The sequence below is a fragment of the Microbulbifer sp. MKSA007 genome (genome assembly GCA_032615215.1).
Classification (GTDB): Bacteria; Pseudomonadota; Gammaproteobacteria; order Pseudomonadales; family Cellvibrionaceae; genus Microbulbifer.
Genome location: CP128433.1, coordinates 3711074 through 3768744 on the forward strand (window position 1 = coordinate 3711074; position 57671 = coordinate 3768744).

Sequence of the window (57671 nt, forward strand, 5' to 3'; positions counted from 1 at the left end):
CATCCAAAACCTCCTGGGTAATTGCACCTTTAAAATGCCCCATTCGGTCGGACTCCATCCACAGCGCCATATCCAGGGCGCCTTTGGGCACAGTGACAAAATAATTGGTGCGGTCATTGCTGGTGGTGCCATTCATATCGGTGGCCCCAGAGCGCTGGAAGGGTTCGAAATATTCCCCTGGGAAGTTTTCGCTACCGTTAAACATCAAGTGCTCAAATAAATGAGCAAATCCGGTTTTACCTGGCGGCTCGTCCTTAGAGCCAACTTTGTACCAAAGATTGGTAGAAACAACGGGGGCTTTGTGATCTTCATGCACAATCACCGTCAGGCCATTGGGCAATACTTCCTTATGGAAAGGAATCTCCAACTTGGGTGGCGGGACATACGCCTCTTTATCGGATGCAGCAGCCTTACTACTGGCTGCTGCTTCCTTATCCACCGAAAGCGCATGAGGCGTATCATCGGTAGACTTTCCGCAAGCGGTAAGGCCAGTAATAGCGATGGCAACGCTGATAAGTAGCGGACGCAAGTCCATATTGTCACTCCCTTTTAAAAACCGCAATTTCAGGATGGCAAGTTTAGGCCAGCTTTCCTCCAGAGTGTCAGCAAAACCTTTTACCAACCGCAATTTAGCAAATATTCCAGACAAAAAAATGGGCACCGAAGTGCCCAAATCAATACATCACAGAGAGAAGCGAGATGACAATCGCCCAAGGAATCAGGTCACCAGCTCTACTCCTGCGCTGAAAACATTACGCTGCCACAGTACCAGACTTGTCTTCGGCCTCGCCTACAACCGTATGGTGACCAAAGCGCTCCTCGGCAACCCGGTCCGCTACGTGAGCGGTGGTCTGGCCGGTTTCATCGGCACGCTCGAACACTTCTTTCATCGTGCTGCCAATCTCTTCGATATGAGCGCGCACTTCTGCAGCGTCGTAATCACCTTTTTGCTGGTAGTAAACATCGATAATACCGCCAGCATTAATGACATAGTCCGGTGCGTACAAAATACCTTTCTCGCGAAGCACTTCAGCATGGCGCTCTTCCGCCAACTGGTTGTTGGCCGCACCAGCAATAGCCTGCACTTTCAAGCGGCTGATGGTGTCATCGTTGAGAATTGCTCCCATCGCACAGGGGGCAAACAGATCTACGTCCAGGTCAAAAATCTCATCGGCAGTTACGGCTATGGCACCCAGCTCGGTAACCGCGCGATCGATGTTGTCTTGGAAAATATCGGTGACAAACAGTTCCGCACCGGCATCTTTCAATAGTTTACCCAGGCGGAAACCAACGTTGCCCACACCCTGAATAGACACTTTTAAGCCGGTCAGGTCAGTCTTGCCCCAGCGGTGCTCTACCGCAGCTTTCAGGCCGACAAACACACCGTAAGCAGTCGAAGGGGAAGGATCACCACCATACTCGGAGCCCGCAAACAGGCCGGAAACAAACTCGGTTGTCTCACCGATAACACTCATATCAGACACACTTGTGCCGGAATCTTCAGCAGTGATATAACGGCCGCCCAGGGTATTAATAAACTCACCCATAGCGCGCAGTAACTCAGGGGTCTTTTCCTTGCGCGGATCACCAATAATTACGGCTTTGCCACCACCCAACTTGAGACCAGCCATCGCAGACTTATAAGTCATACCACGGGAAAGGCGAAGAACATCATTCAGGGCCTCGCCATCGTCGGCGTAGGGCCACATGCGGCAGCCACCCAGTGAAGGACCCAAATTCGTATTGTGTACCGCGATAATGGCCTTCAAGCCACTCTTTGCATCTTGGTAAAACGCCACTTGTTCGTGTTTATCGTAGGCGGAATGGGAAAAAATACTCATTAACTGTTCCTCTCCGGAAGGCCGGTTCTACAGCTGGGGAACAACCACAGCCCTTATCTGTTTTTATCTGGAATAAGATTATATCCAGCTCCCACAGACAAAGTTTGCATATTTTGCACACATGAGCATTAGAATAGCTAAAACATCACACCAAAATATCATTTTTAGGATATTCGTTTGCCCCAGAATAACTTGGGCCGCCCAGTCATTAATCTAGGCGGCTAGCTCTACGCTCTTATTTCTCCATTAATTGGCATTGAATACCGGGCCCTCTCCTACCGCTGGCGGCTCTCTTATAAATTTCCTATAACTGCCCCTCAAGAGAACACGATTCCTGTATAAATCTTCTGGCAAAGAACCTCCTTTTGAAGCCTTCCTTAATATGCCTACTTTTTCAAAAATTTTTGAAAATCTCACAACACTGGCGACTAAGATCATTTCCACCGCCTAAGCGCGTTACATCCTCTGCGCATGGTCTGGTAGAATCCGCGCCCAAATCGACCCATAGAGATAAACTCGATGCTGAATGCCGACGCTCTAAAACAACTTTCGCAACTGAAAACAGATATTCGCTCCAGTAAGGAGTTTGCCGAAGGCCGGGTTCGCGGCAGTAACGGCAAGTTTGGCTTCGTTGAGTTGGATGACGGGAGGGAAGCCTTCCTGCCTCCCAATGAAATGGAGCGTGTATTTCCCGGTGACCGGGTTCGAGTAAGTCTCTCCGAAGAGAACAAGGGTAAACTCGCAGCAGAGCTCGATGCATTGATCGACAGCCAGCTCGACTACCTTGTTGGCCAGTATGTACAGCGCGGCCAGGGCCACTTTATCCAGCCCACGCAAAATGGCCTGTCCCGCTGGATTTTTCTCCCTCCCAAGGCTCGCGGCAAGGCCCAACCGGGAGAGTTTATTGCCTGCAAAGTAAACCGCCATCCATTTAAAGACGGCAGAGCCCAGGCCAAGGTGGAAACCGTTATCGGCAAGCCCGATATGCCCGGTATCGAACACGCCTATGTTGTCGCCCAATTCAAGCTGCCCGAGCAATTTGGTGCCGCTGCACAAAAGCAGGCGGACACAATTGCGGAGAAACTGACAACAGTTACCGGTGAGCGCACCGAACTTTCCGAGCTGGGCTTCGCAACTATCGATGCAGAAACCACTCGCGATATGGACGACGCTCTGGCCGTAAGCAGCCGTGACGGGGGCTGGACCCTGCACATTGCTATTGCAGACCCATCGTCGCTAATTGATGAGAACAGCCCCCTGGATAAAGAGGCGTTTAATCGGGCCCACAGCCAGTATTTACCGGGCGAAACCCTACCCATGCTGCCCCGCAACCTGTGTGAGAACCTGTTCTCCCTGGTTCCCGGCGAGCTGCGCCCCGCCCTGGTTATCCATATCGATATCGATAGCGATGGAACCATTGGCAATAGCCGCTATGAATTTGCCGCTATTCGCTCCCAGCACAAACTGAGCTATGAACAAGTCAGCCGCTTTATTGAGGGTGACGACTCCGCCGTGCCCCAGGAGCAACAGGACAGTCTGCGTAATTTGGCGGCAATCTACGAAGCGCGCGCCGCATACCGTGCCAGCCACTCACTGGCAATGGAAGATCGCCCGGACTATGAAATCCGCTTGAACGATCAGCGCAAGATCGAGCGTATCGAAAAGCAGGAACGCAATATCGCTCAGCGAATGGTCGAGGAAGCCATGCTCGCTACCAATATCAGCATGGGTGGCAAACTTGCTGAGATTGAGCAGGGTTGCTTCTCAGTTCACTTGGGCTTCCGCGAAGAGCGCATGGGAGAAGTTCGCAGCCTACTGAAAGAACTGCTGCCTGAGCATGCAGAGGCCGATCTGGGGCAACTGGAGCATTACCTTGCACTGGTTAAGCACCTGGAAAACCATGAAGAGCCACAGATGAACAACCTGCTCGCCGTGCTCAAGCGTATGCTGCGCCCGGGCCAGCTCGATAACAAGGTAGGGGCTCACCTGGGACTGGGCCTCGAGGCCTACGCCACCGTCACCTCTCCGATTCGCAAGTACAACGACCTGCACAACCACCGCGTTCTGCGCGCTGCTGCGCAGGGAGAGAAAGCCTCCACCCTGGCCGATGATAAAATTGAATCCCTGCAGGAAAGCCTGATTCGCGGTCGCCAGGCCAACCGAGCTCTGGAGCAATGGCTCTACGCTCAATTTATCGAGAAAAAAGTTGGCCAGGAATTTACAGGGAAAATTACCCTGGTAAACGGCGCAGGCATCGGCGTGCGACTCGACGACTTTGGTATTGACGGCTTTGTGCGCATGAATGGCGATAAGAAGAATCTGCCCGCCTTCGATGGCAAGCACCTGGTTCTTACGCACAATGAAAAACGCTTCCACCTAGAACAGGAAGTTTCAGTTAAAGTAGCGTCTGTCGATGTAGACAAACGACGCATCGCCTTTGAACTGAACGCTGAAAAAACTGAGGCTGCCGACGCGGCTCAAAAATAAATTCCTGCACATTTACCCAAGCCCGGCGCTCGCCGGGCTTTCCTGCCGGGGGCCAAAGCCCACCACCTTTGATCGGCCAGCTAGCTTATAGCTCCGGCACCAATAGAATAAATCGAGGCCACTCATGAGCAATATTGCTGAATTGAACCCAACTCCACTGTGGGCACACTTTTCCAAGCTCTGTGAAATTCCACGCCCATCCAAGCATGAAGACCGCGTAGTGGAGCATATCGTTAACTTCGCTAAAGCACGCGGCCTAGGCGTTCAGCTGGATGAAATCGGCAATATTGTTATCAAGAAGCCGGCCACTCCTGGTATGGAAAACCGCAAGACACTGGCTCTGCAGAGCCATGTGGATATGGTGCCGCAGAAGAATGCCGACACTGAGCACGACTTTCTCACTGACTCAATCAAACCCTACGTGGATGGAGACTGGGTAACTGCGGAAGGCACCACGCTCGGCGCAGACAATGGTATTGGTGTTGCCGCAATCCTGGCCCTGATGGAATCTACTGATATTCCCCACCCCGCCTTGGAAGCTCTGCTGACAATTGACGAAGAAGCGGGCATGACCGGCGCCAAGAATCTTAAGCCTGGCTATTTTGAAGCTGACCTGCTCCTCAATCTGGATACTGAAGATGAAGGCGAGCTGTATATCGGCTGTGCCGGCGGTGTCGACGTCAATGTCAGCCTGCCCTATACGCCAGAAGCGGTCCTGCCCAGTGCCGAAGCAGTAAAACTCTCTGTTCGCGGCCTCCGTGGCGGGCATTCAGGCTTGGATATCGACAAAGGCCGAGGCAATGCCAACAAGATCGCAAACCGCATTATCCACGCCGCTCTAACCCAGGTCCCTGAGCTGCGTATTGCCAGTCTGGATGGCGGTAGCCTGCGCAATGCGATTCCCCGCGAATCCTTCACAACCCTGGTCGTGCCTTCAGTAGCGGTCGATAAAGTACAGGAAATTGTAAAAAGCGAAAGCGCTCAAATTGCCCGTGAACTGGACAATGAAGCGGCACTGGACATCACCCTGGAAGCTACCGAAACTCCAGTCAACACCCTGGACGCAGATAGCCAATTGACCCTTATTCGCGCAATCCGCTGCTGCCCCAATGGTGTTGAGCGAATGAGCACTGCTCTCGAAGGCATTGCTGAATCATCCAACAATCTGGCCCGTGTTGTAACAATGGAGGAAAACGGTGAGCATCGAGTAAAAATCCAATGTCTTGTACGCAGCCTCTCTGACAGTGCCCGCGACCAACACGGCCTCAATGTCGCCGCCACCTTCCAGCTGGCAGGTGCAGAAACAACACTGGACAACGACTACCCTGGCTGGACACCAAATCCCGATTCTCCGCTGCTGGCGATGATGAAGGATGTCTATAAAGATATGACTGGCGAGGAAGCTGAAGTAAAAGTCATTCACGCCGGCCTGGAATGCGGATTGCTGGCCAAACCCTACCCCAACTGGGATATGGTTTCCTTTGGCCCAACCATTCGCCGCGCTCACTCTCCTGAAGAGAAGGTTCATATCCAGAGTGTCGCCAATTTCTGGGATTACTTTATTAAAGTGGTCCAGGCAATTCCCACTCGCGACTAATCGCCCAATCGGGCCTCGGGTTACCCCGAGGCCCGACACCTTGCCTTTCCACGCCGCCCTCCAATTACTACATCCAACGCATCAACCACACTAAAAACTGCTTTCTAGCTATTGTTAGAGAGCCACTGGACTATTTTAATATTTCTTAACTCCACAGGTGCCCCGGGAAAATGAAGGAGAGTTATTCACTTGGTGCAAAAGCCTCAGAGCAGAAACGCCTGCTGTTACAGAGGAAAATCTACGGGGATACAGAAGACATACATTTTCCTTCAAACTATCAAGTAGCAGAGTTTGGTTGTGGTGCAGGCGCCAATCTCTGGATTGCGCAAGAGGTATCCGCTGGTAGTTATATTGGCCTCGACATACAGTCTGCCCAGTTAAACAAAGCCGAGCAAACGGCCCAAATGTTGGGGCTTTGCAACACAGAATTTAAGCTCTGTAACGCAGAAAAATCAGGGTTAGCAGATTCATCGGTAGATGCAGCTTTTGTACGCTTGGTTTTGATACATCTTCCAAACCCAAAAACCATGCTGCAAGAAATGATTCGCGTTGTACGCCCCGGTGGCAGACTTATTATTCACGAGCCTTACGACGCAACCTATTACACTGGCCCCGACAAGTTCAACCTAATGAAATGCTTCCGTGCACGTAATACGCTGGCCTACGGCAATGGGCGCGGTTCTCCTGAAATAGCCGTTAATCTTTTTCCAGTACTATCCTCCCTAAAGATCAGCGAAGTTGTAGTTTCACCCCATGTGATCAATGCCAATGGAAAAAGTGACGGGATTAGGTGTAAAAACTTACTGGAAAATATCATTGGACTTATAGAGCCTGTATCCGCAGAGTTAATTGCACAGAGCAAAATCACCCCTGAAGAATGGAAATCTGCACAACAAGAGGCCGGTATAGTTACCGCATACACTTTCCACACACAAACGCTTTGGAAAGCTACCGCCCAAGTTATCTAGCGGTAGAGAAATTGGAGATCCAATGTTGCGCTACCTCGTTGCGGCGACAAATCCAAATGGGTTCAAATCGCTGGATATATTTCAAGAAACGATAAACTCCAGCAGCCCTGGCAGGGTGGCCGCTGACTCGCCCATGTAGTCCAACACTCATCAACTTAGGGCTCACGCTCCCTTCCCGCCAAAGCTGATCGAAAGCGCCTTTTAGCAATAAAAAGAAATCATCGGCAGTCGTGCACCCACTGGGCAGCAGGTACTGAATATCGTTATTCACCAAGGTGTAGGGAATCACCACCAATGAATCTGATTTCTGTTCCCAGAATGGCAAATCATCACTGTAGGAATCTGACGTATACAGTAATCCATCAATTTCTCGTACCAATGATTTAGTATGGGAGCTTACCCGGCCTGTATACCACCCAAACGGAGGCCTAGCGGTTAACTGCTCGATTATCTTAACAGTGAGCTGAATATCGTGTTTTTCTCGACCCTTAGGAGTATCTTTATAATCAATCCACCGGTATCCATGGCCAGCAATCTCATGTCCCGCTTCAACCAGGGCTAGCGCTAAAATCGGATTAAGCTCTAACGCCTGACCGGTAGCAAAAACTGTTAAAGGTACGTTGTAAGTATTAAAGATATCGAGAAGCCGCCAGACACCAGCGCGAGAACCATACTCATACATACTCTCTACACTGAAATCCCGCCCTCCAACCCGTGCAGGCCTGCCAGGAAGTTCATGCAGGTAAGATTCAGATTGGGTATCGCCGTTTAACTTGGTGGATTCTGACCCCTCCTCTAAATTCAAGACAAACTGAATTGCAATGCGGGCCTGATCAGGCCAGCGGGGATGAGGCGGACGCCCAGCGTAACCCTCCAGATTTCTCTTGTGCATCAACCCAGCTCAAATGTCGTTACACCAAAAATTCGGTCCCGCGCAATATCTGGCATTGGCCCCAGGTACATCCTTGCGCAGCCAAAAACTTCCTCCATTCCATAGTGCTTGGCCAGCGACATAGCCGCAGGATTATTTTCCGGCACATCCAGAAAGATAGGCCCATCATCTGCAAATGAGACCAGTCGCTTCAGCAACGTATCTGCCACTTTATAGCTATTTGCAAACAGAGGACCGACTTTACATCCATTGCGGCAACGCCTGATTACACCATAGCCACAAAGACTTCCAAATTGGACATAGCCCAAACTCAGAGCCTCTGGCTGGGAAATCCATGCTTTCAGAAATACCCGTCTACTTGCGGGAAAGCAGGTCCTGTCGTAAGCAATTATTTGATCGAAAGAAACTTCACTAAGCTGGATAACTTCATCAGGGCATTGAGTACTCACACCCTCAAAAGCAGAAAGCTCGACTCGATAACGGAGATTCCGATGGGAGAAGTTAAAACCGCCGCGGGCATAGTAATCCTGCATCGCAAATACCCCATCCATACCGATGCTTGCATCAGGCCTCAACCGGGTTTTTAAGCGGTCCCGTCGAATATACCAAAGTCTATTACCAAACCCATGACCTCTGAATTCAGGCCTAACGATAAAGAATCCCATAAAACCGAAATCATCACCGTACGCAGTAATTGCCCCTCCTCCAATCAAGTCACCCCGAACTTCCGCCGCAATGTAAGCTTCTGGATCTGTTTTCCAGAAAATTTCTGCATCGTGCAACCCCGGATTCCAGCCTTCAAGTGCAGCCCAGTCAACCAGTAAACCCACTTCTTTACGTGTCATCTCCCGAACAGTAAATGATTCATGCATTGACTTAGACTCTTCTCGTTATCGTATTTATTCAGCTACCTGGAGCGAGGAACTTAAAGGGTTCTGAAGGACTCAACTTAGATGCCACTTCCCCACCAGTATCCATTGGAGTATCTAATTTCATTGTCATTACTTTAGATCCCGGCTCAATAGAAACACTATCCATATCCAACCAAATTACTGATGGATTAATAACAGAGTCGAAATAGTAGCGGCTACTTTTTTGATCAATAACCGACCGCCACAATGTTGAGGCTATATTGGGTTTATCTGGATCATCCATTCCCAGCGGCACGCTGACAGCACGAATTTGGGAGAATGCGGATGCTAATGCATCGCGATACTTTTTATATTCTGGTGATGTTTTTAAAGCATAACTCGCCCGTACAAACCTGTCCGCCGCACTAATTGTACCCGGTAGAAAGTTTTGGCCTCCAATTGAATTCCAATAGGAATTGATTGCCAGTTGCTGATCATAAGGAGGAGAATTAGTCATTACCGTAAACTGCTTACCGTGATGGATCTTTAGCACACCATCAAGATATTCAAAAATAGCGGAATCACCACTGGGGTCTGAAATTGCAATATGTGTACTTGCCGGTCTCCCATTGGGAAGGTCTGCGCCAACCACAGTGAATGGGTCACTCTTTAACCCCTTTACCGCAGCATCAACCGTTGCGTAGTTATCCAGGATGTATTGCAACCAGGCCCCAACAGAGATAGTCGGCTTATCCCTATCGGCAGCACTCCCATAATCTGCCTCAGCCAAGTATAAAAGGTTGCCTACGAGGCCCTTTTCATTGAGCCCATCAGTTGTAGCCGCATCGTAAATACTGATAACAATTGAGCCAAACTTCGATGTCCAAGTAATAGATTTTGGGCCCAAGCCACCATTGCGCTCCATCCCCTGAGGAAAAACCCAAAATGCCATAGCTGCATCGGTATCACTCCAGTCCATGCTACGGGCAGTAATATAGGTCTTATCACCAGTTTCATAGAGTATTCGGGTACAAGCAATCGAAGACCTGGGCTCGAGTAGGCACAGCACTACAACAACAAAAACCATAACGGAGTTTATAGCTTTAGAAAAACATGAAATCCTTTTCACTTTGCCAACCATCCCTCGAAATCATTAATTAATATACTGATCGTTTACAGTCACTATAATCGGCTATAAACAATAGAAAGTCCGGTTTCCATCATAGATGGCCAACAATGGTGAGACTGTCTTTCATTCCAATACTTGGCAACCTTGGCGTAAAGGTCCAGAAACTGACACCGCTTTCAACATTTACAGTTCAAATATCTTGTAACTTCAGTAAACTTTTACAGCTTATCAGCTTCACGCTAAAAGCATTCATTTTGGTATAGGCCACTCAAATAAAAACTATTTGAAAAACTGTACACCTATTAACCAGAAAGAAATGCCCCCTCTTATCGAAGTAGCAATAAGGCCAATCACGGAGCCCCTAATGAACTCAATTGGCAGACTGGTAATCCTAGTCAACAACTATGAAGAAGCTATTGCCTTTTATCGTGACAAATTGGGGTTTGAAGTATTTATTGACTCTCAAGCAGCACCACATCGATTTGTTCATATTCGACTTCCGGCACAAAAAGATATGGGTATATGGTTATTTCAGGCAACTTCTGAAAGCCAGCAAAAGAAAGTGGGAGCACAAACTGCAGGGCAGCCTTGTGCCGTTATTTATACAGATAATTTTGACAGAGAATATAAAAAACTTGCAAAAAATGGCGTTCACTTCAGCAAGCCACCCACTTCTGAAGGGGGTGCAGAGTTTGCCCACTTTGAAGATCTCTACGGCAACGAATTTATTTTAGTTGAACTACAAAAAGAAACCGTAGATTAAATTTTAACCTGTCGCTTCTGATTCCCCCATAGAGTGCGGTGTAAGCAGCGACAGATCTTCACCTTCGCTAGTCTACCCCCTTAACCGCGATGAAATAACTTCCGACAAGTAATTTAAGAAAAGAAGTACGAAGCGGCTTTTCCTCTCCCAATCAATAAATCTTTTTCTTTTCTATATTTACATCTCGTTTTGTATCACATATAAATCGAGTAACATTCAGTTGACATGCACCTATATCCAATGTCCTTCGGTTAGTATAGAGCTGGCCATCGCACAAAATTTCACCACTGAGATACACCGTAGCTAGCTACTGGCTAGCGTACTTATATATGGAAATACTCACTTACTGAAACGATTTTCACACAGAAAAAACAAAGGCAGGAGCAAACCTTGGCAGAAGGTTATATCTCCAGAATAGAGCCAATTGGAATAACAATGAGAAGAAGCTTAATTATGCTGGTGCCCGGACTGACACGAGTCACCAGCACCGCCCAACTGTCAGAGTTCACCGAGGGAATGATCGCAGCCAGTGAGCGTATGCCTCTCACTCAGATTTCTGATCCTACCGTCCCTGCCGGCATCAACCGCCTGAGGGTCAACGATAAGCAGGAGCTTGATCTGGTTGAAGCTTACTGGAACGACTTGGTTCCTAGCATTACCCAGCAGAGCCTGAAAGTCCGCTTAGCCCGAGGCTTCTCCCTAATCTGGTTCTGGCTGGCCAACCTCCATATTTGGAAAGGGGTGCTTAAACGAAAGTACCTGACATTTGGTCTAACCCTTTCAGCATTAGCCTTTATTGTTTGGTACATTGGTACCATCATTTTGTTTGTCGAAGCTGTTGAGCCCACCAGTGACAGCCCGTTTTATCCCGCAGTACAACAGCTCAAGCAAGGTGTTGAGTATATAGGGGGCTGGCGGATCTGGCTGATTGCTACTGCCGTTGTTGCCGTTATGCCGGTTGCCTTACTAGTAGATATTTCTGACTTTTGTAAGCGCTATCTCACCAATGAGCCGGCGGCCAAGGGCAAGCCTGCAGTCCGCTTTGAGATTATCCGACGGGTCAGAGAACAGCTCGAAAACAGTATTAAACTTTACGACTACGATTCCGTAACTATTGTCGGACATAGTTTTGGCAGTGTTGTTACTGTAGACCTTTTTGCCGATCTTCCGCCAATCGGTAAACCAATCCGTATCCTAACAATGGGGTCCCTAATCGAAGTTCTGGGTAAGCAGGCTCCTTGGCTGCAGAATGAAGTAGAGCAACTGTCACAAAGAAAAGATCTAATCGAGTGGATTGATATCAAGTCTCACTCAGACTGGTTTGCCAGTGGTTCTGCGGTCCCAGCACGCCACCACTGTTATGAGCGAATTATCGGGTCTTACGGTACTTTTCCGGACAAATTGGCAGCTCGAGTTCACTCCCGATATTTCGATAATCAGGAGGCTGTTCGCTTACTGCTGACTTACTTTGAAAAGCAAAATGATCCCAGTATTTCGCCAACCTCGCACGAGATTTTGGAACCGGTATAAAGGGGTACCCAGACGACCAAATCAGAAATAAATGTATCTATACCTCAGCCCCCTTCCGGCGACTGGAGAGGGCCGAGCAGGACTATTAAAATGAAAATTAAAGAGGGAGCGATCATGATAAGGCAGCCAATAGCAATCTTTGCAGTTTTAGCCTTTCTTACCATTCTAGTTAGCGGATGCTCACAAATGACGCCGCGCTATGATGCCGCGCTATACTCCGATTTAACCACTGTCAATGTAGAGATAATGGAATTTTTCTCTTCAGTTTCCAGTGGAACCAACAAAGATTCTTACTCCAAAAGAGATGAGAGATACCATGCATTGATCGGCAAAGTAGATGCGCTGGCAATGCAATCGAAAACCCGCCCTGCGCCTGAAAGTAAACTACTCAAAAAGATTAACAACTATTTGGAATCCTCTGGCAGGAATATTAGCTTTGAGCGGGAACCCCCAGTGTTGCGTCATTGGAGAAAATTTCAGAGAGTTTGAACATGATGCGCACGGTAGATGAAGATAAGGGCCTAAACGCAACCGCTGTTTCTCTATTCAAAAATGAAATTGTTGTTTCCATGGACCAAGCACTCACTTATGAGTCTTTTCTGAATCGCTGAGGAAATTACTATGTCTATTGACGTTAACCAACTCGTTGCAGATATCAAAGGGGCAGCTTCTGCGGTAATTAACAGTGATATTTCTGAACTCAGGGGATTTTCCGAGCGCCAGTTATCCGCAATGGCTCAGCAAACAAAAATGATTGCTAAAGCAATTGCATCTGATGAAATATCTGGCGATCTGCAAGATTACTTTCTCGACTCCCTGGAGGATATGGCCAAGAACTTCGCCAACACTTTACGTGGACTCCTGTTAGTCACCATTGAGAAAGTCTGGAATGCAGTTTTGGGAGTTCTCTGGGGAACAATTGAAGCTTGCACCGGCATTTCCTTGAAAGCTGCTATCTGATTTCTATTTAAATTGGGCTGGGGTAACTCAGCCCTCCCCCTACACTCAATCAAGATTACTCACCAGATCACCCCCACTACCAAGGACACTATTCAGTCAGTCTGAAACAGCTCATGTTTCTGGCTCTCAGGATTTATTGAGCATTCACCAACGGGTAAAAAGAGTTTAACCCCCCTGTAAAGAATTATTCATCAAGACGCGTCAATGTACGCGCGCAAATAACTCAAGCCGCTTACCAGGCTGGTTAACACTTGCTGAATCACTACAAACTGGGGTATCCCGATGAATACTAAAAAGACCTACCTGGCAGCCGCCATTTCGGTGGCCACAATAATGAGTGCCAGTCCCGTGACCGCTGAAGACCTCAGCAACGCACAAATTGAAGAAGTAATGGTTCTGGGCTCCGGTAGCACTTTTAACAGCAGCGAAGTATCTGAGGCAATGCGCAAGCAACAGTCCTCTATCACCAGCGTTAATGCATTGATCGATAACCTCCCCGGTGTCTCAGTCAATGAAGGAGATACTTACGGCTTTGACGACTGGTCAACCAATATCAGTATTCGCGGATTTACTAACAGCTTAGATGAACAGCAAATTGGCACCACCATCGATGGTATTCCCAATGGCGGTTCGAATTACGGTGGAGGCTCAAAAGCAAACCGCTTTGTTGATCCGGGTAATATCGGTTCAGTAGAAGTATCACAGGGTACTTCAGATATCGCTTCACGTTCCCACGAAGCCCTGGGAGGCACTATTGATTATCGCACTGATGATCCTTTGGACACACAGCGCAGTCGAATAGAACTGTCCACAGGCGAATTTGATGCACAGAGAGTATATTTTCGCTATGACACTGGTATTTTTGCCGGGAACAGCAAAGCCTGGATCTCATACTCTAACCAGGAAGCGACCGACTGGATTACTGAAACTGCTGAGAATGAACGAGAGCACATCGCGGCAAAACTAGTGACCAGCTTGGAAGCTGGTACCATCAAGGCCTACCTATCTTACGACGATATCCACGAAGATAACTATCAACGAGTCTATTCGGACGCCCAATTTGAAGAGTACCCTGAAAACGATTTCCTTACCGGCAACTGGTCCGGTATTCCTTATATCGATCAACTTTATCGCCGTGGCTGGTCTACCTTGCGTGAGAACCTGCTGGCCTACACCCAGTTCGATTTTGACCTGACAGATTCATTCAATCTACAGGCCGGACTCTATTACCATAGCAACGAAGGCCGCGGGGACTGGGTGCCCCCTTACCTGGTTGATATTACAGATGACAGTGAACAGGGCGAGTCCGAGTTCCTCGGCGGCTCAACTGCCTACGGCGGTAGCCAGTCGGGCATCATTTATTTTGTTGACGCCAATGGCAATGCCCTTACTTATGATGAAACATGTACAGCGTCAGTCACCAATATCTATGGCGATTCAGGACCGGCCTACAATCCAGATTGCTATGCAGAGGGCGCCATACCCACGATGTCTTATCGGCACACTCATTATGAGAAAGAGCGTGCCGGACTGACTCTAGACTTTACATATGCTACCACCATCGCCGGGTTAGACAATGAGCTGCGAGGCGGCCTCTGGTATGAAGACTCCACCCGTGACGAACACCGCGATTGGCACAAAATCATTGATGCAACTCAAGGTGCCAGTTTCAATTCAACACCCTATTGGGTGCAATACGACCGCAGTTACCCCTCCACCAGCACAAAGTGGTATTTACAGAACTCCTGACCATCGACACTCTCACTTTGACACTGGGCGCCAAGCAGTTCTTTGTCGATGTTGAAAGGGAAGATCTGTTTCAGGAGTCTTCCGATGCAAGTGTTGACTCTGATTCAGATATCCTGCTCTCCGCCGGTTTGATTTGGGAAACACCCCTGGAAGGTGCAGAGCTGTTCGCAGGCTACGCTGAAAACTTTAAGGCGATTGGAGACAGCGTATTAGAGCGGCCCGATTCAGATCTCGACAATATCGAACCGGAAACCTCAGAGACCACAGAGCTAGGGCTTCGCTATACCGCCGATAATTTCTCGGCAACTGCCACCTACTTTCAAAATGATTTTGAAAACCGGATCATTTTCCTGGATAACAATACTTCCGCAGGTAATAACTATTTGATAGGTACCAATGGGACCTATTTTAATGCCGGCGGAATCGAATCTGATGGTCTGGAACTTTTCCTGGACTACGATTTATCAGAAACTCTAAATCTCTATACATCCTATACCCTGCTGGACACTACTTATATTGGCTCAGGAAACTCAGCAGTAGATGAAACTCAAGGAATAACACCAGGGAATGACGTAGTCGGAATAGCTGATCAACTCTATGTGATTGGCCTGGATTGGAATTCTGAAATATTTTACGGTGGCATCTCCAGTAAGTTTACCGGAGATCGCTTTGTCGACTTAGACAATAGCTGGACAGCTGACTCCTATGTAGTTGTCGATGCCTACCTGGGCATGAATCTGGGAGAATTTAGCCCGGCACTACGGGGAGCCAACCTGAATTTAGTGATAAATAATTTACTGGATGAGGATTACTTAGGAACTGTCGTTTCTGGCGGTGCCTGGATTGGTGCTCCACGGACAGCCTCACTCTCTGCAACTATTGATTTTTAAGATTTTTTTGGCAGCCACACAATCGGCTGGAAATGCCAGCCGATTGTGCGTATGTTTAGTCAAGCAGTAGATTCAAAAACAAAGTGCAATAAATAATAAATATAGTCGAAAAATAATTTTGATTATTTGCGACAAATATAAATGATCCAAAAATATGCAAAGAGCTCTTTCAATGAACAGATTGACTACAGCAACCCTGACCCTGTTTCTTTCTACTCAATCCCTTGCCGCAGACAACCTCGTATTAGTTACTATCGACGGCTTGCGCTGGCAGGAAGTGTTCTCCGGTTATGACCCTGAACTTCTCAACCACACAGAGTTCACTGAAAATAAACAAGACCTTATCAATCACTTTCACGGCGATTCACTCATCGAAAAACGTCAAAAATTATTGCCTTTTATCTGGCAAACAGTGGCTAAAGAAGGGGTTTTAATTGGCAATCGCGACAAGGGGTCTAAAGCACAAGTTACCAATAGCTGGTGGTTTTCCTATCCCGGTTACAATGAGATTTTAACCGGCTCCGCCGACCCCAAAATCAATAGTAATGACCCAACCCCCAATGCCAATACTACCTTTCTCGAGTGGCTAAACAGCAAATCTGAGTACAAAGGCCAAATCGCTGCATTCGGTAGCTGGGGGGTATTCTCCTCGATACTTAATCGTGATCGCAGTGGTATTTACATTAACGCGGGGCTGGAAGCTGCCGATTGGCCAAAATTGAGCCAAAGAGCAGGGTTTCTCAATGATTTGCAGCGGCAACTGCCGGTTTTCTGGGAAAACGTGCGGCCCGATGCATTTACCTATGGATTTGCAAAAGAGTACTTAATTAGCAAAAAGCCCAAGGTAATGTACATTGCCCTGGGTGAAACCGACGATTTTGCCCACGATGAGGAATATCACCAGTATCTCCACTCCGCACATCGGAGCGACATGATACTCGCCAAACTCTGGCAGACACTGCAATCTCTTGATCAATACCGAGACAATACCAATCTACTCATTACCGTTGACCACGGGCGCGGCAACACCGCTGAATCCTGGCCCCACCACGCCAGTGGCCCAGCCCTGACCCAATACTTCGGTAAAGAAGACCACCCCCACAAAGCGGGTATACCCGGCTCCAATGAAATCTGGATTGCCGCACTGGGCCCAGACATTAAAGCCTTGGGAGAAGTATCCAGGGGAGAAGCCATTTTTCAGGATCAGATAGCCGCAACCGCACTACAACTGCTCGGCCATAAGTCAGAAGAGTTCTCGCAGGATAGTGGCAAAGCAATAGACAGTATTCTCAAATAAACCTTTGTTCAGCCAGGCCTGACAAGTTCGGCTGAACAAATTTTCACCGCCTTGGACCAGTAATATTCTGGAGCTTGATAACAACTTAAAGAACCCATCAATTAAGTGTTAACAGGCTCTAGCTGCCCCGCCCCGGTTTCCGCATAATGCAGGCCGCACTCGCAACTGAAAACAGATGGCCTGATGTATGTGGTTTAAAAACCTCCGTATTTATCGTTTGACGAAAGAATTTTCCCTGGATGCTGAAAAATTGAACGAATTGCTGGAGCCCCATGCATTTGTTCCCTGTGGCAGTCAGGACAGCACTCGCTATGGGTGGGTGCCTCCACTAGGGCGCCACGGCAGCCAGTTGGTGCACGCAACGAATGGCTACCTAATGGTCTGTGCTAAGAAGCAAGAAAAAGTGATTCCTGCTGCGGTAGTCAATGAGAAAGTTGAAGAGCTGGCACAAGCTATTTCTGAAAAAGAAGCCAGGCAGGTAGGTCGCAAGGAGCGGCAAAACCTTAAAGACGAGATTCTCCTTGAAATGCGCCCCAAGGCATTCGCTCGCTCCCGTCTGCAATATGCCTATATTGCACCTCAGGATGGTTGGGTAGTGGTTGACGCCTCTTCTGCCTCCGCCGCCGAGGAACTGCTGGAGAACCTCCGCGAGGCTATCAGTAGCCTTGCCGTGGTACCACTCTCCGTTAAGAACCTGCCACAGCAAACGATGACCCACTGGCTCAGTGCCCCTGAAGCACCGCATCAGTTTGATTTTGGCCACGAATGCGAGTTGCGCGATCCCAAAGACAGCGGCAGTGTTATCCGCTGTAAAAACCTGGACCTCTGTGCAGAGGAAATTCACAATCACTTGGTGGCGGGACTACAAGTGCACAAGCTGGGGCTGACCTGGCGTGGGGGCGTTGAATTCCTGGTAGATGATCAGCTGTCCCTAAAGCGTATCAAGTTCAGTGACGAGCTTCTGGAGAAGGCCGATAGTGCCGATGCAGAAAGTGCAGCCCAGAGATTTGATGCAGATTTTGCGGTGATGACTCTGGAGATCTCAGCCCTGACCAAAGACTTGCTCTCCGCCTTCGGTGGCGTCAACACCGAGTCGGCTAGCGTTGAGGAACTGGTCGCCAAAGCCAGCCGCCAAGAAGCGGAGGCCCTGGCCAAAGAGGTAGAAGAGGTCGTTCTTTAGGGAACTCACATTATGATGCGTACCTGAAAGGCACGTATCACCTGCCCCCTACCCCACCAATCAGATCTCAACCATTGGGCGGCCAGGTTCGGTCCACTGGACGTGATACTTGCGCTGCTCAGGCTGGTCCACACGCGCAAAGGTATGGGCTCCAAAGAAATCACGCTGTCCTTGTAGCAGGTTCGCCGGCAGCGACTCGGTGCGGAAGGCATCGTAGTAATTGAGCGCCGATGACAGGGCCGGCACCGGAATACCATTCAGAGTGGCGCTCGCCACCGCTTGGCGCCAGTTGGCCTGGTGATCGGCAATCTGCTGGGTGAAGAAATCATCCAGTAGCAAGTTGGAAAGCTTGGAATCTCGATCGTAAGCATCGCTGATAGATTGCAGGAACACTGCTCGAATGATGCAACCTGCACGCCAAATTCTGGCAATTTCAGAGAAGTTCAACTGCCATCCCTGCTCCCGCGCAGCCAGCTTCATCAAATCGAAGCCCTGAGCGTAAACACAGATCTTTGCGCAGTAGAGAGCGTCGTGCAGCTGTGCAATCACTTCTTCCCGTTGCTCTGGAGCCACTGGTGTCAACTCAGGCCCTTGCAGTTTCTTCGCTGCGCGGGTACGCAATACCTTCCGGGTAGATAATGAACGGGCGTAAACCGCTTCGGCAATACTCGGGGCCGGACAGCCCACTTCCAGGCTGCTCATGGCTGTCCACAGACCAGTACCTTTTTGGCCTGCACGGTCGAGGATAACGTCTACCAGCGGCTGTTCTGTCACGGAGTCCAAGGTAGAAAGCACTTCTGCACTGATATTGATCAGATAGCTGTTCAGCGGGCCTCGGTTCCACTCGCGGAATACTTCTGCAATTTCCTCTGGGGCCATACCCATCGCCGTGCGCATCACATGGTAGGCCTCACAGATCATCTGCATATCGGCATACTCAATACCGTTATGCACCATCTTCACATAGTGGCCTGAGCCTATCGGGCCGATATAAGCCGCACAGGGCTCACCTTCGCGAACCGGATTGCCAGGCTCAAAGCGTTCAATCGGCTGGCCGCTGGCTTTATCCACTTTGGCGGCAATAGCATGCCAAACTGGCTCAATACGACTCCAGGCATAACGGTCGCCGCTGGGCATCAGGGATGGCCCAAAACGAGCTCCCACTTCGCCACCGGATACTGCGGTGGTGAAGAAGATCAATTTGCCTTCATACCGTTTAGCCCGCTCCACAGAGTCGGTCCACAGGCTATTACCAGTATCAACAACGATATCGTCAGCCTTTAAGCCCGCATCGAGCAACTTGCTGCATACATCATCAACGGGGTCTCCAGCCGGAACCGAGAGAATAATCAAGTGCGGGGCTTTAACCTTCGCCAACAGCTCTGTGTAAGAGTTGCAGGCTTCAACACGCGCAGGCAGGTCTCCACGCTCTTTCTTGTCCTGCTCCAGCAGCGCATTCAGCCGGTTGTGATCCAAATCAAAGGCACAGACCCTATAGCCATTGTCGGCCAGGTTCAGGATCAGGTTCTTACCCATCACACCGGCGCCGATAAAGCCAATATCGCACTGTGAATCAGACATCAAGTTCTCCATATAAAGACAGGGGGCTTTCAAGGGCGTGGAGTATAGCAATATGAATCTGGAGCAGGGAGAGCAAAAACCAAACAAAATTGCCCAGAGGGCAGCAAATACAGCCTACAAGGTGTAGAAGCCGATAGCAGGTGGTCCGCTATGGGCAAATACTCCCGACCTGGCGCACCTTATCTTTTGGTGCCAACCGGCAATTCAATTGCCCCGACACCAGAGCTCCATAAGTTATTTCAAGTCTATGACGCTTTATAAGAAAAGCTGATAACGAACTGTAAGAGCAAGGACATATCCGCCCAATACGCTAATTGGGGAAATCGCTTCCGATGAGGCTGAGTTTCCTAACGATAACGCAGCCGGTTTCCCCATGTACCGTAAGTGGCACTATCATTACTAACCCATAATCCTCCATCACAACTACTTAATCTGCCTATAAATCCATTTTATCGATTAAATTGAATTTTTAACTAAATCAAGGCATGTGAATTTTAATAAAGCAAAACCCATATTCTTTGGAAATTTGACTGAGAGGGATGACCTTGGACACCCTACTTAACTGAGCTTACTAACAAATGAAAGCCAACAATAAAATAAACCATAAAATACAATCAATCCATTATTTGGCCTTCCAGGATTTATCGCCGATACCTCGATACTGGAATTTCAACATTCGCTTCACTACAGCAAAGCGCAAAATAAAAGCTCTTAACCTTACTGAAAGCAAGAAGTAAATGATGAAAATAAATTGATTTTTTCAGCAAGATGGAACCTCACGATTTATCCTATAAGTGCATGAGCAATACCATGTTCATTAAAAATAGACTTATTAAGACGACAGTCGGTGAATATGCTGGAGACCTCATAAGATCATTGAATCAGCCAATGGAAAAACTATCTTCAACAGCGCCAAAACTCCCAGCGCAGGTTCAGACAGCTAAAGGAAAATTAATAGTGTAATTTCAACAAGCTCTCATTTCAGCTATACAGCCTCTAAGTCTATCCCGCCTTAATTAATAGCCCTAGATGCTAACAACACTAGCATTACGGAAACAGTTAATTTATATACCTGCCAACAATAATCAATGACTATTTTTGTAACCCAAAACTCATATGCAGCACGAAAACTGGCAGCGCCCCCTAAAGCCAAGACCGCTAGACTTCAGAAGACATCTATAAAAATGCAAAAATAGGTTGGCAAGAAATCCCCTCACCAACCTACATATTCATTCAATCAAATCTAAACAATGAATCACAGATTTCACCGGATTAATCAAAACCCTTTACTAACACTTAAGCCAACAATACGAGGCTCTAATGTAAACACATTAGTAGTAAGACCTGAATCATCACTATTAGTGAACATATCAGTGATAGGCGCATCATCAAAAATATTCTTCACGTAGAGCTGCATATATAGATCAGAGTCAGGATTGCTGAGGCTAACTGAAGCATTGAGATTACTCCAAGCCTTCAAACGATCATACTCAGTGTTATATACACGAGCATAACTTTCCGACTGGCGGTAGTAATCTGCTCGTAGAGTTAAATCCCAATTCTCAATAGGAATCGTATGTTCCACTCCGAAATTAACGGTGAAACGTGGTGCGTTGGGCAACTCATTTCCACTTAAATCAGCAGCAAAACCACGCCCCCCATTAGGTGCATCGGTTAGCGGGTTGTAGGGATCAACTCCATAATTGATATCATGGCGCAATGCATCCGAGACTTCGATTTCTGGAGAGAATGAACCATACTGGGCGGAACCCGCACAAAGCGACCAAATAGCGAAAATATTAGGCGCAGCCATAACCGCTTCAACTAAATCCACAGGTGCAATACAGTTAGACGGCACCTGGATGCTAGGACGAACCAGTACCCAATCTTCATTGCCCTGAGTACGATCCATCACGTCAACAGATTCCTCTCCGTCTGCAATTCGGGTTTTTAGGTACCCTAAATTCATATCTATTCGTGTTGCATCTGTAAGCTGCCAAGCCAGCTCAAGCTCAAGCCCCATAGTTTCCGCATCAAAATTCTCATTGAGAGAAATTCTGTCAACAATTTGAGAGACTTGATAGTCGGTATAATCGTAGTAAAAGGCACTAGCATTAAGCGATAAGCTACCATCGAAAAGAATGTTCTTACTGCCAAACTCAATTGCGTTGACAAACTCCGGCTCAAAAGAATCTTCCAGGGGCTGAAACTGTACTATTGCTGGATCAACCTCGGCTCGGGGAGGGTTAGTACCACCACCTTTATAGCCGTGCGCAAAGGACATATAGAGCATAGTTTCATCCGTAAAGGGCAGATCCGTTCTCCAGTCCAAAACTGCACGCCCGGTGTACTCCTTCCAGTTCTGAGTAGCCGGATCACCTTCCGGATAGCCTCGATGGACAAGCCCCCGGAGACTTCACCGGAGGAGACTTCCCCCGTTACCGGATCATAAAAAGTACCTAACAACAGCTGACTGGGTACTGGAGTAGAGCGCTTGCGATCATTTGTATAGCGAAGGCCGGTAGTTAGCTTTACATCATCATTAATTTGCCAATAAGTTTCACCAAATAATGCCCAAGAATTAACTTCCACCAAATTTCGGCTCAAGAAATAGTTATGTCCTTCCTCATCAATGTTTTCTATCGAATTAGGGTCAACATAAATACAATCTGAACCAACATTTACTTCTGGATCAGTACAGTTTTGAAATACTAAGTTGAAATTTTCATCGCGGTCGGCATTATATAGATATTGCGCCACCATACTAAATATATTATTGAATACAAAATAGTCATCTTGGGTTTTAAAGTCTAAATAGTTTGTGCCCACTGAAAAATTCCAAGGACCATCGAAAGATGTCTGCAATCGGAATTCCTGGCTCCACTGTTTATTATCTGATCGACTAATATCAACTGCCAACAGTCCTTCAGAGGGTCCCAACTGTGGATCAGTAAAAACTCCCCCGGTGTAGGTTCTAAATTACCCCCATCATTAAAGATGGGATCTGAAACATAACGATTATAATCTTGGGATGAATAGTAATCGTCCTTAGCATAAGTCGACTGAGAGTAAAATGTAAGAGAGTCTGTCAGGCCCCATTCGAAGTTCAGTTGCACTAAGTCATTCTCTGCGCGGAATACCGGATCATAACTGGTTTCAATTTTACGAAGATCACGTGACTGCGTTGAATTCGCATAAGGGTCAGTAAACCAGTCAATAACCTGGCCATAGCTCGTGACAATTAACCCGGTAGCCAAAACGCTTGCAAAACCCTGGGCATTGGGTGCGCTGTAAGCGTCATCACTATAAATCGAGCTAGGCAGACAACCCTGACTAAAAAACACTGGCGTAAAGCCTGTTAGTTCAGTATCACCAATATGTGTTCGGCCTGGATCTTTTGTACAAAGTTGCTTGCCCGTGCGTGAGCGCCGATCATCTTCTTCAAAGTGTTGCCATATTAAATTGGCACTAAAGGATTCACTGGGCTCCCACTCAAAGATTGCACGAGTAGAATATAGATCGCGGTCATTAACATCGTTACCGGTATAAGTGTTGTAATCAAAACCATCACGCTTAGTCATGGCCCCGGAGAAACGCAACGCCATGGTCTCCCCCAATGGCATATTAAACATTCCGCTGGCGCGCTTGGTGTTATAACTGCCCACCTCCGCCTTGATCTCAGAGGCAAACTCATCTCCAGGCATAATTGGCAACATATTAACTACGCCAGCTGTCGCGTTGCGGCCATAAAGTGTACCTTGGGGGCCACGCAAGACTTCAACCCGTTGCACATCAAAGAACTCTTGCTCAAATAATCGATTGCGAATTAAAGGAGTATTGTTGAAGCTCACAGCAACCGCCGGGTCTGAAGCAGCAGAAACAGCTTTAGTGCCTATACCGCGAATAGAGAAGTTATAGGTGCTGAAGTTGGATTTAGAAAAATTGGCATTTGGGACAGCTCGTAGCAACTCTTCCCCCCGCTCAATTTTAAGGTCATCCATACTGTCACCACTGAGTGCAGATACTGCAATGGGCACATCTTGAATACTCTCTTCAATCTTCTGCGCAGTAACCGTGATCTCCTCAATCACCTGTCTTGGGTGTTTACCTTCTTCACTCTCCTGGGCACTGGAAATGGTAGGAACAACTGCAAATGCCAAAGAGGCAACAATGGAGCTGTACCAGGGAGTAATTTGGCATGAATGTCCAGATTGATAAATCGCTTGTGCAATCAATGTTTTCTTTTTGACAGGTTTCATCATCACACTACGTCTCTCTTTATTGTCGGTATTATTGGGTTATTGACCTGATATAAACCTATTTCAGGCTCAACAACATTTAAGACGCGAGAGCTAAAAGAAAGGGGGATAAAAAATAAACTTTATTTTTGGCGGGCTAAAGCAGAATTATTAACTAAATATTTAGAAAGCTGCAACAGTTAGAACTAAAAAGCCAAACCTCTGGCGTAGCGCTAGCAGAATCACTCACCAAAAAATTTCTAGTTGAACTTGTTGTCCCGTTAGACATCTACTCGAAAAAAGGTCACAACCTACAGCACAATATGACCTATTTTGCGCCATCAAGGAGCTTCCTCTGCCACCTGCCTAACCTTGGTCAAAGCACGCTGTATTAATTCTTTAACCGAATCCTTAGAGATTCCCATTTGCTCCGCAATTGCTTGATAAGTCATTCCCTCAAAGCGATGATAGCGAAAAGCTGTACCAGCTCTTGGCGGCAATCCTAAAATAGCTTCCAGAACTCGGGTATAAGCCTGTATTCCCATCACCGTCCGTTCCGGACTAATCATGTAAGGGATATCGACTTTGTGATCAATAGAGTCATGTAACCCTCCACACCTAGACTTTTGACGCCTACCATGACTAATCAAAAGATTTCTTGCCATGGCATAAATGTAAATTCTTGGGTTTTCGATTTGCCCTCCATACTTTTTGATACGAATATATAACTGAATAAAAACCTCCTGAACTAGATCATCAACATCAGATAGATTAACTCGGGAAGAAAAGTAACGTTTCAAATCCAATCCATACTCACCAACCCACTGCGTCACATCATCCTGATAAAAGTTTTCCATTTTTCTAGTAAACCATCTCGCGTGACCGACCGGTTTCCCTGAGCTTCTGGAAAATTTTGCAATACTTAGTACAACTTACAGAGGCTCTCTAGAGACAATGAACAAAACAAACCATCGATCAATTATTTTTTGGTCAAATTATTTTTGTAGTACAAAACCAGCCTTCTTTTCAAAATCGAGTATCAACTAGCTAAACCGATATAAGTCTTTAGTTTTACTAAAGTTAACTTCCCCTAAAAACACAGAGAGTAGACAAAAAACATACGATAAACGACCACCTCCAGTGACTGGAAAAAAGTAACGCCTAAATTACAAGCATAGAGAGGTATTACTATGAACTTCAGCGCCTAAAGGCTAATCAAATCGTAGACTATTAACCTTCAAAAGGAGGGAAAATAAAAGAGGGGAAAATGGAACAAGTACTTGGATAATTGTAGATATGAAAAAGTTACATTACGAAATATAAAAATAGAATTACTTACTTCTTCCGTTTTTGTAGTAGTAAAGTAGATTTTTACACTTCCACAGAAACATTGAGAGCTTCATACTCTTTATCTTATTACAAAAAAATTGCTATCTTTTGAATAAATCTTATGCGAACAGTTTTCAAGATGAATCATTTCTATATGCTAGAGTACTTTCCTGACTTTTTGTTCACGCCGGCATAGTCGCAACTGGGAAAGAAAATGACACTTTCGTTTATAGAGCCTGTCAAGCCACTATACAAAAAGTACAAGCGTTTTATCCGTGCTAAAGCCATGAGAGGGCCCTAAGCAACCTTGTTTTGCACTCTCAGCCTTTGTTCAGCCCCTTCACTTTCATTGAACGCAGACATCTCACCGTTCCAAATTCCTCGAAGCAGCAGCCTGGAGTTAAAGATCCTATCAGTACTAGGTCCTATTCACTTTACGTTAAGTTACCTAAGAGTTACGAAAGTACCCTCGACTAACGATATCCTTTAGTGCTTATGACAGATGCAGACTCAGCCTTTCAGGCCACTTCAGGTACAACTCAAGTGCCGATGGATTTTGGCAAACTGCAGGAAGTCATTTTAGTTGGACTATCTTACTCAAAAGGGTCAAAAATCATGCCAGCCGTCTTCGGGACTTTACCCCCATCAGCGATAAAAACTGGAAATATTTAACTGGCAAGGCCTATGCGCATGCCACTTTTATTCATGACGTCATTTTGCCCCTCCTAGCAAGATCACATAGCCTATCTGACATCGGACACACCTTTATAGCGCACTCTCTAGGCGGGCTATTTGGCACATATATGTTGCTTACCAGGCTAAGCGGCTTTGATGACTATATCCTCAGCAGGATATCGGTGTGGCACGATCGTGCAAGAATCTTTAATATGAAAGCTACTTTCAGCTCTAATTACCGAAAGGTGTTTATTGGATTTGGTGCTATAGAAACTCCAGAAAAAAGCCAAATTCGCAACGACATGGTAAGGGGAGCGAGGCAGCCCCAAAGAAAATTAGTCATTGAAGAAGGCTAGAGATAAGCCCCCGACTGCTCATTATTCCAGAAGCAAATCATGGCACTTCATTTCCAACTACTGCCATTTAGGACTTGGCTTGCTATACAGAACGAGAATGTAAGAGCAATAAAAATATGAGCTACTAGATGACAGTTTTATCAATACAAAGGTCTTTTATATCAACGATATACAACCACTAAAATTTATAAAAATCTCATAGGTGTGATGAACAAACCAAAGATAAAAAGGCTATCCTTATTGTTATAGCTGGCATTTTTTCATTGACACTATAGCCTCACTTTACCAAAGCTATTATCTAGGGATGATAAACTTCAAATCGCCATACGATCCTCTCTCAGACACCCTGCTTCAGGTAAAATATCTACATCAGAGGCGCCCCATGAATCTGAGCATAATGATTTTATATAACAACCCATAATACCTGAACACTTGCCACCCCAGGCGTAGAACCATTTTTTAGTTATTTTAGAGCAAGAGCTTAATTGCTATATAGTGAATTTAAGGAAAGCTAGCTTTCATAGAGTAGCAATATTGCCTATCATTGATTATAACCTTGCACGGACCCTATAAGCCCATTAGTACTGGGGTTTAAACATCCACCTACTATTTTCCGGACTTCTGTCTGACAGACTAATTAAATCGAAACCCCTAGTGAGAGGTTAATAGCTTATATTACCGATATTCACGGGGTATCTATATCGAGAAAAGCCCCATGAGCTCTCGAATAAACTATTTATCCACTTGAAAATAAGAGCCCAATCTAAAAAAATAACATTCGCCTAAGTTCGACAATAAGGAAGTATCGAAACAATGAAAAATAATGCCAAAAAAGCACATCTTTTCGCTCCGCTAATAATAATGCTATCACTGAGCCCTGTCAGCGGATCAGCAAAGTCCATTAACAATGAAAAACCGCACACCTTTACTACATGGAGCAAACAAACTGCAGAGGGCTATCAAGGCTTTATTGAGGTACCAGAAGATCGCACTAAGAAAGATAGCCGTAATATCACCCTCCAATATGTAAGGTTTCCTGCAACAGGAAAGAAAGTGGGCCCACCAATAATCTACCTGGCAGGCGGCCCTGGTGGCTCAGGAATTACGGCCGTTAACTATCGCTTTGATATGTTTATGGCGTTGCGACAATTTGGTGATGTTATCGCATTAGATCAACGTGGTAGCGGCCGCTCCAATGACCTTCCCAATTGTGAATCCAAGCAAATTGTACCTTCCCTTGAACCAATCACCGATACCCAGTATATCAACTACCACCGCGAAGCCCTAAAAGAGTGCTTACATTTTTGGGAGCTTACTGGTGTAAACCTAAATGCCTATAATACTCTCGAAAATGCCCGAGATCTTGATGCCATACGGAGCCATTTGGGTGCAGAGAAAATAGTATTGTGGGGAACATCTTATGGAAGCCATCTCTCTTTGGCAGCGGTAAAGGAGATCGAAGGTTCTATTGATAAGCTAATTTTATCCAGTGCAGAGGGTTTGGACCAAACCATCAAGCTGCCCGCCCGAACAGATTACTATCTAAACCGTCTACAACAGGCAGTCAATCAGCAACCCGCAGCAAAAAAAGCCTATCCAGATATTAAAGCACTTATAAGCCGAGTCCATAAAAAACTTGAGTCACAACCATTGAAAATTAAAATCCCTCAACGGGATGGCAGGGAAGTCGAATCCCTCCTACAGCGTAGGGATATGCAACAACTAGCCTCGGCATTCATTGCGGACCCTAAAAGTGTCAGCCATCTACTCAGGTTTTATCGCGATTTGGACCAAGGAGCTACATTAAGTTTCGACATGGTGCCCAGACGTTACTTCCCCGATGAATTTCTGCAACCAGGCATACCCATATCCCTGCGCCCGATGCCTACGGCGATGGATATAGCCTCTGGAATTGATATGAAGCGTAAAGCACAGGTTGTTGAGCAGGCACAAAAATCTCTACTGAAAGACTACCTAAATTTCTCTCTGCACTACGATAATTTGGCGCCAGAGTTAGACCTTGGGGATAAATTTCGAGAAAAGCCAGTCAGCAATATTCCGGTATTACTATTTAGCGGGACCTTGGACGGAAGAACTTATCTGGAAGGTCAATATGAAGCCATTTCAGGGTTCAAAAACGCCACTAAAGTAACAGTCGAAAATGCAGGGCATAATTTATTAATGGCTTCTCCTGAAGTCCAGGATGCGATAAATCTATTTATGGAGGGGCAGCCTATCCCGAATACCCATATCGTAGCCAAACTACCCAACTTAGCTCCATAACCAGTATCCGCCGATCGATAGCTGCGCTGTTAGGGTAAAAGACTCTTCCGCAGCTTTCTCCCTTTCTCGCATCCAACAAACCCTCACATTACCCTTGTCCTAGAAGCAACTGGAGGCTGGGGGATGACCAATATCACCGACGAAGTCCATCGTGGTGCCATCTGTGACCTCAGGGCGTTGCAGCAACCTGGTCTCGACACCTTTAAACGTTACATTCGCGGCAGCTTACCCGGGCCCCCTTTTTGGCGACTAACGGGTATGACTCCCACCGAGGCCGGCCTTGGTAAGGCCACCTATTCTATGCCTATTACGCCGTGGCTAGCTGATGGGACCGGGATCTATTGGGGGGGTATCTATGCGATGTTTGCAGACGCCCCCTTGGCCTCCGCAATATGGACAACCTTGCCAGCTGGTAAAGTCTTGAGCACATCAGAATTAAATATGTGCTTTATTCGACCCATCACTAGCAGTACACAAAATATTGTTGGTAGAGCTACGACCGTTCATTCAGGCAACCAGGTGGGGCTCTCAAGTATTCAGATTAACGATCAGGAGGGGAGAACCCTCGCTTTCGGTAGCACTCGCTGCCTTATTGCCGACTTTCCAGTCAACCCAGATCAGGAGCTTCCAATTCCCGACCTAGGACCAACAGATACACCTGACCCTTATCTTCGCCCTCCTCCAAAAACGTTCTTTTGCGACATGGCACACTTACCGGAGCAAGTCCCTATCGAACTGCAGAGAACCACGATTAGTGAGGGGCGAACTCACCCTATCTGGATGCTCACAGGTTACCGCGCAATAGAGGTTGAAAATGGTCGCTGTATCTCGACTATGCCCTCCTCTCCCTGGTTCTCCAATGGGACCCTTTCTATATATGGTGGACTTTTGGCATGGGCCGCAGATTTCACCATGGGAGGCGCGGTCTACTCCACACTGCCTGCAGGATCTATATTCGCTACTCTGGACATGCATATCCGCTTTGCTCGCCCAGCCAAGCTCAACAGTGGCGACTTGATTCTGGAGGCGCAGGTACTCCACCGCGGCCGGCAGCTGAGAGTATCCTCTTGCAACATTGATACTCCCAGTGGCAAGCGGGTGGCTATTGCTACTGGCTCAGCCCTGGTAATTCCAGGGGGCGCTCAAATGCTGAGTGACGGCAAGGAACCCGATGAAATCATCGCAACTGCTACCTCCGGTAAGCCTTGGACACCATAAAAATCTTTAGCGGTAGTTGGACCATCTTCAGGTAAAATACCCTCACAAACTATCAACCCATATGGTTGGTGAAAATTTGATCAGGCATACCTGTAAAGGCTGCCGAAACTTTAGACTTTCACGGGGAAGAGACTATGGCCTCATTGCAAGACCAACTACTCCAAGCAGGACTTGTCGATAAAAAGAAAGCCAAACAAATCAGCAAAGATAAACGGAAGCAACAGAAAGTTGCGAAGAAGTCTTCACAACCCCAGATTGATGAAACAAAGCTAGCAGCACAAAAGGCTCAAGCAGAGAAAGCCGCTCGTGATCGCGCCCTCAATGCTGAGCGCGATGCGGCTGCACAGCAGAAAGCTATTGCCGCGCAAATCAAGCAATTGGTGGAAAAAAATCGCCAACCTTATTCTGGTGAAATTACTTATAACTTCACTTTCGACAAAAAAATCAAAACCATCTATGTCAGCGAAGATTTAAGGGATCACTTGATTGCGGGGCGCCTGATGATTGTTGTCCAGGGAGAACAATTTGAGTTGGTTCCACGGGTTATTGCCGAGAAAATTGCGGAGCGCAATAGCGATATCGTAATCAGGCCTGCTGAAAGTTCAGCAGTGGTAGATGAAGATGATCCCTATGCAGACTTTCAGATCCCCGATGATCTTATGTGGTAAGCAGTCAAATGGAAAAAGCTGTTACTCAGGCGGTAGAACAATGGCTTACTGATGTGGTTGTCGGTCTCAACCTCTGCCCTTTCGCACGCAAACCTCTGCGTGCAGGGCAAATTCGACTCAAGGTGAGTCCTGCCACAGGAGACGAGGCGCTACTCAGTGATCTATTGTCGGAATTACGTCGGCTCGATACCACTTCGGAATCTGAATTGCTTACCACCTTATTGATTATCCCTAATCACCTAGGGAAATTCAGCGACTACAACCAGTTCCTGGATTTAGCAGAGTGGTTACTGGAACGCAACGACTATGTAGGAACCTATCAATTAGCCAGCTTCCACCCAGATTATCAATTTGCTGGCACTGCAGCCGCCGATGCGGAAAACCTAACTAATCGCGCACCCTATCCTATCTTACACCTGCTGAGAGAAGAGAACCTGGAAAAAATGATTGATCTATATCCAGATCCAGAGAGTATTCCAGAAAATAATATCCGTCGTATGGAATCATTAAGCCATGAGGAAAAACTAAAGTTATTTCCCTACTTATTTCTTCAGGGCAACAAGAAATAATGAAGCCTCTGGCAGAATTATTACGATTAAGGAAGCAGATCCGAGTTATCGGTTTTGATGACGCCCCTTTTGAAAAACGAAGGGGCGCGCCGGTAAAAGTAAGCGGTATTATCTGCACCAAAACTCGCTTTGAGGGAATGCTTTGGGGGCAGGTAAGCAAAGATGGGATGGAAGCTACAGAAACTCTTGCCACACTGCTGAAAGAAAGTAAATTCTACAGCCAGGTAAATGTCGTATTGACCGATGGAGTAGCAGTGGGTGGTTTCAATATTATTGATCTGCCCAAGCTGGCCGATATCTTACAGCGCCCTTGTATCGCGTTAATGCGAAAACCACCAGACATTCAAGCCATTGATAAAGCGCTGCAAAATTTTCCTGACTATCTACTGCGTAAAGAGACCCTGATGAAAGCTGGGAGTATCCATAACTACAATAACTTCCATTTTCAAGTGCAGGGATGTGAACCGGAGATTGCCGCCCAGGTGTTAGAACAAGCCACCGACACTGGGTATGTCCCTGAAGCTCTACGTTTAGCCCATATGATTGGCGCGGCAGTAATGACCGGACAAAGTGGCAAACGCGCATAATTCCAATAGCATAACAGATCTACCATTTGTCGCGGGCAGCTATAGCTCTTCTTTTACCGCGAAAATTATTATATTGCCCACAAATCCTGATATACCCACCTTAAACCTTTTGCCAACCCCACCGGGAAAGTGGAATAGTGGTCCGTACCGCTCACCACCTCTCCACTAAGCTTTAATCCACGATAATTACGCGACTGTAATTTAGCAAGAAATTTCTTATGCCCATCTACCATATCATTACGCATGTGGCTCTTTTGTATTGTCTCCAAAGCGCCAGTGGCAATATAGACGTTTACAGGCAGTGTGTTGTTATGGCTTGCATATTTATTCTCCAAATCAAAGATCATTTCATCCTTAAACCAAAGAGAAGGACTTGTCAGGATATAAGTGGAAAACAACTGTGGATTGGTAAGTAATACTCAAGCACCAAAAGATCCACCCAATGAATGACCTGAAAGAATCCTACGTGTGGGATCCCCCCTAAAGCTCCCCTCAATAAAGGGCATTACTTCTTTTTCAATAAACTGTAAGTACTTACTGGCTCCACCAGTTGTATAACGCTTCCACCCACTATCGACTACGGGCGTGAGATCTCGAACTCGACTATACTGCCCGTTTTCTCCGTGAGCGAATGAAATAGCAACTACGATGGCTTTATCCATATCCTTAAAGTGTGTAACACCCGAGGCAACCTTAAATGTATGAGGCCCATCATTAAGGTAAATTATCGGGTAGGTCTTATTTTTATTATCATCGTTCGAGTAACCTGATGGTAACTTCACGTACAAGTCGTATTTGCGTTTGAGAATATCAGAGTCAACTGTGTATATTTTAGATCCACTTAACTCAAAAGATTCAGAAACCTTGGTAATGAGGGGCTTTGCAATTAGTGAATTAGACAGCACCAGAATGGCTATCAGCAGAATAGCTTTAATCATATTTAACCTAGTTTAATTTTATACTCAATATTGCTTTAAGAAAAAATTCGCTACCAACAAAAATGTAAGTCAGTTAAACCCTGAATATAATAAGGTGAGAGAGAAATAAAAAAGATAAAAAAGCTTAATTATAAATCAAACTGATTTGGTTGAGCGTACTTTATCAATTCATCTTGAATCTTTTGAACCTGTTGAGAAAATTGATTTAAAGAATCTCCTACCAGCCCCTTACTAATAGGGAGGTCAAGCCTTAATGGATCAACAGCCGTACCATTTTTATGAATCTCATAGTGCAAGTGACGCCCCTGCACACGACCTGTAGCGCCAAGGTAACCGATTACCTGCCCTTGTTTTACTCTTCCCCCTTTACTAATTCCTTTCGCGTACCCCTTAAGGTGCGCATAAATAGTCTTTATCCCGGAGCCATGGCGAATACGAATATAGTTGCCGAAACTACCAAAATAAGAAGCTCGCTCAATAATACCATCACCTGCAGCCAATATCGGCGTGCCCAAAGGGGCTCCAAAGTCCAAACCTTTATGTACTCGGGTATACCCTAGGACTGGGTGCTTGCGGCGCCCAAAATAAGATGACAACCTTGCATTCTCTAACGGAGTACGCATTAGAAACCCTCTAGAGCCTTGGCCATCAGGGTAAAAATAATCCACCCCCTGAGGTCCCTCAGTAGAAAACCGATATAAACTTATCTTTTCTCCACTAAGAATAAGCTCAGCAAATAAAATTCTATTTAGTTTTTCCTTTCCAGCTTGGCTATTGAATAAGGTATCATAGAAAACAGAGAATTGATCACCTGCTCGAATCTGCCGTTGAAAATCTACGGAATAACTAAATATTTCATTTAGTTTTGTGAGCACAGAATTAGATAGGCCAGACTCTTTTCCACTTTGGTATAAACTGCCCGAAATTTCACCTTTAACGTAGTATTTCCTGGCATCGACAGGAGATTCAAATTGATTAGTTCTATAATTGTCTCCATGTCTAACCAACTCCAAACTCTCTGCAAAGCCAACAACCAAGGTAAGCTTATTAAGCTTTCCAGTGGTATCTATTGTTAAGTTAAATTCCTTACCAACTGGTAGGATACTGACATTGACATGTTCCGACAAAGCCTGAATTATTTTATACGCTTCTGCACGATCGACTCCACTATCCACCAATAGTGATAAAACCCCTTGGTTTTTAGCTAGTTGAACTTTTTTTGTGCGCTCTAGATATTCTTCCTCAACTCTATATGGAGGGGCCACCTCCCTACGCTGCATCCCTTCATCTTGATGTACCAAGGATAGATCATTGAGTAGGGGCAATGTAAAAGATAAATCATATTGTACCGATTTAACATTGGAATGGTTTTCCAATAACGGCCCTGCTATCGCCAGTGATTGAATCGATAAAAGAACCAGCAACAAAGCTATCCTCCAGATATCGATCAGAAAGAAAATAGTTAATCGCCTCACAGGTAACCCTACTTTTCTTAAGTAATAAATCACACTCCCCCTTACTTCGCAAGCAAAGTGTCTGGGTTGATTCGCTTGCCTTCTTTGATAAGTTCAAAGTGAAGATGTGGCCCTGTTACACGCCCTGATATACCCACAGTTCCTATCGCCTGGCCGGCACGTACTGACTGCCCTGCCTCAACCTCCCGCTCATTTAAATGGGAGTACAGAGTTTTCGTATTATTACCATGATCAATAATTATGATTTTCCCATAATTTTTATGCTTATAATCATCAGTAGAGACTATTACAACACCACTTTCAGCTGAAACCACCGGAGTGCCAATCGGTGCCGCAAAGTCAGTACCTTCATGGGTTTTTTTGCGAATTTTACTGAAATCACCAAAAGGGCTACTAATACGGGCACTCTCAACCGGGACTGTCAATTTGGTAATCTCCACTGAAGCCATTGTTAATCCCGGTTTTAACAGTAGCCCTCCGAGTATTAAAATGGTTGAAAAACTGCAGAACAACATAGCGCGTAAATAGACACCTAATTCGCCATTATTAGCCCCCGCCCTTGAGGCTTCCATAATATTCAAAAGCCTGCGTCGGAAAAAAGGAGCCTGACTCGTACCACCAGAGAAAGAGAAAGCTACAACCCAGTCACTTGTTCTTTGTGAAGAGTTCCGTCGAAGAGTGTCAATCATTGCTTGTGCATAAACACGGTGCAATTCTCGCTTACATGACTTTAGAACTTCGCGATCGCACCCCAACTCTATCGCCCAGCTGAATCGAGACTTCATCCAACCTAAGAAGGGATTGAACCATAGGATGCAAGTAAATATATGCACAATCAGAATCAACAAGGGGTCAAGCCTTTTCAAGTGCATAATTTCATGCTCAATGATTAGATGACGCTCCGTTTCATTCATTGATAAAATATAGGAGGGAAGCACCAATTTACGACTGAATAGCTGCATCACAAATGGTGTAATCGTTGAGTGTGTTATAAACACCTGAGTCTTACTTCCGATTAGAAAATCACTTTGAGATGAAGTAAAAAACTGGTCAAATTTAACAACAGAAAGCTTATTATTTGCTATTAAACGCAATTTCTTGCCATAGAAAAACTGACTCACTACCACTTTAGATAAGGTAAAAAACACCCCGCACAGATATATAAGCAACCAAAGAAAAGCCAGTAATTCAACAGAACTCAAAGAGGTCGATACATACTCATGCAGAACTATGTTAATTGGTGATATAGAGGTAGCCTCATAAGCTGGCGGTAATTCAAAATTCAGATCCGGAGCAATACCCAACGTTAACTGGTCGCTCAATTGCGCAAGAAAAAATGGGGAACCGGCAGCAACCATTGCACACAACCAGAAACTTCGCCAATGTTATATCGTATTAAAGCTGTCTTTATTTCTAGCTGTTGCCAGCCAAATAGCAATGAAAACCAACCCCGCCCACAATATTGAGAAGAAAGAAGTAGCTAGAAAATCCAGTGCAAATGGTAGAACTGTAGAGACTATCTCGGCCATAGCCTATTCACCATCCTTGCTGACCGGCTCAGAGTCAGGCCAGGAATCGAGTACTGCCTGAAGCTCCTCGATATCTTTATCACTCATTAACTTACTGCCGGCAAACATCGACACAGGAAGGGGACCATCAAGCTCTAATACTCTTTCAGCGAAATCTTTTGCATATGACGCCAGAGTTTCCACCTTCTCAATCGCAGGGCTATAAACATGGATTCCATGGATTCCATGGATCTCAGATTGAGCCACAAACGACTTATCCCGCATCCGATCTAGTGTCTTTCGAGTAGACGAGTATGACCAACCCAATTCAGGTCCTACCCGATCATGTAACTCTCTGGCACTCAGCGGTTCTTGTCTCCAAAGGGCTTTCAACAGCGCAAGTTCTGATGGGGACGGTTTTACCTTTTTCATTTTATCTTCCCGTGTGACAGTCAGGGCTAGTGAGCGACAAGTGTCGCATTCGGTCAACCGCCCTGCAGGGAAACCTGTTAGGTTATTTTTTATACAGACAGGACCGTAAGCAGCTTTTGCCGACTGGCAAAAAGTTGAAAGCTATCGATAGACCAATCGATTTTGATCAGTTTAAGCACCAACCAATATAAGGTTTGATAGCGCTTGTAACCAACTCAAAACCTCAGGGCTTGCTGCACCAGTGCCAAGCAAAGCCCCAATCCAAAGATATAAGTGCCTACAGCACCCAAGAAGCGCATTGGGTTAGGCTTTGCCATAGTGGAGGGAAATAAGATGCCTGCAACAAAAAGAAATCGACAGGCGGTCAGCAGAATAACAAACCACCAAACCCAGGTAGAAGACTGCCCTAAGCTCACTAAGAAATCTCCATTTCCTATGTTATTTGTACAGGGAGGGTATTTTAAGCCTCGCCTTCCCGCCCTAGTTGTTCACACTATATAAGCATCGTTTTCAGCTACATTTTAAAGAATCACAGCAGTATCTCTGGAGCCTGTCGCGAACAATGCAACCAGAGAAAACTGTGAAAAACCTTGATCAGTAGATAGATACTCTTTACACCAAAACCTAAGTTCATCCGACCATTTAACCAAAGCCTGCTGCTTCTTCGGCTCAGCATCATATTGGGAAGCCAGTCCAGCAAAGTGACAGTGCACAACTACTTTAGAGTCATTGCTTCGGCTATCATCAACTACAGATACCGTCATAGAAGCAGATACAGACTCCCAACTAATCAGGAAGTACAGAGAAGTATCACTTACATTTTCATCAAGCTTGGAAATTGCGAGCTGTAATACCTCGGAAAGGTCCTGATAAATATCATCATTCGCCAAGGCAGTACTTTCCGATCGGTGTAACTCATGCTCCGTAGCAGTTTTATTTTCACCACCAAAGAGGCATGTCGACTTTTCTATCTGCCAAGCCAATCTCATAAACCCTCCAAATACATCAAGACTGAACAAAGAAATATTCTACGAGATTTATGAGTAGAGCACACTTCATCCCCTCCCAGCCTGCATACTCTTCTCCATATTCAAGCTCAAAGTAAGGCAATTCCCCTTGAAAATACACCAAGAGTTGACCTCAAATGACAACTCTACTACTTCGCGTCAGGGCGCACTGATACACGCATGGTAATATCGGCATGAAATACTTCCTCTCCATTAGTATCAATAACGCTCACAGGCATAACAACATCGCCAGCCTCAATGGTTTTAAATCCTGGATACTCACAAACGGCTCGTAGATTAGTCTTCGCCATCTTTAAGTACTTGACTTCCATCCCTACTGGTATCCAGCGAAAGCGTCGATCCAAAGACACATCCAAACAAACACCGCCAGCTAATTCAGCGGCGTTACACATAGCGATAGCATGTACAGTACCGATATGATTTGTCACGCTCCAACGCTTATTCAGTAAAACCTCCACTTTACCCGGTGATAATTCCAGGAAACGCGGCTTGATTGAACGAAAATACGGTGCCTTAAGTGCCACTAATTTAGACACCAGCCAGCGGCCCAATGCCGAGCCGCCAAATCGCCCCCAAAGATTAAGTACTGGGCTTTTAGAAGATTGATAGTCCATCTTACCTCTCCATCCTATACATCGAACCGCCACTCTATATGGGCGGTCTTAAGCTATTTAGGCCACTATATATCAACTTCCGGTAGTCCAGGATAATCAGATCTATCAGTTTTATTGACATGGGCTATTCCAAGCGCAGAAATGCCCAAGAGGAGGTTTGGTTCATAAGCGAGTGCAACTAATAGGGCTAGAACTAATAATTTGTATTCCTTAAAAGCATATCCATTAATAGGTAAAGTAAGTATATCTGCAAGCTGATAGGCATACTAAATGGCAATCGCTACTGCGCACCTTGAAAGATTGTTTTTGATGTCCAAAAAATTCACTCAGACAATCTTTTACAAAAAAGCTTAGATTGAGTAGCTAGTTATATGTCAATTAATACTGAAGATTAGATATCGAAAATTGTCAGACCAGAAAATCTTAGATTAAATTCTAACTATACTTCTCGCTGCGGTACCTGCTTTATTCATTTCTAAGACATCTAACTTTCAATATATCCACCATAATTAAGGGTACATTATAAATTTGTCAGAAATTTAATATTGCGAAGGGTATGATCGCGACTCCCACAACGCACCAATAATATTAGATTCCCAGAATATCTACTCCACTAAAGGGCTTCCGTTCATGGGTCTAATTTTATTTAGCCGCAAATCTATCACTATTTTTTCGCCACACCTATATATATCGGGATATGATTTTATGCTATATCACTTACCAATTGCTACCGGCCTGGTCCTAATAGAGACCGAGAAGCTCGCAGTCTACCGGTGAAAATTGGAGCTTCTAGTTAACATAAAAAATTAATTCCTATTCATGGGAGCGACTCAATCAACCCTAGCAAGGCTATATAATGGAGAGAATCAAGCTGTGTAAATTATCGAGTAAGAATAAAAATCCAGCTAAAAGATTTTTTCCCAAATGTAAATCTAGTAGAGGCATCTACAAAAGGAAAGACAAGCAATAATTAGGTAAGAAGAACAAAAATCTCTAACAGAAAATGTTATTTATATTTACATCCAAGGATAAAAATATCTTTTCTGAAAATGAGACAGCCCTACCGAATAGACTGTCCCATAAATTATCTCACGACAACTTTCGACGGTATTCCCTCGGCAACATACCCTTATTTCGGCGAAATGCCCTTCTAAGCTGTTCTTGAGACTTAAAACCACAGATAGTAGCTATACGCTCCTGAGTTAACGCTTGAGTTGCTAAAAGCTGGCAAACCTTTTCAATGCGAATTTTCTCAACGAATCGACCTGGAGTTACCCCCATATCCCGAGTAAAGCAGCGAGCAAAGTTTCTCGGGCTCATAGATGTCTTTTCCGCGAGACTATTAACGCATAAAGTTTTATCCAAATTACTATGAATCCATTGTACCAGCTCTAAAAAACGATCACTCTTTAACTGGCTCATAAGATAAGTGCTACTTTGTTTATGATCTCCATCTCTCTTGAGATATAAGACCATTAATTGAGCAACAGCTAAAGCAATACCCCGACCAAAATCATCCTCTACCATTGCCAAAGCCATATCAACCCCCGCACTAACACCTGCAGAAGTATATATATGATCATCTTTGACAAATACAGATTCTGAATCGACATCCACTTCTGGGAATCTCTTCAGCTGATCAATATATCTCCAATGGGTAGTGGCACGCCGACCATTTAGCAAACCTACTTTTGCGAGAATCAGAGCTCCATTGCCAATAGAGCCTATACGCTTAACTAAACCAGACTGAAGAGAAAGCCATCTACTCAAACATTCACTGATATTCAAATCATCAGCAGCATTAAGATTACCGCTCACAAGGAGAGTATGAATTCCTCTTGAATCAGTAAAACATCTATCTGAGCATATCCTTAAACCTGATGAGATTTCCTTGGTATCTCCATCTTCGGCTAAGAATTCAACCTCATACTGATCATCACAACTAAAGCCCCTATCCTTTAGCTGCTGATTTGCCAGCGAAAACACTTCTGCGGGCCCCATTACATCTAATGAGTGTGCCCCAGGGTAAAATACGATAGATACTTTCTTTTTACAGTTCATTTTAAATTGCAGAATAAGCGTAAAACTATATACCAAACTCAAAAATCACTGTGCGGATTACTAACTTATTAAAAGAAACTTCAGGAATACTATCTTGGGTAGCCCAACCACCTCAGAGGAAGGTGAAAAAACGCCATAGCGGAAGCTGAATAAAACCTAAATAAAATCCAGATTAACTGGAAACACTACTAATAAGTTAATTCTTCACTTGATCTGAGTAATATACCAGGTGGCTACTACCCAATAGTGAGAATTGATCACACGATGATTCTTACCCCAATTAGAGACTACAGGCAAACACACTATCCATCAGCCATACTCTCATCATCCATATACATAAAAATGCTATTTAATAAGGCACCTTCAGAACCAATATCACAAACTGTTAATCCTGTATAATTAAGCAATCCTGACCCTAAGGTACCAGCTTTTTCTATTCTGTAAAGTAATAACGATATTTTTTTCGGAATATATAGTCGTATATGAAACAGCCCTGCATCCTGCCAAATAAACTTTGATTGCGGCCAATAATTACAACAAAGAAACACTACCCAGCCACATCAACAGAAGAGCCACTTCAAAGACCTAACGCCATTAAAGAAAAAAGATAATCATTCCTAATAAAAGGAGCTGTAAATATCTAAAGTCCTATTCATCTCAGCTAATATGAATTGATTCAAGGCAAGAAACAAAAGAAACTCACATTTATCGCCTAAAGCCTTCGCTCTATCGTATAACGACCTAAAAGCCCGCAAGAAGTGCACCGCCGTACCACTTACTTATTCGCTCATATGAGCATCAAAATATTGATGATCTCATAGAAATTTAAATAATTTATCGACTCAAATAACCTCAGGCTTAGTAAGCTCTCTAACATATTGTTACAGTCGGTTGGGTGCTGAGCCCCATAGCTGGGACTTTCGAGGGTTATTAAATATAGATAGGCTTCAGGCTACGCATGGTAATCTGCTACTTCCAGGGCGGATAAGCAATGACTACCGACAACCTTGGCAGGATAGCCAAGACTTCAGAAAGTGAGTTTTCATTATTTATGGAAAATAACACACTAAAGCTATTGCCCTTTATGTTGCCGAAAGCCCTATCTAGCAATTTAACCCGCATAGACTTATATAAGCTAAAAAGGAGAGTAACTTGTCTTCATGTAAAGAAGTACTGAATATGATTTATCTCAAAATGCAATACTGCTGTAAAAACTTCCGCAAATGAATATATTCAAGCTTTCGAGTTAATCCCCTATATCGCAGACAACTTATAAGCCTTTACGAAATAATACTTCATTTACTTGGATCGTCATTCTTAAGCTGTTGGATAAGGGTATCACCAGACCAAAAGAATCTGACGCAACCGTCATAATTTTCCTTTCTTACACATCGCCCCAAGGGGTCGTATTGATACCGAATCACATCCTGAAATTTCTCTACACCTTTTTCTACTTTTAGATTTTCTATTTTTATCAACTTTTGCTGACAATTATAATGGTATCGAATCCTCTGTACCCCTCCCCTCCAACTTCTTCAACACGACCTGTAGAAGAGGTATAACCACGGGATATATTGCCATTATCAACGATTCTATTCTCAATAACTTCTTTGCCAGGAATCTGACTATCAAGCTTACTCGTCGAGTTAAGCTTACCTAGAAGACAATCAGCGGGATCATAAATTAAGAAGGCAAGAAACTGATCTGAATTACTCCTACAGAAGTTATGAATATTAAAGATATTTTTATTAACCTTGCCGGAATGATTAACTCTGGCAAGTGAACAGCTACTATTCGGCAATAAATTCAAAATATTTGTAACTGTATCAATTGGCCTTTCAAACTTACTGACAATAAAGCCTTGCACATAAACCTGAGGATCATAATTGTCCAGAGGTTTCAACCCTTCGGTTGTTTTTATCAACAAAGAATTGAAATTTCCATTTACTGAGGAGAAGGGTGAATTCTCAGATTCCACAGAATGATCAAAGACAAATTTAACATCTTCTTTTCTGGATAGTGAAGTTGCCGTAAGATTACCTAAAATATCATACTTATAACTGAGCTTACTATCATCTTGCCATTCCGCTACAATACGACCACTAGCATCATATTCCCACTTCAGACTACAGTAATTATTTTTAGCTTCGATCAGTTGCCCTAGGCAATTATATCTAAAGCTATTAACGCCCTCTAGCGTAGTTTCTTTTATTAACTGGCCCAGCAAATCACGTTCAAAGTAGATATCGGTACCAATGCCTGATTGAGAAGTAATTACTTCCGTAGAATTTACTAAGTGGCCAGCGGCATTATATGCATAGTGGGTAACACGACCATAGAAATCCTCCTCTTCTATTAACCGGTTATTGAGATCATATTTCAGCCGATAACACTCACCCTTTTCATTTATAAGGCAAATTAAATTGCCCTCTCCATCATAATGATATTCTAATTGACTGCCACTGGAACTAGTCTTGCTCTTTATTTGATGGAGTGCGTTATAAGAATAACGCATATAATTCCCATCCTTATCTAATATTTCTGAAACTAATCCATGCTGGTTAAATCTGCACTGAATATCTGTATCTTTTTGAGCAACCTTAACATTGATCCGACCCTGATCCTCATTCTTGCAAGAAGCCTCTTTCGTCTCAGCAGGCGTTAACAATTCCGTGCGAATATCAACATCATATCTACAATCAATAGATCGTCCGAAGGGGCAACTTATTCTTAATAGCTTATTGCTGCTTCCCCACAGATAACTCGTAACATTACCTAATGAGTCACTAATAGAATTAATCATGCCAGCAGAGGTATAGTCATATTTCACTTGGTTGCCGAGCGGGTCTTCAGCTAGCACCAGCTGTCTTTTTTTGTTGTAACTATACTGCCAACTGCTATCTGATGGATCAGTATACTTTGTGGCGAGACCTTCATTGTTATATTCAATTTGATAATTATTACCGGCCACATCTATCTTCTCGGTCAAGCGACCCTGATTGTCATATCGGAATAACTCCTCACGTATAGTCCCATCAGTACTGGGTAGCCGTACTTTTGTAACGTGACCTAGATCGCTGTATTCATACCACGTTTCTCCACCTTCAGCATCTTGATGGAACGTGAGTAATCCGCGATTATTGAAGTGAAAACGTTGCCGCCCCCTCTCGTGTCACACATCGTTGCTCCGTGACCACTTTCCTCCCAGATAAATTGATAACTGTAAGCAGCTTTTTCGCCAATAGGGTCCCCCCACTGCCGTATACAATGCGCTGAACTACCCTCAGCATCCCACTGAAAATAAAAACTATAACCAGTTTTTAAAGTTCTTTGTTTAATAAGGCCTTTGTGATAAACATACTTTTCATTATTGCCAACACTGTCTACAGCTTCAGTCAGATTATTTTCACTATCAAAGACATATTGAGCTACTACTTCAGAACTTCCCGAATTATTTTCTTTTGTCAAAGTATTTATAAGGTGACTTTCAGGAGATTCATCAAGCGAGCTAATGTATAAAATTTCACCAGAACTACTCTCGACCGATCTTAAATACTCCCCTGAGTAGTTGAATAAATAAAAGTTATCGTTATCATCCCGAATCTCAGCGAGCTTTAACGCACCAGTTTCACCAGTAGCTTTAAAATGTCTTTGTACTCCATTGGAAATTCCATATGTCGTAATTATCCAATGCTCATCGTTTACTCGCGTGAGAGTTAATCTCTCATAAATATTATGACTGCGCGAGCTATTTCCGGGAACTGGCAAGCTAATTATTCTACCTTCAGAATCAAAGAAGAGTATGGGTTTGCCTGGACGCCAAACCAAGCGCTCGCTAAATGTATGAGTCCAGCCACAACCCAATCCAAAATTTCTTGAATTACTACTGCGATAGGTACGAGTTACCGATAAGGGTAGTGCCCCCTCCAATACCAAATCTTCTAAAGTAAACTGAACCTCTCCAGTTTTTAGATTTACAGACCTAGTTACTTCACCAGTAACATTATCGCTCTGACATATATCGGAGTTATAATTTTCACCTACTTCGCTAATGTGGTTATCAGTATCATATGAATAATCCCTGACACAATTTATCTTAGAAAATCCAGACTTTACATCATGGGGCACTGTGAAAGCTTGTTCACTACCCCTTTTATTTTCTCGCAACTCGTTACCCACTTTGATTTGCACTAAATTTCGACTATTTTTTCTGGGTGCAGCTATTTTGGGGATTTTCTTTCCGGATACAGCAGTACTTTTGCCTACTGCCCGATATCCTGAATTTTTAGCAAGTATTTTCCTTTGCTTTTTTGTCCTGGCAAAATCAAACATTAAATCGCCAATATTACGTAAAGCTTTCACTAAGCGCTTATTCTTAGTTAAGGATGTTATAGCTACATCTCCCTCAGTCAATGCCGCAAGTGCTATAGTCAAAATGATCTCAAAAGTACCACTTGCAGTTAAGTTTGTGTGCTGCAAGCTATGTTGTGTTTTGATGTAGTCCTGGGCAAAATGGAAAACTGCTCCCCGAAGAGTTGGGTCACTATAAATGACCTCGGCTATGTTGAAACTCAAGCGGAGCTGCTTTTTTGAAACAGAACTGGGATTAAAGCCTAGTACATCAATCACACCTCGATACAGGGAGGTTACACATTCATCAGCTTCTTCTTCTGGAGTTTCTTCATATAAGACATAATTGATTGCCGCAGAGCTAAACTCAAATGATTGACGTGCTGGACTTACTATCTTCTCAACATCAACAGCACTCTTTGACCAAATCGATAAGCGCCACACAGAGCTGTCAGTTTCTTTTACTTTCTTTTTTGCAGTTGTTACACGCTTCACCCAACTCCAATCAGTTTGCTGGCTAATAAAAGCCTTATCTGCAACTTCCTGCGTAATAATTTTCTGCAAGCCCATACGAATCTTAGCAACCAACTCTGTTTGTAGATCCCCCAATGCCGAATATGGCAATGGGGCCTCTTCAATAATCAGTTGATTCTGAGCCAATGCCCGATAAATGGCTTTATCCCGCTCATTAAGATAGCCAGGCACATTACTTAATCGCGATTGAGATGGGGGACGCTCTTGCTCAGGGTCTATATCTGGCGCAAAGGTTGTGTATAAGCCAAGGTACTGGTCATACACTAACTGAAGAGTGTTAGTATCGAACATCCTCAATAATTCAGCAGCATCAATCTTTCTAGAGGGACCCGTCTGGCATATCCATCCAGGCCGCACCGCATAACGAGAGCCCTGAGAGTTTTCGATATAGAGCTGTATCAAAAGTTAAATCCTGTCAACCGCTGACCGACTATTCTGCGGTCATCAAAAAACGAATCCATTCAAAGCACCTAAACTAGGTGCTCAACTTCGACATAATCATTTCTACTGGGACGATTTTTCTTTCAAAGGACAAAGAAATATATTTCAGCCTTCTTACATCGGTTTTAAAAAATCGGCTGAACCAAGAACAGTTTCTACGTCCAAAATTTTGACAATGAGTGTGAAGTTTAGTAGTCCGTGTTTCAAAGCCGGGAACACTAAGCTCTCGATTCACATTCAAGTCTTCACTATCACAAGCAAAATACTAAAAGTCACAATAGCAACATCAAAAGCTATACCAATAGGAAAACCATAATTCATCCACATCTAAAGACTTTTCAAATGATCTAAACGAAATAGTTATAATCCCTATCTAATAGCTACTAAGCCAATCCTCCAAGATACCTAACATACCACCATCTTTCGGAGTAACTAGAAATTAGGTGAAAGCTAACTTAATTTGTATTGTTGCGATAGGAAAAAGCGATTACAGGAGAGTACACTGCATATAGTGCAATTAAATTTGACTAGGGTCAAAGAAAGAAAATAACAGTCAAGCGATATATGACAGCATATTCTGACAAAAAAGCACCATTTAGCGACATTAAATATAGTTTAAAGTTATGGATGGTAAACTAATCTCAAAGAGAGCACTTGAGTCCCATTAAATTGTCAGCGTAAATTATAGTATTCGCTCAAATAATATAATACAAAATTGATAACGATTCAGCAGTCGAATATTTATATATAAAGGTACGTCTGTTATGGGTATAGACATAATAGATCGGCTGGATTATCCAACCGATCCGTAATGAGCACTAATTGCTAACAGTAAAACTACTCGACTTACCTGAATAGCTGGAAATCTTCCCAGTCCAACCACTCTTCCAGTTACCAAAGTGCTTTATTCGGTAAGTGCCTGATGGTGTATCCTCTCCGATGATCCACTGCCCTTCAGCAAATGAACAGGCCATACAATCAATAGCCGTATCTCGTGTCCAAATAAAGCGTGTATCCAAATCATCATCGGTAAGATAAGTTTCCCAACTACCGTTAACTTTACGCTGTACTTCAATGAACGTACTCTCAGTCTTCAGGTCATTACGGGGATGGCCAGAACGGAAAGTGACAGATACAGTATCGCCAGCACTGTAGCTGGTACCTACATCATCCCAGACTTGACCAAAAGACTCCCACAGGCGTTTGTCATCATAAACAACCCCAATTACATTAATGATTTGGTCATCAGACAGATCTTTCGGAGTAGGCCCTGCAGCAATATCTACGCCATTGACCATAGCATGTGTCATTTCGGTATAAATCTGTCTATAGGCTGCAAGGGTATTGGGGCCGTATATGGTATGTGCTCCCTCATAGTGCTGCCTATCAAACTCTTCAGGGGTAGTTATGTAACCGGAATAGGCATTTGCCAAACCGGCAATCACCACAGTGTTTACACCGCTTCCTTCAAAAGCTGACAAGACTTCTGCTTCAAGACGTCGGCCTGCCATAGTCGTCATTTCACCCGGCGCGGCGACCAAAGCAAGTGAGCCTATGCGAAACATTTGGAAAGGTAGGTAAGGGGTATAAAGTGCTTGGCCTATTACCTCACGCTGTACAAATGTAGGTTTGGGGTACTGGCAGGGGTCATCCTGAGTATCCTCATATACAGCGGCTGCAGAAAATGCACTCATCAGGCCAAAAAGTGGATAACCATTAATCGCTGATTCGAATAGTCCCACATCTCTATCCCAATCCACCCCCTCATTTTCAACAGACATTCCCTCAAAAATACCATCAATATTGCTGGGACCGTCCCAACTTGATCCTGCAGTAAATGACCAGCCAACAGCACCTTCACAAATATCTATTTGCCCCTCACCGGTAAATTCACCTGCTACAGTATAGCCAGGGAAATAGATATGTTGATGTCGATAATCTAATCCACCTTCAAGTTTCACAGTAGCTGATTGGTAAAGAGACTGAGCTTTTGCAACTTGCTTTTCAGCAGATAAAAGTAAACTTTCATACTCAGAATTTCCGCATCCATCCCTAGGGCCACAAATATTCGGAGACGCATCACCTAAATTACTATTGGCAAATGCCGCAGTAAATTGACTTGCAGCACCCTGCTCGGCAGCCCAAGACTCCAGCAACTGACTCGCCGCCCCCTTATTATCCCCGCTAAGTTGCCGCTGCCCTGTCCCTAAAGAGACATTGTGTACTGCAAACCAATTAATAACTCCCAGTGCTTTGCTGTTGGCATCAACCAACTTGAGTTGGGTCATGGTTTTATTGGTATCGTATTGATAGTCGCTTGCATCAGTATTTTCTGAATAAGGGTATGGGTTTCGATTGATACTGGTATCGAGTAGTATCCCCTGCTCAATAAAGATATCACCTGGAGTTAGTCCACTATCTGCTTCAACGATTGACTGAAAAATACCATCAACAATAGCGTCATAGTTATCTTCCGCATACCCGAGAGCACTCATATTCAACATGACATAATGATCATACCCGCCAGGACCTACATGGGTATGTGTAGCAGTCAGCATCACATTCTTTTCGGTGTACTTACTATTACCATAGAGATTTTTTAATTTATCAACGACACCCTGCTTCACGCCCTGCGGAATACCTTGCAGATCTGCTGATACGAATACCAAACGCTCATTTTCAGAGCTATCAGAAATTATGAATGCGCGGGACCATAAACGGGTATGAATTCCCTTGGTTGTCTGCCCCGTTTCTCCATATCCTACCATTCCAACATCTGCTGCCGGGCCAGTTATATCATACTTACCAACACCAACACGCCAGTCAGATGCTTTAACAGTGGAAGAAGCTCCAATAAATACTATTAAAGCAATGACGTAACCATTAATTATTTTTTTCATTTTTTCTCCAGAATCTATACACGCAGGAGTACATTCGCCAGTTCACAGAAGTGAAGGCGTATCCTTTTCGTTGAAAGTTGATACCTGAATAAGCCACTTCCGATCAACTCGGACGCGACTCTCTAGATAGTTAGCCAATGTAATCTTGGCTTTTATTATCTCATCCTGAAAAGCGGCTTTATTATTTTAAAAATACTCATAGTAGCCATAACCTCCCTGCTGTCAGCACACTAAAACTGAGAGTACAGCTCTAGTACGCATGTTCAGAATACCCTAACTGGCTGTATTTGGTAGCACCCACAGAGTAATTGCCCGCCATAAATCCGTTAATTTAGAGTCGAAAGTAAAATAGTTTTAAATATACGAAGATTTTCTGAACTACAGCAAACCTAAATATTTACAATTTAAGCAAGCACAATCTAAAAATGACTGTAAAGAAAGGATAGATTAGGGGATTTGAATTGCGTTTAGAGAGGAAATGTAAAAAACTTTCGTTATTCAAAATTAGCACTCAACCAGTTTCCAATTATATTCTATAGATTGACCTCTTGTTCACAAAAACAATTAAATTAACAATTAATTAGGCAAACATCTGTACTTAACATTCAAAGTTGTCTTGACAGGAAATAAGGTGGAAGTTGGATAACATTGATAATCGGCCCTTTTAGCATTTGACGCCCCTGACTATAAATATGTGAACTTTATGTAGCTATCAATATCTGATTACTCTGCAGTAATCCATATAGATACATAAATAATGCACGCTAAACTTCTCCCCCTCTCAGTTTTTTCCATATTGACCTTCTTATCCCTACCATCCCTGGCCGGTCAAAAGTGCGATGTACAAATGACGATACAGAGCGAATGGGAAGACGGATATATGGCTTCAGTGGTTGTACGTAATACAGGTACCGAGCCAATAAGTGACTGGGAACTTTCATGGCAATGGCCCTCAGACCAAGAAGTCACACATATATGGAATGCTACTTCAGCCCAGGATGAAAACCTGATCTCTGTAGTTGGAAAACAAGGCTATGTAAGAGTACCCGTTGGCCAAGCCCAATCTTTTGGTTTTAATATTCGCTACTCGGGTGGTGAAAAGACGCCTACTCATATTAACGCTAGTTGCAACAACACCATCAATAAACCAGATCCGACCCCACCTTCACAAGACCTGCTAGACCCCCTTTCACAATACAATTTAATTTTAGGCACTCAAACGATAAACCCTAGGTATACATTTACAGATAAGGGATCACTTGTTGAAAGTGCTGAAGCCATTTACTCAATGGGCTCTAACTTACTCAAGATTGCCCTTTCTCCGAGCCTATATAGCGAGCTAAGTAACTCTGGACTCGACTATCAATTCAAGCGAATACTGAAAGAAATACCAGAATTTCAGCAAGTCTTGGAAATGGATTTCTCCATCTACATGTTTTGGGTTGAGGACTCAGGTTCCTGGATGGATAACAAAGGAATGAGTGAAGAAGAGCTAAACTGGCAATATGACAAAATTTATTCGTTGGCTGAATATTTACTAACTGAATATAACGGCTCCGGTAAGACATTCATGATCGGGCATTGGGAAGGCGATTGGAACCTGGTTCAAAAAACTGATGGTACTAGAGATGACAGTCAGGAAACTATCCCTCCTAAGCGTTTACAGGGTCTAATTGACTGGATCAATATTCGACAAAAAGCCATTGACGATGCCAAAGCAAATATCACCCACTCTGACGTTAACTTATATCACTATATTGAGGTCAATAGGGTTGAATCTGCAATACAGGGCAAAGAACGGATAACCAATGCCGTACTTCCCCATACTAATGTAGATTTAGTGTCTTATTCAGCTTACGATCTCACTACCAAAGAAAAGCATTCAGATTTTGCCACTCTACATAGTGAGTTGACTTCAGCTCTAGAATTTATCAACTCAAATCTTCCCAAAAAATCTGGGCTGCCATTTGAAAAGCGGGTTTTCATTGGCGAATATGGTTACGGAGAGTCCTGGTTTAAGGATTGGGGAGCCCGCTCTGGCGAAGCCCAGGATTTGCTATCACGCAATGTAATAAAAACGGCGCTCCAGTGGGGTGCTCCATTTATTTTGTACTGGCAAATGTATGACAATGAATATGATAGCTGGATCAGTGAATTCACTGGCTACTGGCTGATTGACAAGGATGGTAATAAAAAGGAGATTTATAAGACTCACCAAGAGTACTATAAGGATGCGAGAGCATTCTTAGATAACTATTATATGGAAAACTCCTCCCTTCCGTCAGAAAGTGAATTTCGAGCCTATGCCTTAAAATGGTTTGAATCATCGAAAACCCCACCACCACAGCCCAAACCTGACACTCCCCCTACTGTACCGGAAGAACCCGGTGAACCTTCAGGCCAGTGTAATGTGGAATATACAGTTCAAAACGATTGGGGGAATGGTTTTATGGCAAATGTGGTTATTTATAATAAAGGAAAGACTTCTCTTGATAAATGGCAGCTACAGTGGAACTGGCAAGGTAACCAATCAATCACACACTTCTGGAATGCACAAATCGCAGAAAGTAACGGGACAATAACTGTTACTAGTGAATCATCTATTCCGCCAGGAGAGGCCCAGGCTTTTGGGTTTAATGCAGATTACTCTGGAGAAAACATCCCACCAATTATAATTGGCAACTGCACGGGTACACTCACAACTGAACCTTCACAACCTAGTCAGCCCCCCAATCAGCCCAATGAACATTCAGATAATAGCAGTATTAAGCTATGGTTTATTGGTGATTCGATTACTTACGGCATGACAACACTCCCTTATAATTCAAACGGATTTCGTAGCCAGATCTGGGGCTATCTTGCCAAAGCGGCCGATGGCAACTCAATCTTTCCTATAGATCAAGAATCTACCAGTGAGCAGCTAATTCTAAAATACAATGGAAAACAACTAGAAACGATTGGCACTATCACTGGACCAACAGGCCCTGATGATATGTCTCAACAGACCAAGAATTACTGGCACTCTGGGATACCTGGAGCTACAACCAGCGATTTACTTTGCTATCTTGATCCGATAGGCCATCAAATCACCCCAGGCTACAATTTCACCAACTGCCTCAATTCCATCAAGAACTTCAATCAATTTCTCAGCGAAATGTGCATGGAGGGCGAAACTAGTTCTGGCTGGCTCACTAATCAAGCCTGCAATTTAACGCGGGATATAACCTCTGAGGATAGCGTTGTCATACCTATACAGCTCGGGACTAACGACATCACCTTCCTTAGCATGAATAATGCGATTGATTGTAGCCTTCCTATAGAAGAAAATAGTGAATCCGCCCAGAAGCTAAATATGGTCGTTAGTAAGATAATATCATCACCCAATAATATTCAAGGCATGTCAATAACAGATAGAATACAAAATTACTTTGAGAGCATAGATATTCCAACAGAGAAAATTGCATTCGTAATTTCAACTATCCCTCGCCGAAGTGATTTAGACGGACAAGATCCGAAAAATTACTGTACGGACTTTTATAATCAAAAAATCAGGAAGTCACTATCAGAGGCCTCCAATACCAAAAATATTTTCTTAGCAGACCAAGAAAATATTGTCCCAACTGGAGACCCGGTACACCCTACAACTGAGGGCCACAAGATTATGGCTTGCAACTTACTTTATGGTAAAAATCTTGGCCATTCAGATATTCCTTCTTGTATTCTTCCCAGTAACATCCCAGATAAAGGGCTATTGAAAGCAATAGATCATGTATCCAATTAGCTAGGATTTCGCTTAACAGGCCCTGATTAAAAATTTTCAGGGCGCTGCTTTTACTCACCAATAACTTTGGGAGCCTTTATAAACCCGCCTTCTATATTAGCCGGCCTAACTCTGAACCAGATTTAATAACTGCTTCCTATATTCTGCCCAAATCACTTTCCCTGAGAAATTACTTAAATCAACTTTTTTTAATTTTGAACCCGATAGAATTGACAAAAACATTGATTCCAGCTTTTTTACTGCATCATTACAGTCTGAATAACAGAAGTTCTCGGAATAGAACTCTGGGTAGCACTGTTCATCTGGCACCAGTGGAGTCGCACCGAGAATAGCTGCTTCCATCACCGCCAGCCCCTGGAATTCATGGTAAGCCGTAGAAAGGAATATATGGCTATGTCGCAGTACTTGACGATAGTCTTTAGCGCTTTCGAGATACCCGAGTACCAATAAATGGTCGGCAAACTCTTCTTGTATTTGAGCAAACTCAGCAGGGCTATTACGAAATGACTGCCCCATTAGATTAACAAGAAACTTAACATTTCTGGCTTTCAAGCCCCGAAGGATATCCAGCAATCGGTCCGCGCCTTTGTCATATTCCCAACGGGCCGCCCAACTGATAATCAAAGTATCTTGACCTATCTCGCCCCCATAAATGCTCTCTGCGCAGGAGCTCCAGGAAAAGGCCTCTTCAGTTTTCGCACTATCAAAAACGATGTCTTCTATTGGCACAGGAAGAACTCGCGACTTTTCCTCAATCTCCTCACAAATTCCGGGAGGAACACAATCAGGAAAGCGCTTGAGTAATTTCTTTACTCCTCCTAACAAGGTACTGCGGTTGTATTCAGAGTTGAACAAGACCAGATCACCGGACAAGGCCGTGTAAATATTCAACAACTGGGGTTCTACCGATCGAAACGCATCAGAGCTCACTGGGTAAGCAAATTGATTCTCATGAAAATATACAACTGTAGGCACCCTAACGATTTCAGGAACTAAACCGCACAAGGCACTTAGATCGGTCATTGAGGTTGTAACAATAAGGTCCCAACGCTGCTTCAATATTTGCGCAGTTTCCCCACGGCCCCAGGAAAGGCTATTACCGCGAATTCGCCAGCTAAAGTATCGCGGTGGTAAGGTTAGTACGGTCCATTGCCAATCAGAAAATGCCGCTACCAGCCCTTTACGCCATCGCTTGTGACTGTCCGCATCATAAGCGGAGAGTAATAAAACTTTCATTAAATAGTAACAAGAAGAAGCGGCACCGGGATCAAACTTAACCCCGGTAGCTATTGATCGGAGGGGTTAATCGAAAGAGCGCACATTCATTAATCGTGCAAACAAGCTGGAAGTATCCCAACGAGCACCACCAATAGCTTGTACCTCACTATAAAACTGGTCTACCAGGGCAGTTACGGGCAGTAAAGCTCCGTTATGTTGTGCCTCTTGAAGGACTATAGCCAAATCCTTACGCATCCAGTCCACAGCAAAACCGTGGTCATACTCGCCAGCTAACATAGTTTTTGAGCGGTTTTCCATTTGCCAGCTCTGTGCCGCCCCCTTGGATATCACATTGACAACCTGCTCTCCATCGAGGCCAGCTGCCTTGGCAAAATGTAAACCTTCAGCAAGCCCCTGAACGACACCCGCGATACAAATTTGATTGACCATTTTACACAGCTGGCCGCTACCTACTGGCCCCATCAGGTTACTCGCCCGCGCATAACAGTCGATAAGAGGTTGCACTTTATCAAAGTCTGCCTTATCGCCCCCAAACATAACCGTTAAAGCACCATTCTCAGCGCCGGCCTGGCCTCCAGAGACAGGGGCATCCAGAAAACCGATTCCCTTTTCGCCAGCTGCAACTGCCAATTCCCGAGCAACATCGGCAGAGGCTGTTGTATGATCTACAAACAAAGCCCCGTCACCCATACTCGTGAATGCCCCCTGCTCTCCTGTCACCACCTGGCGGAGATCGTTGTCATTGCCTACACAGGCAAAAACAACCTCCGCGCCCTTTGCGGCTTCAGCGGGCGTTGCAAAGCTCTCTCCATCATATTCTTGTAGCCATTGATCCGCACGGCTAACAGTGCGATTGTAAATTCGCACCATGTGGCCAGCATTAGAAAGATGCCCCGCCATGGGATATCCCATCACCCCCAAGCCAATAAATGCAACTGTTGCCATTTCCTCTACCCCCATACCATCCAAATAAGTATTACACCGAGAACCAAGCGATAAATCGCGAATGGAGCCATCCCAATGCGGCTAATAAATTGAAGGAAAAAATGAATACACAAATAAGCACTAATACAAGATAAAACGGTACCAAGCAGCAAGTCATTCCATGGAACACTTTCCAGCGCAAGTAATTCAATCGTTAACAAAATAGCGCTGAGGGCAATAACAGGAATAGACATCAGGAACGAAAAGCGCGCTGCAGCCTCTCTCTTCATGCCAAGCATCAAACCAGCAGTCATTGTGATACCAGAGCGGGAGGTGCCAGGGATTAGGGCCAACACCTGTGATAAGCCAATCAGAAGTGCTTTTTTCCAATTTAACTGGGCTAGAGATTCGACCCTGCGCCCCTTTGCATCAGCCCACCACAGTAAAATACCAAAGCCAATAGTCGTAGCAGCGATAACACCGGCTGAACGCAGGTAAGTTTCTATGAACCCTTTGAATACCAGGCCTATCAGTCCCACAGGTATAGTGGCGAGAACAATTAACCAGGCCAGCCGCCCCTCATCGGTAAATTGTTTATCCGTAAATCCTCCTAGACCATCCCTAATCAGCACCCAAATATCTTTGCGGAAATAGAAAACTACTGCCAGTAAAGAGCCAAAATGAACAGCAACATCGAAGGCCAGCCCCTGGTCCTGCCAACCCAATACCTCAGAAGGTAAGATCAAGTGCGCGGAACTGGAGATGGGCAGAAACTCTGTCAGCCCCTGTATCAGGGCCAAAATTACAATCTGAAATGTTTCCATGTGTTATTAAGATCGGATTTTTTGTCTTTTCTTCCAAGTCACTTCATTGCGCAAATAAACAGGCTCAAGCTCTTCAGCGGTCACTGTATGACCCTGCTCCCATAGTGGTACTGCCAGCTGCGCTATATCCCGAGCGTGAATGAGACTGGCTTGATCAACGGCAGCCAATAACGCCCCTTCAAAAGCCTCATAATGTAATCCCGGGCCCGCCCCATAGATCGGAGTACAAATCTCCGATTTCTCTAAAGACAGCAGAACCTCCTCCGGGTTCTGTACCGCCTCCGGGATCAAGCTATCGCAGGGAGAGTCACTGGAGTAAACCCCCCAATATACTTGTTGCATACGAGCATCCAGCATTGCCACGACCGGTGACTGTCCCCAGTCCGGGTGCGATCGCCGAGCTCCAAGTGCTAGGGCTGCGAGGCTGGAAACCGGAACCACTGGTAGATCTGCAGCATAAGCCAACCCCTGCACACTACTAATTGCTATACGGAGACCAGTAAATGACCCCGGCCCGCGGCTGACAGCAAGAGCATCCAGGCCTGCCAGCTTTATGCCGGCTTCTGCGAGAACGTCATCCACCATTGGCAAAAGGCGACGAGTGTGATCGCGCTCTGCCTGTACAAAACGCTCAATCAGCTGGCCATCAGATATGAGAGCAACAGAACAGGCGCCCGACGTTGTATCCAGGGCAAGTATTTTCACAGCGTTCTTAATCCTGGTCATAAAAAAGGGAGGGAATTGTGGCACGGGAGCGGAGGGGAGTCATGCCCAATATCGCAACCCGCAACTAAAAAACCCCGGACTAACCGGGGTTTATGAGGAGCCTGCCAAAGTTCACATCGTTGAGCCCATATATATGACCCTAGGCGGCCTTTTTCGGTGGCCGACCTCGACGGGCAGCACCAGCCTTCGGTGGACGGCCGCGACGGGCTGGAGCCTTCTTAGCAGCTGCTGTCGCAGTCGCTTTCTTGGGTCGTCCGACTCTTTTTGCTGGCTTAGCCGCTGAAGTTGCCTTCTTTGGACGGCCGGCTTTTTCGCCGTCGCTGTAGCGGCCTTCTTGGGGCGTCCGGGCTTTTTCGCTGCTGTGGCCTTGGCTGCAGGTTTCTTCTTGGCCTTTTGAGTTTCGGCTTTTAATTTGGCTTTAGCCTTCTTCTCTAACTCTTTAACTTTAGCGGCAGCTTTCTTTGCAGCTGCTTTAACCTTAGCTTCAGCCTTCTTCTCAGCAGCCTTCAATTTCTTGGCATGAGCCTTTTCTTTGGTTTTTACCCAGCGTGTTTCAAATGCCTTGAGTGCGGCAGCTAACTCTTTATCTGCTTTGCTGGAGAGGCTCTTAGAGAGACTTTCCACCTTTTCTTTTGCAGCAGCTTCAGCCATATGTACGGCATCCATAGCCTTAGCTTTGGCAAGATCCATCTTTGCCGCTGCCAGCTTGGCGCGTAAATCCTTTGCCTTACTATTGGCACTGGCCAGCGAAGTTTTCGCTGTTGCCGCATTACTTTTCTGCGCTCGAGCCTTAGCCTTAGCAACACGGTCCATTTGCGCATCCAGCGATTTGGTCGCTGAATCTACCGCCTTCTGCGCTTTCACGACCGCTGGCGACGCTGCGGTCGCACTAGTTGCTCGTTTCGCGCGTGTACCTTTTTTTACTACTCTTGCCATCCCTTGTCTCCTCACTGAAAGAAGAAGTACATCCAAAAGTGTGCCGGCAGCATTGCCTTTTAGCTATCGAATAAAAACTGGAATCGGCCGTTTTTATTACTTATGCAGAGCGCCGCACCGCCTATTTCGATACAACTTTATCAAAGTTAATAAAAATACCCGGCATTGCAAGTAAAAAAGCGAAAAATGAGAAACTTTTTATAAAAAAAGTATATTTTTCTTATCAATTTTCACTTTTGGGTCCCGTTTTAGCACTTTGGTAGAAATTATTTTGTCCCATTGAGCTTAGTTTGCACAATTCCCGCAAGCGCCTCTATATGATCCTCACGCAAATTTAATGCGGGAATATATCGGTAGTCACTGCCCCCAGCATCAATAAAATTAGCGCGATTCTCTACCGAAATTTCTTCCAATGTTTCCAGGCAATCCGCAGAAAAAGCCGGGCAAATTACATCGACACTACTAACTCCTGTTTTACCCCATTCAATAAGGGTCTTATCGGTGTATGGCTGCAACCACTCTGCCTTACCAAAGCGCGATTGAAATGTGACTTGCCACTTATCCTCACTGATTTCTAGTTCATCCGCTAATAACCGTGCGGTTTCCATGCAATGGCGATAATAGGGGTCCCCCTTATCAACATTGGCTTTTGGGATACCGTGAAATGAAAGTAACAATTTTTCCGCTGGCCCTGCTTTTTCCCAGTGTTCTTTTACTGAATTGGCCAGGGATTTTATGTAGAGGGGATTTTGGTAATAATCTCGAATCAGAGAAATATCCGGAATATCGCGACTATTGCGAAAAATTTGCGCCACCTGATCATAAATTGCTGCAGTTGTGGTAGCCGAATATTGGGGATATAGGGGAAGCACTATAAAAGACTCAAAACCTTTCTTGCGCAGAGTTTCTATGGTGTTGTCGAGGCGGGGCTCACCATAAGTCATGGCATATTCAACAGCGACATCGCAACCTTTTACTTTTAAACGCTGCTGCAACAGCTCTGCTTGCTTCTGCGTATAGTAGAGAAGCGGCGATCCTTCCACTTTTGTTTCATCTGCACTGCTATTCCATATTTCCGCATAGGCAGGGGCAATACGTTGTGGACGAAAAGGCAGTACCAAGCAGTTCAATATGGTCAGCCAGATTGGCCGCGGTATCTCGACAACCCTCGGATCTGAAAGGAATTCCCGCAAAAAACTTCTTACTGCTGTAGGTGTAGGCTCAGCTGGAGTACCTAAATTCATCAAAATTATTGCCGTAGACATAAACCGCCCCGTTAGAAATCTTATCCTTTCAAGAAATCCTGCCAGTTATCGGGCAGG

The 57671-nt window shown here is 44.8% G+C and carries 45 protein-coding genes (1 of these 45 cut by a window edge); 17 read left to right on the top strand and 28 right to left on the bottom strand.

The genetic code is table 11. The features are described from left to right. Together QT397_19335 and QT397_19340 are read right to left on the bottom strand one after the other, a co-directional pair. Positions 1-649 carry the beginning of a pitrilysin family protein gene (locus QT397_19335; GenBank protein WNZ55007.1) on the bottom strand. 2282 nt of this gene lie to the left of the window's left edge, so 649 of the gene's 2931 nt are visible here — the first part of the coding sequence; its start codon is at positions 647-649; its stop codon lies off the left edge, out of view. 103 nt (positions 650-752) lie between these two features. After that, positions 753-1841, bottom strand: a complete 1089-nt coding sequence (locus tag QT397_19340) for a Glu/Leu/Phe/Val dehydrogenase dimerization domain-containing protein (protein ID WNZ55008.1) — start codon at positions 1839-1841, stop codon at positions 753-755. Between the two features lie 519 nt (positions 1842-2360). On the opposite strand from QT397_19340, the gene QT397_19345 reads away from it, so the two are divergent. From QT397_19345 to QT397_19355, 3 genes are all read left to right on the top strand, one after another. Further along, the gene (locus tag QT397_19345) at positions 2361-4328 is read left to right on the top strand and encodes a VacB/RNase II family 3'-5' exoribonuclease (protein ID WNZ55009.1); all 1968 of its coding nucleotides are present in this window, start codon (positions 2361-2363) and stop codon (positions 4326-4328) included. 124 nt (positions 4329-4452) lie between these two features. Then, on the top strand, positions 4453-5925 hold the full coding sequence (locus QT397_19350) for an aminoacyl-histidine dipeptidase (protein WNZ55010.1): 1473 nt from the start codon (positions 4453-4455) through the stop codon (positions 5923-5925). 170 nt (positions 5926-6095) lie between these two features. Further along, complete coding sequence (locus QT397_19355) at positions 6096-6893, top strand: class I SAM-dependent methyltransferase (GenBank protein WNZ55011.1); 798 nt, start codon at positions 6096-6098, stop codon at positions 6891-6893. On the opposite strand, the gene QT397_19360 is transcribed toward QT397_19355, so the two are convergent. Genes QT397_19360 through QT397_19370 form a run of 3 tightly spaced genes read right to left on the bottom strand, consistent with a single transcriptional unit; the run spans position 6886 to position 9765 of the window. Then, on the bottom strand, positions 6886-7785 hold the full coding sequence (locus QT397_19360) for a polysaccharide deacetylase family protein (GenBank protein ID WNZ55012.1): 900 nt from the start codon (positions 7783-7785) through the stop codon (positions 6886-6888). The two genes, QT397_19355 and QT397_19360, sit on opposite strands and share 8 nt — an antisense overlap. Beyond that, positions 7785-8657, bottom strand: a complete 873-nt coding sequence (locus QT397_19365; GenBank protein WNZ55013.1) for a GNAT family N-acetyltransferase — start codon at positions 8655-8657, stop codon at positions 7785-7787. Before QT397_19365 ends, QT397_19360 begins: the two co-directional genes overlap by 1 nt. 31 nt (positions 8658-8688) lie before the next feature. Next, on the bottom strand, positions 8689-9765 hold the full coding sequence (locus QT397_19370) for a linear amide C-N hydrolase (GenBank protein ID WNZ55014.1): 1077 nt from the start codon (positions 9763-9765) through the stop codon (positions 8689-8691). 364 nt (positions 9766-10129) lie between these two features. On the opposite strand from QT397_19370, the gene QT397_19375 reads away from it, so the two are divergent. The 8 genes from QT397_19375 to rdgC all read left to right on the top strand — a co-directional run bounded on the left by QT397_19375 (position 10130) and on the right by rdgC (position 18134). After that, positions 10130-10528 (top strand): VOC family protein, encoded by a 399-nt coding sequence (locus QT397_19375; protein WNZ55015.1) that lies wholly within the window; start codon positions 10130-10132, stop codon positions 10526-10528. A 435-nt stretch (positions 10529-10963) separates the two neighbouring features. Beyond that, the gene (locus tag QT397_19380; protein ID WNZ55016.1) at positions 10964-12058 is read left to right on the top strand and encodes a hypothetical protein; all 1095 of its coding nucleotides are present in this window, start codon (positions 10964-10966) and stop codon (positions 12056-12058) included. Positions 12059-12148: 90 nt separating this feature from the next. Then, positions 12149-12547 (top strand): hypothetical protein, encoded by a 399-nt coding sequence (locus QT397_19385; GenBank protein ID WNZ55017.1) that lies wholly within the window; start codon positions 12149-12151, stop codon positions 12545-12547. Positions 12548-12679: 132 nt separating this feature from the next. Further along, complete coding sequence (locus QT397_19390) at positions 12680-13018, top strand: hypothetical protein (protein WNZ55018.1); 339 nt, start codon at positions 12680-12682, stop codon at positions 13016-13018. A 282-nt stretch (positions 13019-13300) separates the two neighbouring features. Next, positions 13301-14767 carry a TonB-dependent receptor plug domain-containing protein gene (locus QT397_19395; GenBank protein ID WNZ55019.1) on the top strand — a complete coding sequence of 489 codons (1467 nt, stop codon included), beginning with the start codon at positions 13301-13303 and terminating at the stop codon, positions 14765-14767. After that, positions 14746-15657, top strand: coding sequence for a TonB-dependent receptor (locus QT397_19400; GenBank protein WNZ55020.1), 912 nt, complete (start codon positions 14746-14748; stop codon positions 15655-15657). The genes QT397_19395 and QT397_19400 overlap by 22 nt, the downstream gene beginning before the upstream one ends. Positions 15658-15829: 172 nt before the next feature. Next, on the top strand, positions 15830-16954 hold the full coding sequence (locus QT397_19405; GenBank protein ID WNZ55021.1) for an alkaline phosphatase family protein: 1125 nt from the start codon (positions 15830-15832) through the stop codon (positions 16952-16954). Between the two features lie 187 nt (positions 16955-17141). Beyond that, complete coding sequence (gene rdgC, locus QT397_19410) at positions 17142-18134, top strand: recombination-associated protein RdgC (GenBank protein WNZ55022.1); 993 nt, start codon at positions 17142-17144, stop codon at positions 18132-18134. A gap of 60 nt (positions 18135-18194) precedes the next feature. Here the strand turns inward: rdgC and gndA are convergent, their stop codons facing one another. From gndA to QT397_19435, 5 genes are all read right to left on the bottom strand, one after another. Continuing rightward, positions 18195-19715, bottom strand: coding sequence for an NADP-dependent phosphogluconate dehydrogenase (gene gndA, locus QT397_19415; protein ID WNZ55023.1), 1521 nt, complete (start codon positions 19713-19715; stop codon positions 18195-18197). A 1276-nt stretch (positions 19716-20991) separates the two neighbouring features. Next, positions 20992-22047 carry a TonB-dependent receptor gene (locus QT397_19420; GenBank protein WNZ55024.1) on the bottom strand — a complete coding sequence of 352 codons (1056 nt, stop codon included), beginning with the start codon at positions 22045-22047 and terminating at the stop codon, positions 20992-20994. Beyond that, complete coding sequence (locus tag QT397_19425; GenBank protein ID WNZ55025.1) at positions 21930-22634, bottom strand: TonB-dependent receptor; 705 nt, start codon at positions 22632-22634, stop codon at positions 21930-21932. Before QT397_19425 ends, QT397_19420 begins: the two co-directional genes overlap by 118 nt. Continuing rightward, a complete protein-coding gene (locus QT397_19430) occupies positions 22526-23977 on the bottom strand; it encodes a TonB-dependent receptor plug domain-containing protein (GenBank protein WNZ55026.1) in 1452 nt (483 codons plus the stop codon). Before QT397_19430 ends, QT397_19425 begins: the two co-directional genes overlap by 109 nt. A 317-nt stretch (positions 23978-24294) precedes the next feature. Next, a complete protein-coding gene (locus QT397_19435; protein ID WNZ55027.1) occupies positions 24295-24810 on the bottom strand; it encodes an RNA polymerase sigma factor in 516 nt (171 codons plus the stop codon). A gap of 2316 nt (positions 24811-27126) precedes the next feature. Here QT397_19435 and QT397_19440 point away from each other — a divergent pair. The 5 genes from QT397_19440 (at position 27127) to QT397_19460 (ending at position 31638) form a co-directional block, all read left to right on the top strand. Further along, the gene (locus tag QT397_19440; GenBank protein WNZ55028.1) at positions 27127-28596 is read left to right on the top strand and encodes an alpha/beta hydrolase; all 1470 of its coding nucleotides are present in this window, start codon (positions 27127-27129) and stop codon (positions 28594-28596) included. A gap of 123 nt (positions 28597-28719) precedes the next feature. Further along, positions 28720-29814 (top strand): PaaI family thioesterase, encoded by a 1095-nt coding sequence (locus tag QT397_19445; GenBank protein ID WNZ55029.1) that lies wholly within the window; start codon positions 28720-28722, stop codon positions 29812-29814. Between the two features lie 134 nt (positions 29815-29948). Next, a complete protein-coding gene (locus QT397_19450; GenBank protein WNZ55030.1) occupies positions 29949-30482 on the top strand; it encodes a DUF2058 domain-containing protein in 534 nt (177 codons plus the stop codon). An 8-nt stretch (positions 30483-30490) separates the two neighbouring features. Then, the gene (locus QT397_19455) at positions 30491-31051 is read left to right on the top strand and encodes a DUF1415 domain-containing protein (protein ID WNZ55031.1); all 561 of its coding nucleotides are present in this window, start codon (positions 30491-30493) and stop codon (positions 31049-31051) included. After that, positions 31051-31638, top strand: a complete 588-nt coding sequence (locus QT397_19460; protein WNZ55032.1) for a DUF99 family protein — start codon at positions 31051-31053, stop codon at positions 31636-31638. Before QT397_19455 ends, QT397_19460 begins: the two co-directional genes overlap by 1 nt. Positions 31639-31706: 68 nt before the next feature. On the opposite strand, the gene QT397_19465 is transcribed toward QT397_19460, so the two are convergent. From QT397_19465 to QT397_19520, 12 genes are all read right to left on the bottom strand, one after another. Further along, complete coding sequence (locus QT397_19465) at positions 31707-31985, bottom strand: hypothetical protein (GenBank protein WNZ55033.1); 279 nt, start codon at positions 31983-31985, stop codon at positions 31707-31709. Positions 31986-32057: 72 nt separating this feature from the next. Next, on the bottom strand, positions 32058-32576 hold the full coding sequence (locus QT397_19470) for an alpha/beta hydrolase-fold protein (GenBank protein WNZ55034.1): 519 nt from the start codon (positions 32574-32576) through the stop codon (positions 32058-32060). Positions 32577-32704: 128 nt separating this feature from the next. Further along, positions 32705-34003, bottom strand: a complete 1299-nt coding sequence (locus tag QT397_19475) for a peptidoglycan DD-metalloendopeptidase family protein (GenBank protein ID WNZ55035.1) — start codon at positions 34001-34003, stop codon at positions 32705-32707. Between the two features lie 89 nt (positions 34004-34092). Beyond that, complete coding sequence (locus QT397_19480; protein WNZ55036.1) at positions 34093-35409, bottom strand: M23/M56 family metallopeptidase; 1317 nt, start codon at positions 35407-35409, stop codon at positions 34093-34095. Positions 35410-35583: 174 nt separating this feature from the next. After that, positions 35584-35991 carry a BlaI/MecI/CopY family transcriptional regulator gene (locus QT397_19485; GenBank protein WNZ55037.1) on the bottom strand — a complete coding sequence of 136 codons (408 nt, stop codon included), beginning with the start codon at positions 35989-35991 and terminating at the stop codon, positions 35584-35586. Positions 35992-36206: 215 nt separating this feature from the next. After that, the gene (locus QT397_19490; GenBank protein ID WNZ55038.1) at positions 36207-36407 is read right to left on the bottom strand and encodes an MAPEG family protein; all 201 of its coding nucleotides are present in this window, start codon (positions 36405-36407) and stop codon (positions 36207-36209) included. 105 nt (positions 36408-36512) lie between these two features. Next, positions 36513-36980, bottom strand: coding sequence for a hypothetical protein (locus tag QT397_19495; GenBank protein ID WNZ55039.1), 468 nt, complete (start codon positions 36978-36980; stop codon positions 36513-36515). A gap of 167 nt (positions 36981-37147) precedes the next feature. Beyond that, a complete protein-coding gene (locus QT397_19500; GenBank protein WNZ55040.1) occupies positions 37148-37633 on the bottom strand; it encodes a hotdog fold domain-containing protein in 486 nt (161 codons plus the stop codon). A gap of 1089 nt (positions 37634-38722) precedes the next feature. Next, entirely contained in the window at positions 38723-39694 is a 972-nt protein-coding gene (locus QT397_19505; protein ID WNZ55041.1) for a helix-turn-helix domain-containing protein, read from the bottom strand. A gap of 1474 nt (positions 39695-41168) precedes the next feature. Further along, the gene (locus QT397_19510) at positions 41169-42722 is read right to left on the bottom strand and encodes a hypothetical protein (GenBank protein ID WNZ58566.1); all 1554 of its coding nucleotides are present in this window, start codon (positions 42720-42722) and stop codon (positions 41169-41171) included. A gap of 41 nt (positions 42723-42763) precedes the next feature. Further along, positions 42764-44980, bottom strand: a complete 2217-nt coding sequence (locus tag QT397_19515; GenBank protein WNZ55042.1) for a DUF6531 domain-containing protein — start codon at positions 44978-44980, stop codon at positions 42764-42766. 857 nt (positions 44981-45837) lie between these two features. Further along, positions 45838-47919: a neutral/alkaline non-lysosomal ceramidase N-terminal domain-containing protein gene (locus QT397_19520; GenBank protein ID WNZ55043.1), complete on the bottom strand. Its 2082-nt coding sequence runs from the start codon at positions 47917-47919 to the stop codon at positions 45838-45840. An 847-nt stretch (positions 47920-48766) separates the two neighbouring features. On the opposite strand from QT397_19520, the gene QT397_19525 reads away from it, so the two are divergent. Then, positions 48767-51700 (top strand): cellulose binding domain-containing protein, encoded by a 2934-nt coding sequence (locus QT397_19525; GenBank protein WNZ58567.1) that lies wholly within the window; start codon positions 48767-48769, stop codon positions 51698-51700. Between the two features lie 105 nt (positions 51701-51805). Here the strand turns inward: QT397_19525 and QT397_19530 are convergent, their stop codons facing one another. The 6 genes from QT397_19530 to hemH form a co-directional block, all read right to left on the bottom strand. Next, positions 51806-52936: a DUF3524 domain-containing protein gene (locus QT397_19530; GenBank protein WNZ55044.1), complete on the bottom strand. Its 1131-nt coding sequence runs from the start codon at positions 52934-52936 to the stop codon at positions 51806-51808. Between the two features lie 66 nt (positions 52937-53002). Then, positions 53003-53884 carry an NAD(P)-dependent oxidoreductase gene (locus QT397_19535; protein ID WNZ55045.1) on the bottom strand — a complete coding sequence of 294 codons (882 nt, stop codon included), beginning with the start codon at positions 53882-53884 and terminating at the stop codon, positions 53003-53005. Positions 53885-53889: 5 nt separating this feature from the next. Then, positions 53890-54687, bottom strand: coding sequence for an undecaprenyl-diphosphate phosphatase (locus QT397_19540; protein WNZ55046.1), 798 nt, complete (start codon positions 54685-54687; stop codon positions 53890-53892). 6 nt (positions 54688-54693) lie between these two features. After that, positions 54694-55392, bottom strand: a complete 699-nt coding sequence (gene tsaB / locus QT397_19545) for a tRNA (adenosine(37)-N6)-threonylcarbamoyltransferase complex dimerization subunit type 1 TsaB (GenBank protein ID WNZ55047.1) — start codon at positions 55390-55392, stop codon at positions 54694-54696. 132 nt (positions 55393-55524) lie between these two features. Next, positions 55525-56385 carry a hypothetical protein gene (locus tag QT397_19550; protein WNZ55048.1) on the bottom strand — a complete coding sequence of 287 codons (861 nt, stop codon included), beginning with the start codon at positions 56383-56385 and terminating at the stop codon, positions 55525-55527. A 230-nt stretch (positions 56386-56615) separates the two neighbouring features. Then, positions 56616-57614: a ferrochelatase gene (hemH, locus tag QT397_19555; GenBank protein WNZ55049.1), complete on the bottom strand. Its 999-nt coding sequence runs from the start codon at positions 57612-57614 to the stop codon at positions 56616-56618. Positions 57615-57671: the final 57 nt, after the last annotated feature.

Bases quoted from the DNA above. Each gene is read 5' to 3' on its own strand.
- QT397_19340 (WNZ55008.1), bottom strand. From the start codon at position 1,841: ATGAGTATTTTTTCCCATTCCGCCTACGATAAACACGAACAAGTGGCG.
- QT397_19345 (WNZ55009.1), top strand. From the start codon at position 2,361: ATGCTGAATGCCGACGCTCTAAAACAACTTTCGCAACTGAAAACAGAT.
- QT397_19350 (WNZ55010.1), top strand. From the start codon at position 4,453: ATGAGCAATATTGCTGAATTGAACCCAACTCCACTGTGGGCACACTTT.
- QT397_19355 (WNZ55011.1), top strand. From the start codon at position 6,096: ATGAAGGAGAGTTATTCACTTGGTGCAAAAGCCTCAGAGCAGAAACGC.
- QT397_19360 (WNZ55012.1), bottom strand. From the start codon at position 7,785: ATGCACAAGAGAAATCTGGAGGGTTACGCTGGGCGTCCGCCTCATCCC.
- QT397_19365 (WNZ55013.1), bottom strand. From the start codon at position 8,657: ATGCATGAATCATTTACTGTTCGGGAGATGACACGTAAAGAAGTGGGT.
- QT397_19375 (WNZ55015.1), top strand. From the start codon at position 10,130: ATGAACTCAATTGGCAGACTGGTAATCCTAGTCAACAACTATGAAGAA.
- QT397_19380 (WNZ55016.1), top strand. From the start codon at position 10,964: ATGAGAAGAAGCTTAATTATGCTGGTGCCCGGACTGACACGAGTCACC.
- QT397_19385 (WNZ55017.1), top strand. From the start codon at position 12,149: ATGAAAATTAAAGAGGGAGCGATCATGATAAGGCAGCCAATAGCAATC.
- QT397_19390 (WNZ55018.1), top strand. From the start codon at position 12,680: ATGTCTATTGACGTTAACCAACTCGTTGCAGATATCAAAGGGGCAGCT.
- QT397_19395 (WNZ55019.1), top strand. From the start codon at position 13,301: ATGAATACTAAAAAGACCTACCTGGCAGCCGCCATTTCGGTGGCCACA.
- QT397_19405 (WNZ55021.1), top strand. From the start codon at position 15,830: ATGAACAGATTGACTACAGCAACCCTGACCCTGTTTCTTTCTACTCAA.
- rdgC (WNZ55022.1), top strand. From the start codon at position 17,142: ATGTGGTTTAAAAACCTCCGTATTTATCGTTTGACGAAAGAATTTTCC.
- gndA (WNZ55023.1), bottom strand. From the start codon at position 19,715: ATGTCTGATTCACAGTGCGATATTGGCTTTATCGGCGCCGGTGTGATG.
- QT397_19430 (WNZ55026.1), bottom strand. From the start codon at position 23,977: ATGATGAAACCTGTCAAAAAGAAAACATTGATTGCACAAGCGATTTAT.
- QT397_19435 (WNZ55027.1), bottom strand. From the start codon at position 24,810: ATGGAAAACTTTTATCAGGATGATGTGACGCAGTGGGTTGGTGAGTAT.
- QT397_19440 (WNZ55028.1), top strand. From the start codon at position 27,127: ATGAAAAATAATGCCAAAAAAGCACATCTTTTCGCTCCGCTAATAATA.
- QT397_19445 (WNZ55029.1), top strand. From the start codon at position 28,720: ATGACCAATATCACCGACGAAGTCCATCGTGGTGCCATCTGTGACCTC.
- QT397_19450 (WNZ55030.1), top strand. From the start codon at position 29,949: ATGGCCTCATTGCAAGACCAACTACTCCAAGCAGGACTTGTCGATAAA.
- QT397_19455 (WNZ55031.1), top strand. From the start codon at position 30,491: ATGGAAAAAGCTGTTACTCAGGCGGTAGAACAATGGCTTACTGATGTG.
- QT397_19460 (WNZ55032.1), top strand. From the start codon at position 31,051: ATGAAGCCTCTGGCAGAATTATTACGATTAAGGAAGCAGATCCGAGTT.
- QT397_19465 (WNZ55033.1), bottom strand. From the start codon at position 31,985: ATGATCTTTGATTTGGAGAATAAATATGCAAGCCATAACAACACACTG.
- QT397_19470 (WNZ55034.1), bottom strand. From the start codon at position 32,576: ATGATTAAAGCTATTCTGCTGATAGCCATTCTGGTGCTGTCTAATTCA.
- QT397_19480 (WNZ55036.1), bottom strand. From the start codon at position 35,409: ATGGTTGCTGCCGGTTCCCCATTTTTTCTTGCGCAATTGAGCGACCAG.
- QT397_19485 (WNZ55037.1), bottom strand. From the start codon at position 35,991: ATGAAAAAGGTAAAACCGTCCCCATCAGAACTTGCGCTGTTGAAAGCC.
- QT397_19495 (WNZ55039.1), bottom strand. From the start codon at position 36,980: ATGAGATTGGCTTGGCAGATAGAAAAGTCGACATGCCTCTTTGGTGGT.
- QT397_19500 (WNZ55040.1), bottom strand. From the start codon at position 37,633: ATGGACTATCAATCTTCTAAAAGCCCAGTACTTAATCTTTGGGGGCGA.
- QT397_19505 (WNZ55041.1), bottom strand. From the start codon at position 39,694: ATGAACTGTAAAAAGAAAGTATCTATCGTATTTTACCCTGGGGCACAC.
- QT397_19520 (WNZ55043.1), bottom strand. From the start codon at position 47,919: ATGAAAAAAATAATTAATGGTTACGTCATTGCTTTAATAGTATTTATT.
- QT397_19525 (WNZ58567.1), top strand. From the start codon at position 48,767: ATGACGATACAGAGCGAATGGGAAGACGGATATATGGCTTCAGTGGTT.
- QT397_19530 (WNZ55044.1), bottom strand. From the start codon at position 52,936: ATGAAAGTTTTATTACTCTCCGCTTATGATGCGGACAGTCACAAGCGA.
- QT397_19535 (WNZ55045.1), bottom strand. From the start codon at position 53,884: ATGGCAACAGTTGCATTTATTGGCTTGGGGGTGATGGGATATCCCATG.
- QT397_19540 (WNZ55046.1), bottom strand. From the start codon at position 54,687: ATGGAAACATTTCAGATTGTAATTTTGGCCCTGATACAGGGGCTGACA.
- hemH (WNZ55049.1), bottom strand. From the start codon at position 57,614: ATGTCTACGGCAATAATTTTGATGAATTTAGGTACTCCAGCTGAGCCT.